The organism is Streptomyces sp. Ru73, from assembly GCF_002920575.1.
Lineage (GTDB): Bacteria > Actinomycetota > Actinomycetes > Streptomycetales > Streptomycetaceae > Streptomyces.
Map to the genome: position 1 here is coordinate 1 of NZ_PQSQ01000025.1, position 57,671 is coordinate 57,671.

The 57,671-nt window shown below is 72.1% G+C and carries 42 protein-coding genes, 1 tRNA gene and 1 pseudogene (1 of these 44 running past the window's edge); 30 read left to right on the top strand and 14 right to left on the bottom strand.

What is annotated here, in order from left to right; genetic code table 11:
* Positions 1–440: 440 nt before the first annotated feature.
* From gltB to C3486_RS14000, 3 genes are all read left to right on the top strand, one after another.
* Positions 441–4,988, top strand: coding sequence for a glutamate synthase large subunit (gene gltB / locus C3486_RS13990; protein ID WP_181138547.1), 4,548 nt, complete (start codon positions 441–443; stop codon positions 4,986–4,988).
* Complete coding sequence (locus C3486_RS13995; protein ID WP_103833003.1) at positions 4,981–6,441, top strand: glutamate synthase subunit beta; 1,461 nt, start codon at positions 4,981–4,983, stop codon at positions 6,439–6,441. The genes gltB and C3486_RS13995 overlap by 8 nt, the downstream gene beginning before the upstream one ends.
* Positions 6,442–6,641: 200 nt before the next feature.
* Positions 6,642–7,229, top strand: coding sequence for a Uma2 family endonuclease (locus C3486_RS14000; protein WP_103833004.1), 588 nt, complete (start codon positions 6,642–6,644; stop codon positions 7,227–7,229).
* Between the two features lie 6 nt (positions 7,230–7,235).
* On the opposite strand, the gene C3486_RS14005 is transcribed toward C3486_RS14000, so the two are convergent.
* Positions 7,236–7,709 carry a PPOX class F420-dependent oxidoreductase gene (locus C3486_RS14005; protein WP_103833005.1) on the bottom strand — a complete coding sequence of 158 codons (474 nt, stop codon included), beginning with the start codon at positions 7,707–7,709 and terminating at the stop codon, positions 7,236–7,238.
* A 78-nt stretch (positions 7,710–7,787) separates the two neighbouring features.
* The gene (locus tag C3486_RS14010) at positions 7,788–8,783 is read right to left on the bottom strand and encodes a LuxR C-terminal-related transcriptional regulator (RefSeq protein ID WP_181138546.1); all 996 of its coding nucleotides are present in this window, start codon (positions 8,781–8,783) and stop codon (positions 7,788–7,790) included.
* A 311-nt stretch (positions 8,784–9,094) separates the two neighbouring features.
* Here C3486_RS14010 and C3486_RS14015 point away from each other — a divergent pair, with 311 nt between their 5' ends.
* The 3 genes from C3486_RS14015 to C3486_RS14025 all read left to right on the top strand — a co-directional run bounded on the left by C3486_RS14015 (position 9,095) and on the right by C3486_RS14025 (position 13,361).
* Positions 9,095–10,981 carry a propionyl-CoA synthetase gene (locus C3486_RS14015; RefSeq protein ID WP_103833007.1) on the top strand — a complete coding sequence of 629 codons (1,887 nt, stop codon included), beginning with the start codon at positions 9,095–9,097 and terminating at the stop codon, positions 10,979–10,981.
* A 92-nt stretch (positions 10,982–11,073) separates the two neighbouring features.
* Entirely contained in the window at positions 11,074–12,594 is a 1,521-nt protein-coding gene (locus tag C3486_RS14020) for an acetyl-CoA hydrolase/transferase family protein (protein ID WP_103833008.1), read from the top strand.
* A gap of 26 nt (positions 12,595–12,620) precedes the next feature.
* Entirely contained in the window at positions 12,621–13,361 is a 741-nt protein-coding gene (locus C3486_RS14025) for an MBL fold metallo-hydrolase (RefSeq protein WP_103833009.1), read from the top strand.
* A gap of 12 nt (positions 13,362–13,373) precedes the next feature.
* Here C3486_RS14025 and C3486_RS14030 read toward each other — a convergent pair whose 3' ends face one another.
* Entirely contained in the window at positions 13,374–14,246 is an 873-nt protein-coding gene (locus C3486_RS14030) for a hypothetical protein (protein WP_103833057.1), read from the bottom strand.
* A 329-nt stretch (positions 14,247–14,575) separates the two neighbouring features.
* Here C3486_RS14030 and C3486_RS14035 point away from each other — a divergent pair, with 329 nt between their 5' ends.
* The 4 genes from C3486_RS14035 to C3486_RS14050 all read left to right on the top strand — a co-directional run bounded on the left by C3486_RS14035 (position 14,576) and on the right by C3486_RS14050 (position 20,978).
* Positions 14,576–15,415: a trypsin-like serine protease gene (locus tag C3486_RS14035; RefSeq protein WP_103833010.1), complete on the top strand. Its 840-nt coding sequence runs from the start codon at positions 14,576–14,578 to the stop codon at positions 15,413–15,415.
* A 173-nt stretch (positions 15,416–15,588) separates the two neighbouring features.
* Positions 15,589–18,669, top strand: coding sequence for an endo-alpha-N-acetylgalactosaminidase family protein (locus tag C3486_RS14040; protein WP_103833011.1), 3,081 nt, complete (start codon positions 15,589–15,591; stop codon positions 18,667–18,669).
* Positions 18,670–18,776: 107 nt separating this feature from the next.
* Positions 18,777–19,892, top strand: a complete 1,116-nt coding sequence (locus tag C3486_RS14045) for a C45 family peptidase (RefSeq protein ID WP_103833012.1) — start codon at positions 18,777–18,779, stop codon at positions 19,890–19,892.
* 159 nt (positions 19,893–20,051) lie between these two features.
* Positions 20,052–20,978 (top strand): MurR/RpiR family transcriptional regulator, encoded by a 927-nt coding sequence (locus C3486_RS14050; RefSeq protein WP_103833013.1) that lies wholly within the window; start codon positions 20,052–20,054, stop codon positions 20,976–20,978.
* Positions 20,979–21,030: 52 nt separating this feature from the next.
* Here the strand turns inward: C3486_RS14050 and C3486_RS14055 are convergent, their stop codons facing one another.
* Both C3486_RS14055 and C3486_RS14060 read right to left on the bottom strand, forming a co-directional pair.
* Complete coding sequence (locus tag C3486_RS14055) at positions 21,031–22,320, bottom strand: pyridoxal phosphate-dependent aminotransferase (protein WP_103833014.1); 1,290 nt, start codon at positions 22,318–22,320, stop codon at positions 21,031–21,033.
* 316 nt (positions 22,321–22,636) lie between these two features.
* Entirely contained in the window at positions 22,637–24,454 is a 1,818-nt protein-coding gene (locus tag C3486_RS14060; RefSeq protein WP_258052771.1) for a beta-galactosidase family protein, read from the bottom strand.
* 435 nt (positions 24,455–24,889) lie between these two features.
* Between C3486_RS14060 and C3486_RS14065 the strand changes: the two genes are divergently transcribed.
* Positions 24,890–25,780, top strand: coding sequence for an AraC family transcriptional regulator (locus tag C3486_RS14065; RefSeq protein WP_103833016.1), 891 nt, complete (start codon positions 24,890–24,892; stop codon positions 25,778–25,780).
* A 224-nt stretch (positions 25,781–26,004) separates the two neighbouring features.
* On the opposite strand, the gene C3486_RS14070 is transcribed toward C3486_RS14065, so the two are convergent.
* Both C3486_RS14070 and C3486_RS14075 read right to left on the bottom strand, forming a co-directional pair.
* Complete coding sequence (locus C3486_RS14070; RefSeq protein ID WP_103833017.1) at positions 26,005–27,477, bottom strand: MFS transporter; 1,473 nt, start codon at positions 27,475–27,477, stop codon at positions 26,005–26,007.
* A 358-nt stretch (positions 27,478–27,835) separates the two neighbouring features.
* Positions 27,836–28,561, bottom strand: a complete 726-nt coding sequence (locus tag C3486_RS14075) for a hypothetical protein (RefSeq protein WP_103833018.1) — start codon at positions 28,559–28,561, stop codon at positions 27,836–27,838.
* A 13-nt stretch (positions 28,562–28,574) separates the two neighbouring features.
* On the opposite strand from C3486_RS14075, the gene C3486_RS14080 reads away from it, so the two are divergent.
* From C3486_RS14080 to C3486_RS14135, 12 genes are all read left to right on the top strand, one after another.
* Positions 28,575–30,053 carry an aldehyde dehydrogenase gene (locus C3486_RS14080; protein WP_103833058.1) on the top strand — a complete coding sequence of 493 codons (1,479 nt, stop codon included), beginning with the start codon at positions 28,575–28,577 and terminating at the stop codon, positions 30,051–30,053.
* Positions 30,054–30,387: 334 nt separating this feature from the next.
* The gene (locus C3486_RS14085) at positions 30,388–31,347 is read left to right on the top strand and encodes a VOC family protein (protein WP_103833019.1); all 960 of its coding nucleotides are present in this window, start codon (positions 30,388–30,390) and stop codon (positions 31,345–31,347) included.
* A gap of 197 nt (positions 31,348–31,544) precedes the next feature.
* Positions 31,545–32,366: an aspartate dehydrogenase domain-containing protein gene (locus C3486_RS14090; protein ID WP_103833020.1), complete on the top strand. Its 822-nt coding sequence runs from the start codon at positions 31,545–31,547 to the stop codon at positions 32,364–32,366.
* Positions 32,367–32,470: 104 nt separating this feature from the next.
* Positions 32,471–33,244 carry an alpha/beta fold hydrolase gene (locus C3486_RS14095; protein ID WP_258052773.1) on the top strand — a complete coding sequence of 258 codons (774 nt, stop codon included), beginning with the start codon at positions 32,471–32,473 and terminating at the stop codon, positions 33,242–33,244.
* A gap of 48 nt (positions 33,245–33,292) precedes the next feature.
* Positions 33,293–33,814: a cupin domain-containing protein gene (locus tag C3486_RS14100; RefSeq protein ID WP_103833022.1), complete on the top strand. Its 522-nt coding sequence runs from the start codon at positions 33,293–33,295 to the stop codon at positions 33,812–33,814.
* Complete coding sequence (locus C3486_RS14105; protein ID WP_103833023.1) at positions 33,814–34,551, top strand: SDR family oxidoreductase; 738 nt, start codon at positions 33,814–33,816, stop codon at positions 34,549–34,551. Before C3486_RS14100 ends, C3486_RS14105 begins: the two co-directional genes overlap by 1 nt.
* Before the next feature lie 94 nt (positions 34,552–34,645).
* Positions 34,646–35,434 (top strand): SDR family oxidoreductase, encoded by a 789-nt coding sequence (locus C3486_RS14110; RefSeq protein WP_103833024.1) that lies wholly within the window; start codon positions 34,646–34,648, stop codon positions 35,432–35,434.
* A 9-nt stretch (positions 35,435–35,443) separates the two neighbouring features.
* Positions 35,444–37,132: a thiamine pyrophosphate-binding protein gene (locus C3486_RS14115; protein WP_103833025.1), complete on the top strand. Its 1,689-nt coding sequence runs from the start codon at positions 35,444–35,446 to the stop codon at positions 37,130–37,132.
* Positions 37,133–37,145: 13 nt separating this feature from the next.
* Complete coding sequence (locus C3486_RS14120) at positions 37,146–38,138, top strand: PDR/VanB family oxidoreductase (RefSeq protein ID WP_103833026.1); 993 nt, start codon at positions 37,146–37,148, stop codon at positions 38,136–38,138.
* 34 nt (positions 38,139–38,172) lie between these two features.
* A complete protein-coding gene (locus tag C3486_RS14125) occupies positions 38,173–38,394 on the top strand; it encodes a recombinase-like helix-turn-helix domain-containing protein (protein ID WP_103833027.1) in 222 nt (73 codons plus the stop codon).
* Position 38,395: 1 nt separating this feature from the next.
* Positions 38,396–39,481 (top strand): aromatic ring-hydroxylating dioxygenase subunit alpha, encoded by a 1,086-nt coding sequence (locus C3486_RS14130; RefSeq protein ID WP_103833028.1) that lies wholly within the window; start codon positions 38,396–38,398, stop codon positions 39,479–39,481.
* 4 nt (positions 39,482–39,485) lie between these two features.
* On the top strand, positions 39,486–40,814 hold the full coding sequence (locus C3486_RS14135) for an MFS transporter (protein ID WP_103833029.1): 1,329 nt from the start codon (positions 39,486–39,488) through the stop codon (positions 40,812–40,814).
* On the opposite strand, the gene C3486_RS14140 is transcribed toward C3486_RS14135, so the two are convergent.
* Positions 40,768–41,310 (bottom strand): MarR family winged helix-turn-helix transcriptional regulator, encoded by a 543-nt coding sequence (locus C3486_RS14140; protein ID WP_103833030.1) that lies wholly within the window; start codon positions 41,308–41,310, stop codon positions 40,768–40,770. The two genes, C3486_RS14135 and C3486_RS14140, sit on opposite strands and share 47 nt — an antisense overlap.
* Positions 41,311–41,631: 321 nt before the next feature.
* On the opposite strand from C3486_RS14140, the gene pepN reads away from it, so the two are divergent.
* From pepN to C3486_RS14155, 4 genes and pseudogenes are all read left to right on the top strand, one after another.
* On the top strand, positions 41,632–44,148 hold the full coding sequence (gene pepN, locus C3486_RS14145) for an aminopeptidase N (RefSeq protein WP_103833059.1): 2,517 nt from the start codon (positions 41,632–41,634) through the stop codon (positions 44,146–44,148).
* A 418-nt stretch (positions 44,149–44,566) separates the two neighbouring features.
* A pseudogene (locus C3486_RS37990) lies at positions 44,567–45,050 on the top strand (aspartate aminotransferase family protein); the annotation flags it as partial.
* Positions 45,039–46,250, top strand: coding sequence for a pyridoxal-dependent decarboxylase (locus C3486_RS37680; RefSeq protein ID WP_258052774.1), 1,212 nt, complete (start codon positions 45,039–45,041; stop codon positions 46,248–46,250). The pseudogene C3486_RS37990 and the gene C3486_RS37680, both read left to right, overlap by 12 nt.
* Positions 46,247–47,710: a lysine N(6)-hydroxylase/L-ornithine N(5)-oxygenase family protein gene (locus C3486_RS14155; protein WP_103833031.1), complete on the top strand. Its 1,464-nt coding sequence runs from the start codon at positions 46,247–46,249 to the stop codon at positions 47,708–47,710. The genes C3486_RS37680 and C3486_RS14155 overlap by 4 nt, the downstream gene beginning before the upstream one ends.
* On the opposite strand, the gene C3486_RS14160 is transcribed toward C3486_RS14155, so the two are convergent.
* Positions 47,666–49,501: a bifunctional UDP-sugar hydrolase/5'-nucleotidase gene (locus C3486_RS14160; protein ID WP_103833032.1), complete on the bottom strand. Its 1,836-nt coding sequence runs from the start codon at positions 49,499–49,501 to the stop codon at positions 47,666–47,668. The two genes, C3486_RS14155 and C3486_RS14160, sit on opposite strands and share 45 nt — an antisense overlap.
* A gap of 348 nt (positions 49,502–49,849) precedes the next feature.
* On the opposite strand from C3486_RS14160, the gene C3486_RS14165 reads away from it, so the two are divergent.
* A complete protein-coding gene (locus C3486_RS14165) occupies positions 49,850–50,569 on the top strand; it encodes an SIMPL domain-containing protein (protein WP_103833033.1) in 720 nt (239 codons plus the stop codon).
* A gap of 205 nt (positions 50,570–50,774) precedes the next feature.
* Positions 50,775–52,211: a pyruvate kinase gene (gene pyk, locus C3486_RS14170; protein WP_103833034.1), complete on the top strand. Its 1,437-nt coding sequence runs from the start codon at positions 50,775–50,777 to the stop codon at positions 52,209–52,211.
* 1 nt (position 52,212) lies between these two features.
* Here the strand turns inward: pyk and C3486_RS14175 are convergent, their stop codons facing one another.
* Complete coding sequence (locus tag C3486_RS14175; RefSeq protein WP_103833061.1) at positions 52,213–53,001, bottom strand: hypothetical protein; 789 nt, start codon at positions 52,999–53,001, stop codon at positions 52,213–52,215.
* 82 nt (positions 53,002–53,083) lie between these two features.
* Positions 53,084–53,167: transfer RNA gene (locus C3486_RS14180), tRNA-Leu, on the bottom strand.
* Between the two features lie 89 nt (positions 53,168–53,256).
* On the opposite strand from C3486_RS14180, the gene C3486_RS14185 reads away from it, so the two are divergent.
* Positions 53,257–53,919 carry an ANTAR domain-containing response regulator gene (locus tag C3486_RS14185; RefSeq protein ID WP_103833035.1) on the top strand — a complete coding sequence of 221 codons (663 nt, stop codon included), beginning with the start codon at positions 53,257–53,259 and terminating at the stop codon, positions 53,917–53,919.
* A gap of 140 nt (positions 53,920–54,059) precedes the next feature.
* Here C3486_RS14185 and C3486_RS14190 read toward each other — a convergent pair whose 3' ends face one another.
* The 3 genes in view from C3486_RS14190 to C3486_RS14200 are tightly spaced (at most 7 nt apart) and all read right to left on the bottom strand, a layout consistent with a single transcriptional unit that may run on beyond the window.
* Positions 54,060–54,776, bottom strand: coding sequence for an ABC transporter ATP-binding protein (locus tag C3486_RS14190; protein ID WP_103833036.1), 717 nt, complete (start codon positions 54,774–54,776; stop codon positions 54,060–54,062).
* Complete coding sequence (locus tag C3486_RS14195) at positions 54,773–55,879, bottom strand: ABC transporter ATP-binding protein (protein ID WP_103833037.1); 1,107 nt, start codon at positions 55,877–55,879, stop codon at positions 54,773–54,775. Before C3486_RS14195 ends, C3486_RS14190 begins: the two co-directional genes overlap by 4 nt.
* 7 nt (positions 55,880–55,886) lie before the next feature.
* Positions 55,887–57,671: the 3' portion of a branched-chain amino acid ABC transporter permease gene (locus C3486_RS14200; RefSeq protein ID WP_103833038.1), read on the bottom strand. It continues 39 nt past the right edge of the window; the window shows 1,785 of its 1,824 coding nt (coding positions 40–1,824); its start codon lies off the right edge, out of view; its stop codon occupies positions 55,887–55,889.

The window sequence follows — 57,671 nt, forward strand, 5'->3', positions numbered from 1 at the left end:
GGACTGCGCCAACTGGCCCTCGGCGGTGCCGCCGCGGGTGTGACGTACGTCCTGGGCGCACTGTTCGGGACCGCCGTAGGGTGACTTCCTATGCGGTCCAGCGCATAATTAACGTGTTACCTCGCGGTTTCAGAAGTTGACCAGCGGGCATAAGGCTCTGGCGCCGGAGGCAACGTCGCCCACCGGCGACCCGCGCTGTCGGACGACGTACGTCCCACTGCGTTTCTCGATCCACCGCCTCCGGCGGTGTCCGCATGCTGGAAGCCCCTATCCGATTCTCGAGATAGCGGTCATCCTGTAACCTGCACGCAAAATTTCGCGGAGGGCCAACGTCGTCCCTCGGCACTGCACATGCCACGACGACGTTGGGAGAGCCGATGCGTTCCGCGTCCACGCACTCCGCGACCACCGGCAGCGCCACCAGCGCCGCCTGGTCGCCCATGGACGGGCGCCCCGCCCAGCAGGGGATGTACGACCCGCGCAACGAGCACGACGCCTGCGGCGTCGGCTTCGTCGCGACCCTCACCGGTGAGGCGAGCCACGCGCTGGTCGAGCAGGCCCTGACCGTCCTGCGGAACCTCGAACACCGCGGCGCCACCGGCTCCGAGCCCGACTCCGGCGACGGCGCGGGCATCCTCCTGCAGATTCCCGACGCCTTCCTGCGCGAGAACGTCACGTTCGAGCTGCCCGAGGCCGGCGCCTACGCCGCGGGCATCGCCTTCCTCCCCTCGGACGCCGAGGAGGCCCAGGCCGCCGTCTCGAAGATCGAGACGATCGCGTCCGAGGAGGGCCTGACCGTCCTCGGCTGGCGCGTCGTGCCCGTCGCCCCGCAGTTGCTCGGCAACGGCGCCCGCGCCACCATGCCCGCCTTCTCCCAGCTCTTCGTGGCCGACGGCGAGAACACCGGGCTGGCCCTGGACCGCAAGGCGTTCGTGCTGCGCAAGCGCGCCGAGCGCGAGGCCGGCGTGTACTTCCCGTCGCTGTCCGCACGCACGATCGTGTACAAGGGCATGCTGACCACCGGGCAGCTGGAGCCGTTCTTCCCGGACCTCTCGGACCGCCGCTTCGCCACCGCCATCGCGCTGGTCCACTCGCGGTTCTCCACCAACACCTTCCCGAGCTGGCCGCTGGCCCACCCGTACCGCTTCGTCGCGCACAACGGCGAGATCAACACGGTCAAGGGCAACCGCAACTGGATGCGCGCCCGCGAGTCCCAGCTCGCCTCGAAGCTCTTCGGTGAGTCCACCGAGACGCTGGAGCGCCTGTTCCCCGTCTGCACGCCGGACGCCTCGGACTCCGCGTCCTTCGACGAGGTCCTGGAGCTGCTCCACCTCGGCGGCCGCTCGCTGCCCCACTCGGTGCTGATGATGGTCCCGGAGGCGTGGGAGAACTCCACCTCCATGGACCCGGCCCGGCGCGCCTTCTACCAGTACCACTCCACGATGATGGAGCCCTGGGACGGCCCGGCCTGCGTCACCTTCACCGACGGCACCCAGGTCGGCGCGGTCCTGGACCGCAACGGCCTGCGCCCCGGCCGCTACTGGGTCACCGACGACGGCCTGGTCGTGCTCTCCTCCGAGGTCGGCGTCCTGGACATCGACCCCGCCAAGGTCGTCCGCAAGGGCCGCCTGCAGCCCGGCCGGATGTTCCTCGTGGACACCGCCGAGCACCGCATCATCGAGGACGACGAGATCAAGGGCGCCCTCGCCGCCGAGCACCCGTACGCGGAGTGGCTGGAGGCCGGCGAGATCGAGCTCGAGGACCTCCCCGAGCGCGAGCACATCGTCCACACCCACGCCTCGGTCACCCGCCGCCAGCAGACCTTCGGCTACACCGAGGAGGAGCTGCGCGTCCTCCTCGCGCCGATGGCCAAGACCGGCGCCGAGCCGATCGGTTCGATGGGCACGGACTCGCCGATCGCCGCGCTCTCCGAGCGCCCCCGGCTGCTCTTCGACTACTTCACCCAGCTGTTCGCGCAGGTCACCAACCCGCCGCTGGACGCCATCCGCGAGGAGCTCGTCACCTCGTTGATCTCCTCGCTGGGCCCGCAGGGCAACCTCCTGGAGCCGACCGCTGCCTCCTGCCGCAGCGTCACCCTGCCCTTCCCGGTGATCGACAACGATGAGCTGGCCAAGCTCATCCACATCAACGCCGACGGCGACATGCCGGGCATGAAGGCCGTCACCCTCTCCGGCCTCTACCGCGTGCACGGCGGCGGCGAGGCCCTCGCGGCCCGGATCGAGGAGATCTGCGCCGAGGCCGAGGCCGCCATCGAGGACGGCGCCCGCCTGATCGTGCTGTCCGACCGGCACTCCGACGCCGAGCACGCGCCGATCCCGTCGCTGCTGCTCACCTCCGCCGTCCACCACCACCTCATCCGCACGAAGCAGCGCACCCAGGTGGGCCTGCTCGTCGAGGCCGGTGACGTCCGCGAGGTCCACCACGTCGCGCTGCTGATCGGCTACGGCGCCGCCGCGGTCAACCCGTACCTGGCCATGGAGTCCGTCGAGGACCTGGTCCGGGCCGGCACCTTCCTGCCCGGCGTCGAGCCCGAGACCGCCATCAAGAACCTGATCAAGGCGCTCGGCAAGGGCGTCCTGAAGGTCATGTCCAAGATGGGCATCTCCACCGTCGCCTCCTACCGCGGCGCGCAGGTCTTCGAGGCCGTCGGCCTGGACGAGGCGTTCGTCGACACCTACTTCCACGGCACCGCCACCAAGATCGGCGGCGCGGGCCTGGACGTCGTCGCCAAGGAGGTCGCCCAGCGGCACGCCAAGGCGTACCCGGCCTCCGGCATCGCCCCGGCGCACCGCGCGCTGGACATCGGCGGCGAGTACCAGTGGCGCCGCGAGGGCGAGCCGCACCTCTTCGACCCGGAGACCGTCTTCCGCCTGCAGCACTCCACGCGCTCGGGCAAGTACGAGATCTTCAAGAAGTACACCGAGCGGGTCAACGAGCAGTCCGAGCGCCTGATGACGCTGCGCGGCCTGTTCGGCTTCAAGTCCGACCGCCCCTCGATCCCGATCGAGGAGGTCGAGCCGGTCAGCGAGATCGTCAAGCGGTTCTCCACCGGCGCCATGTCGTACGGCTCCATCTCCCAGGAGGCGCACGAGACCCTCGCCATCGCCATGAACCAGCTGGGCGGCAAGTCCAACACCGGTGAGGGCGGCGAGGACCCGGAGCGCCTGTACGACCCGGCGCGCCGCTCGTCCATCAAGCAGGTCGCCTCCGGGCGTTTCGGTGTGACCAGCGAGTACCTGGTCAACTCCGACGACATCCAGATCAAGATGGCGCAGGGCGCCAAGCCCGGCGAGGGCGGCCAGCTGCCCGGCCACAAGGTCTACCCGTGGGTCGCCAAGACGCGGCACTCGACGCCGGGCGTGGGCCTGATCTCCCCGCCGCCGCACCACGACATCTACTCCATCGAGGACCTGGCGCAGCTGATCCACGACCTGAAGAACGCGAACCCGCAGGCGCGGATTCACGTGAAGCTGGTCTCCGAGGTCGGCGTCGGCACGGTCGCAGCGGGTGTCTCCAAGGCGCACGCGGACGTGGTCCTGATCTCCGGCCACGACGGCGGTACGGGCGCCTCGCCGCTCACCTCGCTGAAGCACGCCGGTGGTCCCTGGGAGCTCGGCCTCGCCGAGACCCAGCAGACGCTGCTGCTCAACGGCCTGCGCGACCGCATCGTCGTGCAGACCGACGGCCAGCTGAAGACCGGCCGCGACGTGGTCATCGCCGCCCTGCTGGGCGCCGAGGAGTACGGCTTCGCGACCGCCCCGCTGGTGGTCTCCGGCTGCGTCATGATGCGCGTCTGCCACCTGGACACCTGCCCGGTCGGCATCGCCACGCAGAACCCGACGCTGCGCGAGCGCTACAGCGGCAAGGCCGAGTACGTCGTCAACTTCTTCCAGTACATCGCGCAGGAGGTCCGCGAGCTCCTCGCCGAGCTGGGCTTCCGCACGCTGGAGGAGGCCGTCGGCCACGCCGAGCTGCTGGACACCACCCGCGCGGTGAACCACTGGAAGGCGCAGGGCCTGGACCTGGCCCCGCTGCTGCACGTGCCCGAGCTGCCCGAGGGCGCCGTCCGCCACCAGCTGGTCCCCCAGGACCACGGCCTGGAGAAGGCGCTGGACAACCAGCTCATCAAGCTGGCCGCCGACGCCCTCAACGCGGACACCGCGGAGCAGGCCCAGCCCGTCCGGGCGCAGGTCGCCATCCGCAACATCAACCGCACGGTCGGCACCATGCTGGGCCACGAGGTGACGAAGAAGTTCGGCGGCGCGGGCCTGCCCGACGACACCATCGACATCACCTTCACCGGCTCGGCGGGCCAGTCCTTCGGCGCCTTCCTGCCGCGCGGTGTCACCCTCCGCCTGGAAGGCGACGCCAACGACTACGTCGGCAAGGGCCTCTCCGGCGGCCGCATCGTCGTCCGCCCGGACCGCGGCGCCGACCACCTGGCGGAGTACTCCACCATCGCGGGCAACACCCTCGCCTATGGCGCCACCGGCGGCGAGCTGTACCTGCGCGGCAAGGTCGGCGAGCGGTTCTGCGTCCGCAACTCCGGCGCCACGGTGGTCTCCGAGGGCGTGGGCGACCACGGCTGCGAGTACATGACCGGCGGCAACGCGGTCGTCCTGGGCGAGACGGGCCGCAACTTCGCGGCCGGCATGTCCGGCGGCTTCGCCTACGTCATCGACCTCGACCCGGCCAACGTCAACAAGGACATGACCGCCGCGGTCAACCCGCTCAACGAGACCGACAAGCAGTGGCTGCACGACGTGGTGCGCCGCCACCAGGAGGAGACCGGCTCCACCGTCGCGGAGAAGCTCCTCGCCGACTGGGATGCCGCTGCCGCACGGTTCAGCAAGGTCATCCCGCCCACGTACCAGGCAGTGCTCGCCGCCAAGGAAGCCGCCGAGCAGGCCGGACTCTCCGAGTCCGAGACCCACGAGAAGATGATGGAGGCGGCGACCAATGGCTGACCCCAAGGGCTTCCTGAACCACGACCGCGAGGTCGCCAAGACCCGTCCCGTCGAGGAGCGCGTCAAGGACTGGAACGAGGTCTACCAGCCCGGCTCCCTGCTGCCGATCATCAGCAAGCAGGCGTCGCGCTGCATGGACTGCGGCATCCCGTTCTGCCACAACGGCTGCCCGCTGGGGAACCTCATCCCCGAGTGGAACGACTACGCCTACCGTGAGGACTGGGAGGCCGCCAGCGAGCGGCTGCACGCGACCAACAACTTCCCGGAGTTCACCGGTCGCCTCTGCCCCGCGCCGTGCGAGGCCGCCTGCGTGCTGGGCATCAACCAGCCGCCGGTGACCATCAAGAACGTCGAGGTCTCCATCATCGACAAGGCGTGGGACAACGGGGACGTCACCCCGCAGCCGCCCGAGCGCCTGTCCGGCAAGACCGTCGCCGTCATCGGCTCGGGCCCGGCCGGCCTTGCCGCGGCCCAGCAGCTGACCCGGGCCGGCCACACCGTCGCCGTCTACGAGCGCGCGGACCGTATCGGTGGTCTCCTCCGCTACGGCATCCCCGAGTTCAAGATGGAGAAGCGGCACATCAACCGCCGCATCGAGCAGATGCGCGCGGAGGGCACCAAGTTCCGCACCGAGGTGGAGATCGGCCGCGACATCGACGCCGCGAAGCTGCGCCGCCGCTACGACGCCGTCGTGATCGCCGCGGGCTCGACCACCTCCCGCGACCTGCCGGTGCCCGGCCGTGAGCTCAAGGGCATCCACTTCGCGATGGAGTACCTGCCGCTCGCGAACAAGGTGCAGGAGGGCGACCTGACGGTCTCCCCGATCTCCGCCGAGGGCAAGCACGTCGTCGTCATCGGCGGCGGTGACACCGGCGCCGACTGCGTCGGCACCGCGCACCGCCAGGGCGCGCTCTCCGTCACCCAGCTGGAGATCATGCCCAAGCCGGGCGAGGAGCGGAACGAGAACCAGCCCTGGCCGACCTTCCCGATGCTCTACAAGGTCACCTCCGCGCACGAGGAGGGCGGCGAGCGGCTGTACTCCGTCTCCACCACCCACTTCGAGGGCGACGAGGACGGCAACGTCCAGTGGCTGCACCTGATCGAGGTGGAGTTCAAGGACGGCAAGCTGGAGCAGAAGCCGGGCACCGAGCGGAAGATCCCGGCCCAGCTGGTCACCCTCGCCATGGGCTTCACCGGCACGGACAAGGAGAACGGCCTGGTCGAGCAGTTCGGCCTGGAGCTGGACGAGCGCGGCAACATCGCGCGCAACGCCGAGTTCGAGACCAACGTCCCCGGCGTGTTCGTCGCCGGTGACGCGGGCCGCGGCCAGTCCCTGATCGTGTGGGCCATCGCCGAGGGCCGCTCCGCGGCCAAGGGCGTGGACCGCTTCCTGACCGGCGCGTCCTCGCTGCCGGCCCCGATCAAGCCCACGGACCGCGCCCTGGCGGTGTGATCACCCGCCACCCCTGAATGTCCCGTACAACGGAGTACGGAACAAACGCGGCGCCTGCCCCTTCCCCGACCGGTGAGGGCAGGCGCCGCACGTGTGTGGGGGAGTTCCGGCCGCGTTTCACTCGATCGAAGCGATGAGTGCCTATCGTGGTCCTGGAGACTGCCGTGCTCCATACGCTGTGCCCGAAAAAGAGGCGCGCGATGACCCTGATGCATCACGAGATGGCTGAGGACATGTCGCCGATCGAGGACCCGCACGATCTGCTGCGCTTTCTGGAAGATCTCCCTGAGCTCGATCAGCTGAAGATCGAGCTCATCGACGGAAAGATCGTGATGCAGGCGTCGGCGGCACCGTTCCACAATCAGATCGTCATGAAGCTCGGCATGCAGTTCGAGTCGCACGGCTGGACCTCGTTGCCGGGCCAGGCCCTGATCTCCCCCATCTCCTCGTTCGAACCGAAGGCGGATCTCACTGTCACCACGCTCGAGGCGATGGCCGACAACGCCAACCCCTTTCCCGCGGAGCGAGTGGCCCTCGTAGTGGAGATCGTCTCCAGCGACAAGGACGTCGACTACATCAAGAAGCGTTTCTGGTACGGCATGAGCGAGATCCCGCTCTATCTCGTGATCGACCCGAACGTAGGCACCTGCTCGCTGCACTCGCAGCCGCACACCAACGGCTACCGGACCGTGACCACCTCGGAGTTCGGCGAGCCGGTGGAGCTGCCGGCCCCGTTCGGCTTCGGGGTCGACACCTCCACCTTCAAGCTGTACCCGCCCAAGCAGTAGGGCCGGTCAGCCCTCCTCCGCCACCAGGCGCGCCGGGAAGCCGCCCGTGGCGATGGGGCCCCAGCGGCGGGGGGTGATACGGATGATGGACTTGCCCTGCTTGATCATGGCGGCGCGGTACTCGTCCCAGTCGGGGTGCTCGCCGGAGATGTTGCGGAAGTACTCCACCAGCGGCTCGACCGAGTCCGGCGCGTCGATGACCTCGGCCTCGCCGTCGACCTGCACCCACGGACCGTTCCAGTCGTCGGACAGGACGATGACGCTGACGGACGGCGCGCGGCGGGCGTTGCGGACCTTGGCGCGCTCGGGGTACGTCGAGATGACGATCCGGCCCGAGTCGTCCACGCCGCAGGTCAGCGGCGAGCCCTGGGGGGTGCCGTCCGACCGGCGGGTGAGCAGGATGGCGCGGTGCCGGGGGCGGACGAACTCCAGGAGTTCGGGCAGTTCGACGGTCTTGTTGGTGGCGATGGAAGGGCTCATACGGGCGAGCCTAGGCGCTGGAGTGCGCTCGAAGCCCCACCGCCGCGACCCATGGGGCCGGCCCGTACCGCACCGGTACTACAGCAGGCCCGCCTCGCCCGCCCGGGCGATCGCCTCGACGCGGTTCCGGGCCCCGAGCTTGTGCAGGGCGGACTGCAGATAGGTCTTCACCGTGTTGCGGGCCAGGTCCAGTTCCGCGGCGATCTCCGGGTTGGTCCGGCCCAGCGCGGCCTGCCGCAGCACCTCGTGCTCGCGCCGGGTCAGGCCCGCCTCCTTCCGCCGCCGCAGCAGCTCGGCGCCGTCCGGCGCGGGCAGCCGCGGGCCGGACGCGTGGCCGGCCGCCGCGACCTCCCGGAGCGCAGCCGCCAGGTCCGCGGTCGCCGCGTCCTTCCGCAGCGAGCGGCGCAGGGCCACGCCCGCCTCGGCGAGCTGCCGTTCGACGCCGCCCAACCGGGCGGCGAGCCCCGGCTCCGCCGCGTACCCGGTGCGCAGGTCCCGCACCTGCGCCCCCAGCGTGGCGAGCAGCGCGCCGACCGAGTCGTGCAGCGACTCCGCGATCCGCCGCCGCTCGGCCGCCGCCTCCGCCGCGCGCTCCGCGTGCACCCGGTCGGCCACCGTCAGCGCCACGGCAACGGCGTCGGCCAGGCCGCTGAGCGCGGCGGTCTCGGCTGCGGTGAACCCGGCGCCGCCCCGCCGGGCCACGGAGACCACGCCGAGCAGCTCACCGGCGTGCACGACGGGCACGCCGAGCATGGCCCGAACGCCCTCGGCACCGACCGGCCCGTCGAAGTCATGGGTGATCACCCGCGAGCGCGCGTAGTCCCGTACCCGGCAGACCTCGCCGGTGGCCAGCACCTTGCCGCCCACGCCCGATCCGGCGGGGATCACCAGGCCGTGCAGCCCGTCGTGGCGGGTGCCCGCCCAGAACCGCATGACAGCGGTCCCGCCCCGCTCGACCTGCCCGGCCAGGCCGATGTCGGCGCCCGCCAGGACCCGCGCCCGCCGGGCGGCCTCCCGCAGCGCGGCGCGCCGGTCCAGCAGGCCCACCAGGTCGGCGTGCGTGCCCGTGCTCATGGCCCGAGTGTCCCACCGGCCCCGCCCGCCGCGCCGTGGCCGCCGACACACCAGGTGTATCCATGTCCGGGCGGCGCCTCCGCGCGGAGACCGGGCGGGAGGGTCTCCATATGGAGGTGTTGCGGGGCGCCCGGCCGCTCCATGATGACCTGCACGGGAGGGCGGCGCCGCGCGGGCCGCAAGGCGCGCCTCTTCCTCCGGCGCCCTGTACGGGACACAGTGGACGCCCGAAGGACCGACCAGGACGCAGTCAGGGCGGGCGAACGGATGCCTGTGCGGCCGGTCGGCTGACACGAGGAGTGAGCGCGAAGATGCGTGCATACCGTGCGGCGCACGAACAGAGCATCAGCGACCCCGAGACCTTCTGGGGAGCCGCGGCCAAGGCCGTGACCTGGACGAAGGAACCCACCCGCGTCCTGGACGCGGACCACCCGCCGTTCTACCGCTGGTTCCCCGACGGCGAGCTCAACACCTGCCACAACGCCCTGGACCGGCACGTCGCCGCCGGTCACGGCGACCGTACCGCGCTGATCCACGACAGCCCCGTCACGGGCACGCAGCAGCGCTTCACCTACGCCGAACTCCTGGACCGCACCGCCCGCTTCGCCGGCGTGCTCCGCTCCCTCGGCGTCGGCAGAGGCGACCGCGTCGTCCTCTACATGCCGATGGTCCCGCAGGCCGTCATCGCCATGCTGGCCTGCGCCCGTCTCGGTGCCGTGCACTCCGTCGTCTTCGGCGGCTTCGCGCCCCGCGAGCTCGCCGTCCGTATCGACGACGCCAAGCCCAAGGTGGTCGTCTCCGCCTCCTGCGGCATCGAGGGCAAGCGCGTCCTCGCGTACAAGCCGATGCTCGACGAGGCACTGCGCATCGCCGCGCACAGCCCCGACCACTGCGTCATCCACCAACGCCCCCAGGAACGGGCCGAGCTGACGGCCCGTGACCTGGACTGGGACGAGGCCATGACGGCCGCCGAGCCCGCCGACTGCGTGCCCGTCGCCGCCACCGACCCGCTCTACATCCTCTACACCTCCGGCACCACCGGCCGCCCCAAGGGCGTCGTGCGCGACAACGGCGGCCACGCCGTCGCGCTGACCTGGAGCATGGCGAACATCTACGACATCGGCCCCGGCGACGTGTGGTGGACGGCCTCCGACGTCGGCTGGGTCGTCGGCCACTCCTACATCGTCTACGCCCCGCTGCTGACCGGCGCCACCACCGTCCTGTACGAGGGCAAGCCCGTCGGCACCCCGGACGCGGGCGCCTTCTGGCGGGTGATCGCCGAGCACCGGGTGAAGGCCCTGTTCACCGCGCCCACCGCACTGCGCGCCGTCCGCAAGGAGGACCCGGAGGCGGCCCTGCTCGCCCGGTACGACACGGACTCGCTGCGCACGCTGTTCCTGGCGGGGGAGCGGCTGGACCCGGAGACGTACCGCTGGGCGAGCCGGGTGCTGGGCGTGCCGGTGATCGACAACTGGTGGCAGACCGAGACCGGCTGGCCGATCGCCGCCAACCTGCGCGGACTGGACCCGATGCCGGTCAAGCCGGGCTCGCCGACCGTGCCGGTGCCCGGTTACGACCTGCGGGTCCTGGACGAGAACGGCGAGCCCTGCGGCCCCGGCCGGGACGGCGCCGTCGCGCTGAAGCTGCCGCTGCCGCCCGGCTCGCTGCCCACCCTGTGGAATGACGACCAGCGGTACGTGGACTCTTACCTGTCGCGGTTCCCCGGCCACTACGCGACCGGCGACGGCGGCTACGTCGACGAGGACGGCTACGTCTTCATCATGGGCCGCACGGACGACGTGATCAACGTGGCCGGCCACCGGCTGTCCTCGGGCGCGATGGAGGCCGTCATCGCGAGCCACCCGGCGGTCTCGGAGTGCGCGGTCATCGGGGTGGCCGACACGCTCAAGGGCCAGGTGCCGCGGGCCCTGGTGGTCCTCAAGGCGGGCGCCACCGACGACCACGAGCGGGTCGCCGCCGAGGTGGTGCAGGCCGTACGCCGGGAGATCGGCGCGGTCGCGGCGCTGAAGGAGGCCGTGGTCGTGCCCGCGCTGCCCAAGACCCGCTCGGGCAAGATCCTGCGCCGCAGCATGCGCGCGCTCGCCGACGGCGTGGACGAGCCGGTCCCCGCGACCGTCGAGGACCCCGCCGTCCTGGAGGCCCTGCGGCCGGTGCTCCGCCCGCAGCCCCGGGACTGACCCGCCGGCACATCCCCGCACCATCCGCAGTCGCCCGCCGGTCGGCCCCGCACGGGCCGGCCGGCCCGGACGACGACCGTACGAGGACAGCAGTGAGCAGCAGCGACAGGATCAGGAACAGCGCACTGGCCCGCCGGGTGACGACCGCCGAGGAGGCGGCCGCGCTGATACCCGCCGGCGCCACCGTCGGCATGAGCGGCTTCACCGGCGCCGGCTACCCCAAGGCCGTACCCGGCGCACTGGCCCGGCGCATCGGGGCCGAACGCGCCGCGGGCCGCCCGATGCGCGTCAGCGTGTACACGGGCGCGTCCACCGCGCCGGAGCTGGACGGGGTGCTCGCCGAGGCCGACGGCGTGGACCTGCGGCTGCCGTACCAGAGCGACCCGGTCACCCGGCAGAAGATCAACAGCGGTGAGATGGACTACGTCGACCTGCACCTCTCGCACGTCGCCCAGGCCGTGTGGCAGGGCTGCCTCGGCCCCCTCGACGTGGCCGTCGTCGAGGTCAGCGGCGTCACCGAGGAAGGCCACCTGATCCCGTCCTCCTCCGTCGGCAACAACAAGACCTGGATCGACCGCGCCGAGAAGGTGATCCTGGAGGTCAACTCCTGGCAGTCCGCCGGCCTGGAGGGCATGCACGACGTCTACTACGGCACGGCACTGCCCCCGCACCGCAAGCCCGTGCCGGTCTGCGCCCCCGGCGACCGGATCGGCGTCCCGTACCTGACCTGCCCGCCCGAGAAGGTCGCCGCCGTCGTCGAGACGCACGCCGCCGACCGCAACAGCCCCTTCAAGGCACCGGACGAGACCTCGCACCGCATCGCCGGTCACGTCCTGGACTTCCTCGCGCACGAGGTGAAGCGCGGGCGGCTGCCCGCGAACCTGCTGCCGCTCCAGTCCGGTGTCGGCAACGTCGCCAACGCGGTCCTCGCCGGCCTCGCCGACTGGCCGGCCGCCGGGCTCACCGCGTACACCGAGGTCATCCAGGACGGCATGCTCCAGCTGCTGGACGCGGGGAAGCTGGAGGTGGTGTCCGCCACCGCGTTCTCGCTCAGCTCCGGCACCGTGGAGGAGTTCAACGCCCGCGCCGCCGACCACCGCGACCGGATCGTGCTGCGCCCGCAGGAGATCAGCAACCACCCCGAGGTGGTCCGGCGGCTCGGCTGCCTGGCGATGAACGGCATGATCGAGGCCGACATCTACGGCAACGTCAACTCCACCCACGTCATGGGCAGCCGCATCCAGAACGGCATCGGCGGCTCCGGCGACTTCGCCCGCAACGGCCGGCTGTCCTTCTTCCTCAGCCCCTCGTGCGCCAAGGGCGGCGCGATCTCCGCGATCGTGCCGATGGTCTCGCACGTGGACCACACCGAGCACGACGTCGACGTCCTCGTCACCGAACAGGGCCTCGCCGACCTGCGCGGCCTCTCCCCGAAACAGCGCGCCCGGCAGATCATCGACCGCTGTGCCCACCCCCGCTTCCGCCCCGCGCTGGAGGAGTACTTCCAGCAGGCCCTGGCCACCGCGTACGGACAGCACACCCCGCACCGTCTCGACCAGGCCCTGTCCTGGCATACGCGCTACGTGAACACCGGCTCCATGCAGCCCTCTTGAGGCCGCCGGCTGCGTACGCTCGCGCCATGACACCGATACGGCTCACCGCATCCGTATGGCAGGTTCCCTTTCCCGTCGGCCACGTCCACCTCGTCCGGCTGCCGCCCGACGACCGCACCGGACGCGCCGGCTACGCCCTGGTGGACACCGGCGTCCCCGGGTCCGCGCCGGCCGTCCTGGCGGCCCTCGCCGAACTCGGCGGGCGCCCGGAGGACGTCCGGCAGATCGTGCTGACCCACGCGCACGTCGACCACACCGGGGCCGCCGCCGACCTCACCGCCGCCACCGGCGCCGAGGTGCTGGCCGGCGCGCCGGACGCCCCGGTGATCCGCGGCGAGGCGGCCCAGCCGCCGCCCGCCCTCACCACCGGCGAGAAGGCCCTCTTCGAGCGGATCACCGCGGGCTTCGAGGCGGCCGGCACGCCGGCGCCGCGCCCCGTCGCGGTCGGCACCGAGCTGCACGACGGCGACGAGCTGACGGGGTGGGGCGAGCCGGTGCACGTCCTCGCCACCCACGGCCACACCGCCGGCGGCATCGCCCTCCACCTCCCCGCTTCCGGGGTGCTCTTCCCCGGCGACATCATCGGCGCGGGGGAGGGGCGCGTGGTGCTCGGCCCGTTCAACGTCGACCGGGAGCGGGCCATCGCCTCGTTCCGGCGGCTCGCCTCCCTCACACCGCTGGAGACGGTGTGCGTGCCGCACGGCGAGCCGGTGCTGCGGGACGCCGCCGCGCTGCGCGCGGCCACCCCGGAGACCGACTGGCTGTAGCGGCGGAACGCGTTAGGTGTCGCACTCCAGCTCCGTACGGCACAGGGCGCAGCGGGCGCGGAGCGGGCCGCGCACCGGCAGCCGGAGGCGCTGGTGGCAGGCCGGGCAGGGGAAGGAGACGCGCAGCGGCCCCGGCCCGTCGAAGACGTATCCGGCGTCCCCCGGCGGGCCGGGGGAGCGGCGCGGGACGCGTGCCGCGCGCCGGTCCCTGGCGTACCGCCACCGCTCGGCCCGGCCCGCGGCGGCCAGCGGCGGCTGCCGGGTGTCCCGCAGCGCCCGCTGCCGACCCGCGCGGTAGGCGTCGTACGCCTGCGGGCTGGTGAACCACGGGGCCGGGTCCTCGCCGAAGAACAGCGCCCGCTTGGCGAGGACGTAGCCGAACTCCTCCGGGGTGAGGTAGCCCAGCTTCTGCGAGGCGCTGCCGTGCTCGCGGTAGGCGTCCAGCAGCAGCCAGCCGGCGCCGAGGTAGGCGGTCGCAGTGTCGGTGAGGATCTCGTTGGCGTGCGTGCCGGGGAAGGACAGGCCCAGGCGGTGCAGATAGATGTGCATCGTCTCGTGGGCGAGGGCCGCGGCGATGTCCCGGCGGTGGGTGCGGAAGCGGTCGTTGAGCTCGATGAAGTACTCGGGCCCCGCGGTGAGTTCGACGTTGGCCGCGTGCCGCATCGACCGGAAGGAGACGATCATCCGGGCGTCCGGCAGCCGCAGGTGCGCGACCATCGCACGGGCCACCCGCTGCACGCCCAGGTGCAGGTCCTCCGCTTCGCCGAACGCGGCGTCGGCGGGTGCCACGGCCGTCTCGAAGGTGCGCACGGTGTCGTACGACAGGCGCTTGTAGAGCGCGGTCACGGCCGAGCGGACCGTGTCCAGGTGCGGATAGCCGTGCACGACCTCGTTGCCGGCGCTGACGCCGCCGGCCGCCCGGTCCGGGCCCCCGGGGCCGCCCGGACGTCCGGTGCCTCCCACTGCCACCCGACCACTGTACGGTCGGCGGCGACCGGGCGGTATGGGCCGTACTGCCCACGGGTACAACGGAATTGAGCCCCTGGGTGCCCTTGTCACCCTTGTCGCTCGTTCCACATAATCGCAGGGCGCTGCACGGACTCACCCCCACTGGGTCCGGACGCCTTTCGTGCGCTGCCGCTTTGCCCGTTCGTGTCACCCGGCGGTGGACACCGGCTCCGGTGTTGGCATGGGCCCGTCATTGACACCCTGTCATGAGCGCGCAACCCCCCACGAAAGGAAGCCCGTTGAGCTACCTGAAGCACCTCAAGAGAGCCGCCGCCGCAGGAGCCGTCGCCCTCGCGGCCGTCAGCCTCCAGCCCGGCACCGCCGGCGCCGCCACCCCCGCCCGCGACGGCGGCGACCACGCGACCGTCGTCGGCGGCACCCGCGCCGCACAGGGCGAATTCCCGTTCATGGTGCGGCTGTCCATGGGCTGCGGCGGCGCACTGTACGCCAAGGACATCGTGCTGACCGCCGCGCACTGCGTGGACGGCAGCGGCAAGAACACCTCCATCACGGCCACCGCGGGCGTCGTGGACCTCAAGGACTCCAAGGCCGTGAAGGTGAAGTCCACCGAGGTGCTGCAGGCACCCGGCTACAACGGCAAGGGCAAGGACTGGGCCCTCATCAAGCTCGCCAAGCCGGTGGAGAACCTCCCCACCCTGAAGATCGCCGAGAACGACACCTACAACAGCGGCGACTTCACGATCGCCGGGTGGGGCGCCGACAAGGAGGGCGGACAGCAGCAGCGCTACCTGCTCAAGGCCCAGGTGCCGTTCGTCGACGACGCCGCCTGCGAGAAGGCGTACGGCTCCGACCTCACCCCCGGCGACGAGATATGCGCCGGCAAGCTGGACACCGGCGGCGTGGACACCTGCCAGGGCGACTCCGGCGGCCCGATGTTCCGCAAGGACGACGCGGGCCAGTGGATCCAGGTCGGCATCGTCAGCTGGGGCGAGGGCTGCGCACGTCCCGGCAAGCCCGGCGTCTACACCGAGGTGAGCGCCTTCGCCGCGGACATCAAGAAGGGCGCGGGCCAGCTCGGCGGCTGACCCACCGCCGGCCGGGGCACCGCCGCCGCACGACGCGGCACCGCCCCGGCCGGTACCGCGCCCGCCCCTTCCGTTAGTCCAACACCTGTCCCTCCTTTGTCCATGGGCGCACCCGTCGCACGGGCAGCACGCTGTGCGGCGACAGGAGTGCCGTGCGAAGGAGGACAGTGCGCGTGAACGAACCGACAGCCGGCGGGCGCGGGCCCGGCCGCAGAACCGTCGTCGCCGGCACCGCGCTCGCCGCCCTCGGCGCCGCGCTGCCGCTCACCGCGGGCACCGCGCACGCGGCACCGGGAGCCGGCGAGGCGGTCCTGCGCTCCGACCGCCTCCGGGTCCGTGTCGACACCGCCTTCCCGCGCGTCATCGACTACACCGACACCGCGACCGGCGCCGTCCTGCACGGCCACCCCGAACCGGTCACCGAGGTCGTCATCGACGGCACCCCGCACACCCCGCGGGTCACCGCCCGTCCGGCCCGCGACCGCATCGGCTACACCCTCGCCTTCGACGGCGGCACGGAGATCGAGGCCGAGATCGCCGTCGACGGATGGCAGGTCCACTGGCGCCTCACGAAGATCACCGACACCGCCGCGCTGCGCGTCGGCACCCTGCAGATCCCCTCACTCGCCCTGCTCACCGTCCGCAGCGACCAGCCCGGCGCGACGCTCCTCGCGGCCCGCATCGAACTGGACAAGGCCAAGAGCGGTGACACCCTCGTCCGCGTCACCGACGACACACCCGCCGACCCCGCCCCCCTGGGCTGCGCGTACGCCGTCGTCGCCACCGACGCGCTCGCCGCGGCGCTGGAGACCAACACCGTGTACGACAAGCCGTCCGGGGCCACCACCTGGGAGAACGGCCGGCTCTGGCGGCAGACCGTACACCGCGACGGGCACGCCGAGGCGCGGCTCTCCTGCGGCCAGTGGACCCACCGCGCGGCCACCGCGCCCCTGGACGCCACCGAACCGCTGCCGTACGCCACCGTGATCCTCACCCGCGACCGCAACGGCGACGGCCGCGTCGACTGGCAGGACGCGGCCATCGCGATGCGCGACATCATGACCGTGCCGCTGGGCGCGGACGAACAGCACCTCCGCGTCGTCCCGCACATCCCGTTCAACTTCGCCAGCCAGGCCACCAACCCGTTCCTCGCCACCCTCGACCACGTCAAAAGGATCTCCCTCGCCACCGACGGGCTGCGGCAGTTCACCCTCCTCAAGGGCTACCAGTCCGAGGGCCACGACTCCGCACACCCCGACTACGGCGGCAACCACAACACCCGCGCCGGCGGCCTAGCCGACCTCAACGCCCTGGTACGCGCCGGAAAGAAGTGGAACAGCGACTTCGCCGTGCACGTCAACGCCACCGAGTCCTACCCCGTCGCGCACGCCTTCTCCGAAACCCTCGTCGACAAGGACGACGAGCAGTGGGACTGGCTCGACCAGTCCTACCGCATCGACGCCCGCCGCGACCTCGTCTCCGGCGACATCGCGGCCCGCTTCCGGCAGCTGCGCGAGGAGACCGACCCGGCCCTGAACGCCCTCTACATCGACGTCTTCCGCGAATCCGGCTGGAACTCCGACCGCCTCCAGCGCCATCTGCGCGACCAGGGCTGGCTGGTCACCACCGAGTGGGGCCACGGCCTGGAACGCTCGGCCCTGTGGTCGCACTGGGCCAACGAGACCGACTACGGCGGCGACACCTCGCGCGGCATCAACAGCAAGCTCATCCGCTTCCTCCGCAACCACCACAAGGACGTCTTCGCCGACAAGTGGCCGACGCTCCTCGGCGCGCCCCGCATGGGCAACTTCGAGGGCTGGGTCGGCAAGACCGACTGGCACGCCTTCTACGAGATCATCTGGCGTGACGCACTGCCCGCCAAGTACCTCCAGGCGTACCCCGTCAGGACCTGGACCGACCACGAGATCACCTTCGAGGGCCCCACCCGCACGGCCGTCTCCGACGCCGACGGCGGCAAGCGCCGCATCACCACCGACGGCCGCCTCGTCTACGACGACGGCACCTACCTGCTGCCGTGGGAACCGCGCCGCGCCACCGACCCGCCGAAGCTCTACCACTACAACCCCAGCGGCGGCACCACCACCTGGACGCTGCCGCGCGGCTGGCGCACCGGCACGGTGTACCTCTACCGCCTCACCGACCAGGGCCGCGCCGACGAGAAACGGCTGCCGGTCAAGGACGGCAAGGTCAGCATCACCGCGGCCGCCGGACAGCCCTACGTACTCCGCAAGCGGCGCGCCGAACCCCAGGAGCCGCCCCGCTGGGGCGAGGGCACCGGCATCGCCGACCCCGGCTTCCACTCCGGCACGCTCGACGCATGGCAGGTCAGCGGCCCGGCGACGGTACGCGCCAGCGCGCTCGGCGACTACGAACTGGTCATCGGCGCCGGCGCGGCCGCCACGGTGGCCCAGCGCCTGGACCGCCTCGCACCCGGCACGTACGTGGCGTCCGTGCAGGTCGAGGTCGGCGAGAAGGCCGGCGAACGGCGCCGCGCCGAACTCGCGGTGCGCACCGCCGACGGGATCACCGCGGCCAACTGGACCGAGACGTCCACGGCCGGCAACTTCGTCGCCGCCGACCGCAAGCACGGCACCCGCTTCCAGCGGATGTTCACCCGCTTCACCGTCCCCGAGGGCGGCGGCCCGGTCACGCTGTCCCTGAAGGCCGCGGCCGGTGCGGCCCGCGTCCGCTTCGACAACGTCCGCGTCGTCCCCGCCGCGCACACCACCAAGCCCGGCACGTTGGTCTACGAGGACTTCGAGCACGTACCGCAGGGCTGGGGCCCCTTCGTGAAGGGCGACGCGGGCGGCGCGACCGACCCGCGCACCCACATCGCCCAGCGGCACGCCCCCTACACCCAGCGCGGCTGGAACGGGAAGGCGATCGACGACGTGGTCGACGGCGGCCAGTCACTGAAGTCCCGGGGCGAGAACGAGGGCCTGGTCCACCGCACCGTCCCGCACACCGTCCGCTTCGCGCCGGGCCGCCGCTACCGCGTCACCTTCCGGTACGAGAACGAGAAGGCCGGCCAGTACGCCTGGATCACCGCCGTCGACGCCCCGGCGCCCCGGGAACTCGGCCGCACCCCGCTCCCGGCCGCCACCGCCCCCGCCGTCCACTCCTACGAGTTCACCGCGCCGGAGGAGGGGGAGGCGTGGGTCGGCCTGCGGAAGACGGGCAGCGACGGAAAGGCGGAATTCGTGCTCGACGGGTTCGAGGTGCGGGAGGTGTGAGGAGCGGGTGCCCAGGTGGCACCGGGGCACGCGCAGGTGATGCAAGGGAAATTGCGTAAGCTGGTGCAGTTGCAATTTCGACGACATCACTGGGGAAGGCAGGCGCAATGGGTGCGGAGGTCGTGGAGCGGGAGCTCGCCGGACTGCGATGGCTGGTCCTCTCCGGAGAACGGACCGCCGTCTTCCGCACCCTCGGCGACGCCGCACGCGCCGACATCCGCGCCGTCCAGGACGCCCTCCCGGAACGGGACGCACTCCGCTCCTGGACGGCACGCGGCCGCGGCCGGGAACGGCTCGGACGGCTGCTGCACGCCACGGAGGCCGCGCACCCGGTACAGCTCGGCGAGCTGCGGGCCCTGGCCGACGGGGCCGGCGCCGGCTTCCACGACCTGCTCCTCGCCAACCTCCGCGGCGACCTCGGCGCGGAGGACGGCACCGGCTGCACCGACCTCGGCTGGCGCCGCACCCGCTCCCTCGTCGCCCACAACGAGGACGGCGCGCCCGCGCTCCACGGCCGGCTGATGCTGCTCACCCTGCGCATCGACGGCGAAGCACCGGTCACCGTCCAGTGGTACCCGGGCTTCCTGCCCGCCAACACCTTCACCGCCACCGGCCACGGCCTCGTCTGGGGCATCAACCACATCCAGGCCGCCGACCCGGCCGACGCGCCCGGCCGCCACTTCGTCGCCCGCGCGATGCAGCAGGCCCGCACCCTCGACGAAGCCGTCCACCACCTCGGCACCCGGCCCAGCGCGGGCGGCTTCGCCTATACCCTCGGCGAGGCGGCCACCGGCCGGGTCGCCGTCGTGGAGAGCACCGCCGGCCGCACCGCCGCACTGGAGGCCGGGCCCGACGCACCCCTCCACTGGCACACCAACCACCTGCGGCAGCTGGCCGCTTCGCTGGACGCCACGTCCGGCACCGGACACGGCGCACAGGCGGCCCGCAGCCTCGGCCAGTACGAGGAGAGCGTGGCACGCGGCGCGGTCCTCGACCGGCTCACCGCCCCCGACGCGGAGCCGGGACCCGACTGGTTCCTCGACGTCCTCACCGGCGCGCCCCTCCCGGACGGCGTGCACCGCACCGCCGCCGGCACCGACCCGCTGATGACCCTCTGCACCGCCGTCGCCGACCTCACCGCCGACCGCATCACCGTACGCGGCGCCGACGGCCGGACCGCCGAACTGCGGCTGTCGGCCTATGCGCGGGGGGAGACCGAGTGAGCGCCGGCCGGTGCGTGGCGAGGCCGGCCGAACCCGGGCGGGGCCCGGTACGCCGAGCCCGGCACGGTCCGCCGGCCGCCCGCCAGGACCGGTACCCGGCCGCCGGACCGGTACCCGCCCGCCCCGGCCCGTGCCCGCCCGTACGAGAGAATCGACGCCATGGCCCCCGCACCGTCCAACCCCCCGCGCCCGCCGCAGACCTACGACGAACTCGTCGGTGAGCTGCAGCGCCGCGGGGAGTCCCTGACCCGCTCCCAGCGCCTGCTGGCCGACCGGCTGCTCGCCGACCCCGAAGGCGTCGCCTTCATGACCGTCTCCGAACTCGCCTCGGCCGCCGGCGTCAACGAAGCCACCGTCGTCCGCTTCGCCACCGGCCTCGGCCTCGACGGCTACCCGGGCCTCACCCGCCTCTGCCGCGCACACCTCCGCGAACAGGCCCAGCTGCTCCGCCGCTACGACAACCTCGAACAGCTCGGCGCCGACGACGGCGACCTCCTCGAACGCTCGGTCGCCCTCGACCGCGCCAACATCGCCCGCACCTTCGCGCGCGTCCCCCAGGACACCTGGGACGCCGCGGTACGCGCCCTCGCCGAGGCCCCCCGCGTGCACATCATGGGCCTCCGCAAGTGCCACGCCCCCGCCTACCTCCTCGGCTACCTGCTGCGCATGCTCCGCGAAGAGGTCGCCACCGTCACCCCCGGGACCGGCACGCTCACCGACGACCTGCGCCGCGTCCGCGCGGACGACTGCTTCGTCGCCCTCTCCATCCACCGCTACAGCGCCCAGACCGTACGGGCCGCCGCCTGGGCCCACGAACGCGGCGCCCACTGCATCGCCCTCACCGACAACCCCTCCTCACCGCTCGCCGCCACCGCCCGGCAGACCTTCTACGTCGACGCCGCCGGCCCCTCCGTCCTGCGGTCGGTGACGGCCTTCACGTCCCTGGTCCAGGCACTGGCGGCCGGCGTCGCGCAGCTCGGCGGCCACAAGACACGCGCCACCCTCCTCCAGGAGGAGCAGCTGATGGAGGAGTTCGGGGTGTACGCGAGAAATTCAGGCCCGTCCGGGGACACCTCCCAGCGATAGCCGGGGGAGACCGAGGGCGAGCGGCCGCAGGGCCGCGACCGGCCCTCGCGCATCACCCCGGCCGCACCGGCCCCGTACCCGTGACGACGGCGCCCAGCGCCTCGCGCAGATGCGCCAGCGCCCCCGCGATCCACGGCAGCGACAACGGGTCGCCCGACCGCAGCGCCGCCCACCGCTCGGCGGCCGTCTCCCCGTACAGCAGGCTCGTCGCCACCCGCGCCCGCAGCCCCTCCGGCACGTCCCCGAACGCCGCACCGGCCAGCACCCCGACCCCGTGCTCCCGCAGCAGCACCCCGGCCAGCTCCGCGCCCGTGGTGACACCCCGCGCGGCCAGCACCGGCCGCACCGGCTCGAAGTCCGGGTACAGGTAGAACCCCGCCTCGGGTGCCCGGCAGCGCGCACCGGCCGCCGTGAACTCCGCGTGCACGGCGCGCGCGACGGTGCCGTGCAGCCGGCGGGCCGCGTCGACGTGCGCCAGCACCTCCGGCGGATCGGCCAGCACATGCGCCGCGACCGCCTGCATCGGCGCCGCCAGACCGGACCACACCTCACTGGCCACCCCGGTCAGATCCCGCATCAGCCGCTCGCCCCACGCCCCCTCGGGCACCCGCGCGAACCCGATCCGCCAGCCGCCCAGCGCCATGGACTTGCTCAGCCCACTGGTGACGACCGTTCGGCCGGGAAGATGCCGTACGGCACTCGGCGCCCGCCGCCCGTCCGCGCCCTCCGCCGCGGGGTGCAGCACCTCCGCGTAGATCTCGTCGGAGACCACCACAAGCCCGTGCCGCTCCGCGATCGCACAGACCGCCCGTACGTCCGCGTCCCGCGCGACGGTGCCGGTCGGATTGTCCGGCACCGTCAGGATCAGCACACCGGGCCGCGCACCGTCGGCGCGCGCGGCCGCCAGCGCGTCCTCCAGCAGCGCCGGATCGGGCACCCCGCCCGCGGCGTCCGGCACCGGCACGCCGACGACCCGCTTGCCCACCAGCGCGGACTGCGCGGCGTAACTCACCCACGCCGGACGCGGCAGCACCACGTCGCCCGGCAGCGCGGCGAGCAGCGCGAACAGCAGTGCCTTGCTGCCCGGCGCGAAGAGCACCTGCTCGGGCCCGGTGGCCACGCCACGCCGGGTGAACCAGCCGGCGGCGGCCTCGCGGGCCTCCGCCGAACCGACCACGGGCCCGTAGCCGTTGCGGTGCGCCGCGGCGGACAGCACCGCCGCGATCCCGTCCGGCACGGGGAGCCCGGCCTCGCCGAACCCCAGGTGCAGCACCTTCTCGCCCGCCGCGCGGCGGGCCCGCATCGTCTCGTCGATGGCCAAGGTCGCCGAATGCATGGTCACGGCGCCCCACTCTCCTCACCGGGATCGGTCACGGCTGCGCGCGTGCGGGCACGCAGCGTATGCAAGCGTGATTGCAAGCACGACGATACCTGCAAGGAAAATTGCATAGGGGGGTGGGTGTGCACAGGGCTTGCGCACACGGGTTTGGGCACACGCCTTGCGCACGCCTTGTGCGCACGCCCTGTGCACGCGGGCGCCGCAGCCGGGCGTGCGGGCCCGGCCGACGGGGTGACCGCGAGGCCGGGTACGCAGGCCCGGCCGGCCGACCGGCCGCCTCGGTCACGGCACGAGCCGGGGCCCGGGGGCGCCGTCTCGGTTACGGCACGAGCCGGGGCATCCCCGCCCCATCGGCAGCCGCCCCCGCAGCAGCCCCCTCCCGTTCCGCCTCCCGCTCGCCCTCTCCCGCTCCCTCCAGCTCCAGGACCAGCACTTCGTTCGCCCCCTCGCGCAGGCACGGGCCCGGCACGTACAGCCCCCGCTGCGGCCCCGCCGACCAGTACCGCCCCAGCGGGAACCCGCCCACCCACACGAACCCCCTTCCCCAGCCCGGCAGTTCGAGCACCGCGTCCCCGGTCCCGCCCGCCGGCACCACGACCGTCCCCCGATGCAGCCCCCGCACCCCCGCCCGGCCCCGCGACGGCCCGAACGCCACCCGCGCCACCGCCGCCGCGTCCTCCAGCGCGTCCAGCCGCAGCCCACGCGCCCGTACGCCATGCACGTACTGCCGCTCGTGCAGCACCCCGCCCGTGACCCCCTTCGGCTCACCCAGCCGCGGCCCGTAATTGACCCGCCCCAGCGACTCCACCCACAGCTCCACCTCCGCCGGCCCCGCGACCGGCCCGAACCCCGCCTCCTCGGTGTCCAGCACCGGCCCCCGCACCCCGTCCATGAACGTCACCGCCCGGTCCCGCAGCCCGCGGACCCGCAACTCGTACGGCTCCCGCGGCCCCGGCACCGAAACCCGGTACCGCACCACGCCCCGGTCCACGTCCAGCTCCTCGAACGTCGGCGGCACCCCGGACCGCACCTCCGGCCCGCCCAGCGCCGCCACCACCGCGTCCATCGACGCCCAGCCCGTCAGCCGCACCGCCGCGGGACCGGCCAGCACCGGCCACGGCGCGGGCGGCTCCGGCACAGGACCCTCGGCGTACGCGGCCAGCACCTCACGGAACCGCCAGAACTTCGCCGTCGGCCGGCCGCGCTCGTCGACGGGCGCGTCGTAGTCGTACGACGTCACCGTCGGCAGCAACGCACCGTCCTGCAGCGCACCGGACCGGTTCGCGCCCGCCCAGCCGCCGAAACTCGTCCCGCCGTGCGCCATGTAGACGTTCACCGACGCCCCGCACTCCAGAATCTCCGCCAGCGCGGCCGCCGCGTCCTCCGCATCCCGCACGGCATGATCCGCACCCCAGTGGTCGAACCACCCGCACCAGAACTCCATGCACATCAACGGCCCGTCCGGCCGGTGCCGCCGCAGCGCCGCGAACGCCTCCCGCGCCCCCGACCCGAAATTGACCGTCGCCGTCAGCCCCGGCACGCTCCCGCCCGTCAGCATGTGGTCCTCCGGCCCGTCCGACGTGCACAGCGGCACCGTCACCCCCAGCGCACGCAACCGGTCCACCAGGTGCGCGAGGTACGCCGCGTCCGACCCGTACGAGCCGTACTCGTTCTCCACCTGCACCATGACCACCGGCCCGCCCCGGTCGCACTGGCGCGGCACCACCTGCGCCAGCACCGCCGCCAGCCAGCCGTCCACCGCCCGCAGATACCGCGCGTCGGACGTCCGCACCCGCCGCCCCAGCGGCCCGGTCACCCAGTGCGGCAGCCCACCGTTCTCCCACTCGGCACAGATGTACGGACCGGGACGGACGATCGCGAGCAGCCCAGCGCGCCCAGCCGCGTCCAGGAACCGGCCGAACGCCGCCAGCCTCCGGAACTCACCCGCACGCGGCTCGTGCAGATTCCACGGCACGTACGTCTCCACGCAGTTCAGACCCATCGCCCGCAGCATCGCCAGCCGGTGGTCCCAGTGCCCCTCGTGCACCCGGAAGTAGTGCAGCGCGCCCGACAGCAGCCGCACCGGCCGCCCGTCCAGCTCGAACTCCCGCCCCCCGACGGCAAACCGCCGCCCCACCGGAGCGCCGCCCCCGCCCCCCACCACGCCCGCCGCTCCGCCGTCCGTCACGCCCCTCGCCCCTTCCCTCACCCGGCCCACGTCCCGTCCAGCACACCCCCTGGCGGCACGGCGGTCCATGGACAAAGATCAGCACTGTTTGGACGGAACGCCCGTCGGCAGGGGAGCGGGCGGACGCCGGCATACGGCAAGGCACCGGCGTACGGAAGGGCACCGGTATACGGAAGGGCACCGGCGTAGGGCAAGGCGTCGGCGCACGGAAGGGCGTCGGCAGGCGGCAAGGCACCGGTATACGGAAGGGCACCGGCGTACGGAAGGACGTCGGCGCGCGGTAACGCACCCGCAAGCACGGCCCAGCAGCCCGGAAGGCGACGACAAGGCACCGACGACCACGGCAAAGCAACCCGGAAGGCGACGGCGAACGGAGGAGCCCGCGTGTACCACACCTGGATGCGCTACTTCACGCCGAGCCCGGTCCACCACCGGCTCGGCCTCGTCTGCCTCGGCGTGGGACTCCAGCACGGCACCCTGCCCGCCGTCGGCCCCCGCACCCTCGACCACCACGTCGCCGTCGTCATCCACGCGGGCAGCGGCTGGTACGCGGACCCCGACGGCACCCGGCACCCCGTCACCGCCCCCGCCCTCCTCTGGCTCACCCCCGGCGTCCCGCACCACTACGGCGCCGACCCCGACAGCGGCTGGGACGAGAGCTTCGTCGACTTCACCGGCCCCGCCGCCACCACCTACACCGAACTCGGCTACATCGAACCCGCCCCCGACCGCCCCCTCGTCCCCCTCGCCGACACCGCCGCCGCCCGCGCCGCCATCGGCCGCATCGCCCGCGCCGCCCGCCGCGGCAACCCCCTCCTCGAAGTCGAGACCTCCGCCGCCGTCCACGAACTCCTCGTCGCCCTGCGCCGCGCACGCGCCGACACCGACGCCGACGGCGACCCCGTCCTGCAGGCCCTCGCCCGCGACGCCTTCCTGCCGCTGTCCGTCGCCGAACACGCGGCGCGCCACGGCATGACCCCCGCCGAACTCCGCACCGCCGTACGCCGCGGCGCCGGCTGCAGCCCCAAGGACTACCTCCTCGGCATCCGTCTCGGCCGCGCCAAGGAACTCCTCGCCGCCACCGAACTCCCCGTCGCCGCCGTCGCCCGCCGCGTCGGCTACGACGACCCCGCCTACTTCAGCCGCCTCTTCACCCGCAGAGTCGGCACCGCCCCGGTCCGCTTCCGCCGGCAACAGGGCCGCACGGTCCCCGGCGGCTGGTCCACCCGCATCCCCGACCCCGACAACCCACCCCTGGTCAACGGCACCGGCTGAGCGACATCCGCACGCTGCGCACCGCCCGCCGCCTCATGGCCGTCGTCTGGCTCTTTCTCCTCCAGGGGGACGCGCGGGCCGAACAGCCCCGTAACCCGCCGGGCACCCTCTCCCGCCAGGCAGTGCGGGTGCGGGAACGGCTGGCATGACGGACGGTACGGCTCCCTCCGTGCGGTGGGAGCCGTACCGGTGTGCCGCCGACGCCGGCGCCGGGCCCGCGTCCCTCAGGGGGACACCTCTTCGAGCGGCCGGTCGGTGGTCTCCTCGGCGAAGAACGCCGCGGCCAGCGCGCCCACGAGGGCGACCCCGCCCAGCGTGACGAAGACGGCCGAGACCTGCCCGCCGCCCGCGTAGATCGCACCGACCAGCAGCGGGCCGAGGATCACCCCGAGCCGGTTCAGCGCGCCGCCGACGCTGCAGCCCAGCGCCCGCATCCGGGTCGGATACAGCTCCGGCGTGTACAGGTACAGGCAGATGTTCGAGCCGAAGAAGCAGACCGCCGCGAGCGAGGTCCACACCAGTACCTGCACGGGCGTACGCGCACCCAGCGCGGCCAGCACGATCAGCAGCGCCGCCGCCCCGCCGAGGAAGAACGCGAACACCTTCCGCCGCCCGATCCGGTCGACCGTCAGCGCCACCAGCAGACACCCGAGGAAACCGGCGACCGAGGTGACGGTGGAGTACAGCAGCGCGTCGGACAGCGACAGCCCGTACTGCTTGCCGTAGATCGTCGGCAGCCAGGACGTAATGCCGTAATTGACGAAATAGCCGGTGAACCAGAGCGTCCCGATCACCAGCGTCCGGCGGCGGTACCGACCCGTGAACAGCCCCCTGACGCCGGTGGCGGCGGCTTCGGCCGGCGTGGCGGGCCGGGCAGGCGCCGTGGGCGTGAGCGTGGTCGTCGGCGTGGCGGAAGCCGACGCGGTCACGGCCGCTTCCGGCGTCGCCCCCGCCGCGGCACCGACCGGCGGCAGCGGAGCCCCGGTCGCCGCCACGACCTTGGCCTCGATCAGCTCCATCGTCGCCGCGGCCTCCTGCAGCCGGCCGCGGTCGGCGAGCCACCGCGGCGACTCCGGAACGGCGCGCTGCACGAGGATGCACAGCAACCCCGGTACGGCCGCCACCACGTACATCCAGCGCCAGCCCAGCGCCGGCACGACCCACGCCGCGACCAGCGCGCCGATGGTGAGCCCCGCGGGAAAGACCAGCTCGTACAGCAGTACGAACCGACCCCGCTTGAAGCTGCGGGTGATCTCGCTGATGAACGTCGCGGCGACCGGCACCTCACCGCCGATCGCCAGCCCCTGCACGAAGCGCAGCGCCATGAAGGGCGGCGCCGAAGGGCTCGCGGCCAGGGCGAGCGAGGCCAGCCCGGACACGCCGATGCAGATCGCGATGATCTTCACGCGCCCGATGCGGTCCGCCATCCGCCCCGAGAAGAGCGCGCCGATGAGCATGCCCAGGGAGCCGATGGTGAGTACGGCGGTGACGTCGCCGTCCGTGAGGTGCCACTGCTGCCGCAGCTCGGGCATGGCGTACGCGATCAGCAGCTGGTCGAAGGCTTCGAAGAAGGTCACCACGCCGATGACGAGGCGGACGGTGACGTGCCAGCGGGACAGGGGGAGACGTTCGAACCGAGCGGCGATACCGGCGCGGAGGGCGTCGGTGTCACGGCCCGGGGATGCGTCGAGGCTCATCCGGGATTCCTCCAGACCCGCGCAGCACGCGGGCGAGGTACGGGGGAGGGGAGAGGGAAAAGAGGGCGCTGGATGCCGGCGCGGAGTGCCGGCCGGGAGTTGGGGGAGCTCGTACGTAAGCGCCAAGTGTCTTAGGGCTTAAGTTCTACCGACTCAAGGGGTGTGGAAGTCAAGGCCCCGACGCCGCGAAATTTTTCCGCGGCAACCCTTGCGGCCAAATACTTAAGCACTTAGATTTCTGGCGCTGAGAGAAACCGCAGCGCCGGCAGAACCGGAACCCCGCCCCGGCGCCCCGCCCGCACCCCGACGGCCCCGCGCCTCTCCACCGGCCCCACGCCGCCCGCTACGCCACACCACTTCACTCCGCGAACGCGCCGACACCACCCACCACCGGCCACCCCGGCCGACCCACCGGCCGAACCCGCGAACCCACCGATGTCCGGGAAGCACCCATGCCTTCGATCCCGCACGACCCGCCCACGCAGACACCCTCCCGAACCCCCTCGATGACCACGCCACCGCAGAACCCGGCCACGCCGCCGCAGAGCCCGGTCACGCCGCAGAGCCCGGTCACGCCGCCGCAGAGCCCGGCGGAGGTATCACCGGTGCCGGTCGACGCCGTGCCGACGCAGGCGGGCGCTTCGTCGAGGCCGGTTGGCGTTTCGACCGCTCCGGCTGGCGTTTCGTCGAGCCCGGCTGGCGCCTCGCCGACGCCGGTGGATGTGTCGGCGGTGCCGGTGGACGTTTCGGCGGCGGCGGGGGGTGCCTCGCCGGCTGCGGGGGGTGCCTCGGCGACGGGGGATGCCTCGGCGGCGCCGGTTGACCGCTCGCCGGCGTCGGTCCTGTCGTCGTCATCGGCTGCAGCGTCGTCGTCGGCCGCAGAGGCGTCGTCGGTCGCAGCGTCGTCGGTCCTGGCGTCGTCATCGTCCCCTGAGCCGACATCGAACCCTGAGCCGTCATTGAACCGTGAGCCGTCCTCGGCCCCGGTGCCGTCGTCGGGCTCGGTGTCGTCGTCGGGCCCGGCGTCTCCGGAGGGGCCGGTTCGGACGGTTCCCGCCGGGGCCCCGGAAACGGCCCCGGCCACGCCCCGCCCCACGATCCCCGAGGACGAGATCCTGGTCGCGGGGGAGTGGCGCCCGGGCCGAGGCGACACGATCACCACCATCGACCCGGCCACCGGCACCCCCCTCACCACCCTCCGAGCCGCCTCGCTCGCCGACACCGAAGAAGCCGCCGAACGCGCCGCGCAGGCCGCCGCCGACCCGGCCTGGCGCGACCTGCCACCCCACCGGCGCGCCCGCCTGCTGCACCGCATCGCCGAACTCATCGAAGACGCCGCGGACGACCTCTCCGCGCTCCAGACCGCCGACACCGGCAAGTCCCGCACCGAGACACTGGCCCTGGTACACAGCGCAGCCGGCACCTTCCGCTACACCGCCGCCGCCCTGGAGACCGCCGAGGACACCCTCACCCCCTCCCGCGGCCCGTACGTCACCATGAGCACCCACGAACCGATCGGCGTCATCGGCGCCATCACCCCGTGGAACTCGCCCATCGCCAGCGACGCCCAGAAACTGGCCCCGGCTCTTGCCGCGGGCAACGCCGTACTCCTCAAGCCCGCCGAGTGGACCCCGCTGGTCTCCCTCGCCCTCGGCCGCATCATCCACCGCGCCCTGAGCGAGTACGACCTGCCCACCGGTCTGCTCTCCGTACTCCCCGGCCCCGGCAGGGTGATCGGCGACGCCATCGTCCGCCACCCGGCCGTCGGCAAGGTCACCTTCACCGGCGGCACCCGCACCGGCCGCACCCTCGCCCACGCCGCCGCCGAGAAGCTGATGCCGGTCAGCCTCGAACTCGGCGGCAAGTCACCCACCGTCGTCCTGGAGGACGCCGACCTCGAACAGGCCCTCGCCGGCGTGATGTTCGGGATCTTCTCCTCCAGCGGGCAGAGCTGCATCGCCGGCTCCCGCCTCTTCATCGCCCGCCCGCTCTACGATCGCTTCCTCACCGAACTCGTCGCCCGTACCCGGAAACTCCGCATTGGACCCGGCACCGACGTCCGCACCCAGGTCGCGCCCCTGGTCCACCACAAGCACCGGGACGCCGTCGCCGCGTACGTCGACCTCGCCCGCGAGGAAGGCGCCCGCGTCCTGTGCGGCGGCGCCGCCCCCGAAGGCGAGCAGTACCGCGACGGCGCGTACTACCTGCCCACCGTCCTGGACGGACTGCCCAACTCCGCCCGCACCTGCCAGGAAGAGATCTTCGGCCCGGTCCTGGTCGCCCTCCCCTTCGACGACGAGGACGACCTGGTCGCCCAGGCCAACGACACGGTCTACGGACTGGCCTGCGGCCTGTGGACCAAGGACGCCGCCCGGGCCTGGCGCCTCGCCCGCCGCATCGACGCCGGAACCGTCTGGATCAACACGTACAAGCAGTTCAGCATCTCCACCCCCTTCGGAGGCATGAAGGACAGCGGCCTCGGCCGCGAAAAGGGCCGCGACGGCATCCGCGCCTACCAACGCCAGAAATCCCTCTACTGGAACACCTCCCCGGAACCCCTGCCTTGGGCGACCTGAGGGCCTGCGGTTGAAAGGGCCGGGGGTGCTGGGTCTGGCGGCGGGGAGGTCTTCCGCCTGACGGGCTGGGGTGCTGGTGCCCTCACTTTCCCGGGGCCCCGCCCCCGCCCCCCACCCACCTCCTCCTCCACCCACCCCGCCACCACCAACCCAGCCCACCCCACCCCCGACCCCTTCCGCGCTCCCTCCCCGCGCCCACCCAACGACGCAGCCACGCCGAGAGCACGCCCCGCCGTCCAATCACCCCCGTGCCCGCCCGCCGCTTCCACCTCGTCCGCGCCCGCCCACCTCACCCACGTCCGCCCGCCGCCCCTCCGTACGACTGGAGACAGCGATGCCCCGCACCCAGCACCACTCTCCGCCTCAGCCGCCCATCGCGCGCCTGCGCTCCCTGCGGTGCGTCGAACTGTTCACCCCCGCCTTCACCGAGGCCGCCGACTTCTACCAGGAGGTCTGGGGCCTGGAGACCGTCGAGGGCGACCACGGGGCACGCTGGCTGCGTGGCACCGGCGACGAGCACCACGTCCTCCAGCTGACCCGCGCCGACCGCATCGGCCTCGGCCGGATCGCGTTCGCCGTCGCGACCCCCGCCGAGGTCGACGAGGCCGCCCGCCGCCTCCTCGCCCGCGGCATCACCACCGTCGCCGGCCCCGGCCCGCTGGACCAGGTGGGCGGTGGCTACGGCCTCCGCTTCACCGACCCCGAGCACCGGCTCATCGAGATCAGCGCGCACGTCGAGGCCGTCGCCCCCCGGGGCCGGGACGGTGCCGTCCCGGTCGGGGTCACCCATGCCGTACTGAACACCGCCGACATCGATGCCGCCGTCGCCTTCTACTGCGACGTCCTGGGGCTGCGGGTCTCGGACTGGTCGGAGCACCAGATGGCGTTCCTGCGCTGCAACGCGGACCACCACTGCATCGCCTTCAACCAGGCCGAGTGGGCCTCCCTCAACCACGTGGCGTACGAGATGAGCTCGGTCGACCACTTCATGCGCGGTCTGGGCCGACTGCGCCACCACGGCATCACGCCGCAGTGGGGCCCGGGCCGGCACGGTCCCGGCAACAACACCTTCTCCTACTTCACCGACCCTTCCGGTCTCGTCTGCGAATACACCTCCGAGGTCGCCCAGATCGTCGAGGACGCCTGGATCGCCCGTGTCTGGCGCCGCGTCCCGGAGCTGTCGGATCTGTGGGGTACCGCGGGACCGCCCTCTCCGGAGATCCGCTCCCACATGGCCGGACAACCCGATCCCGGCCCGCTCGCCCAGCCGGCCCCGCAGGAGATCCCCGCATGACCGACCCGACCACCGCGTCGCCGACCACACCGCACGCCGCCACCGCGACCCCCGTTTCGGCCACGGCCGCAACCGTGCCGACCACCGCGACGCCGCCTCGAGCGACCACCTCCATCGAAACCGTCACCACTTCCGAATCCACCTCTGGACCCACTTGCGGGTCCGTTTCCGCCTCCCTCACCTCTCCCTCCACTAACGTGACTCCTTCCTCACCGTCCCCTTCCTCGCCCGCTCCTCGCCGGGTCGGCCTCGTCGGCTGGGGTGCCATCGGCCGCGTCGTGGGTACCGCCCTCGCGGAGGGGGGCGTCCCCGGTGCCGAGCTGGTGTGCATCGTCGACAATCGCGTGCTCGGCGACGCGCCCGCTCCGCAGCTCTCCTTCGAGGAAGCCCTCGACAGCTGTGACCTGATCGTCGAGGCGGCCGGCCAGAGCGTCGTCCGCGAGTGGGGCGAACGCGTCCTGGGCTCCGGTACCGACCTCCTCATCGCGTCCACCGGCGCGCTCACCGACGAGGGCCTTGCCGCTGCCCTCCTCGCCGCCGGCCCGGGACGCGTGTACTTCACCGGTGGCGCCGTCGGTGGCCTCGATCTGCTCCAGGCGGTGCGTGCCATGGGTCCGCTCACGGATGTCACCCTCACCACCACCAAGCTGCCCGGCACGCTGGAACAGCCGTGGATGAGCGAGGACTTGCTGCACCGGATGCGTACGGCGTCGGGCCCGGTCGAGGTCATGCGCGGTACCGCCCGTGACGTGCCGGTGAAGTTCCCCAAGTCCACCAACGTCGCCGCGTCCGTCGCGCTGGCCGTCGGAGATCTGGACGCCGTACGTGTCCATGTCGTCGCCGACCCGGCGGCGCAGCACACCCGCCATGTCATCGAGGCGTCCGGCAGCCACGGTGTCTACCGCTTCGAGGTGCAGCACCTCCCGGATCCCGGCAACCCCGCCACCAGCCAGGTGGTGCCGTATGCCGTACTGCGCAGCCTGGGTGCGCTGGCCGGGCGGAGGGGGCAGATCCTGTGACCACCTCGGCGCGCTCCGATCTCACTCCTTCCCCTTCGCCGGCTGAGGCTTCGGCCGTCGCCTCGCCGCCGGTTCCCGCGCCCTATGACCTTGCGGGCCTTCATGTGGAGGAGGCGGGTGACAGTGGTCCGCTGCTGCTGTGTCTGCATGGGATCGGTTCCTCCTCCACGGCGTTCGCACCGCAGCTCGCGACGTTGAGCCGGTATGTGCGGGTGGTGGCCTGGGACGCACCGGGGTACGGCGAGTCGGCCGATCCGGCGGGGCCGTTCACGCTCGACGACTTCGCCGACACCGCTGCCGCGCTCATCCGGCAGCGCGGTGGCCGTGCCCATGTGCTCGGGGTGTCCTGGGGCGGGGTGATCGCCTTGCGGCTCGCCGCTCGTCATCCGGAACTCGTCTCCTCTCTGGTGATCGCCGATTCCAGTGCCGGCTCGGGTACCGATCCGGCGAAGGCCGAGGCGATGCGGGCCCGCGCCGATGAGCTGGCCGAGGTCGGGGCCCGGGAGTTCGCCGAGCGGCGTGGGCCGCGTCTGGTGTCCGATGCGGCTCCGGACGCGCTCGTCGCGCGGGTGACCGACACCATGGCCCGTTCCGTGCGGTTGCCCGGATACCGCCGGGCGGCCGAGTCCATGGCCGCCACCGACCTGCGCATTGCCGACCTCGCCGCCGTCACCGCGCCCACGCTCGTGCTGTGCGGGGACCGGGACGAGGTCACCGGGATCGAAGCGAGCCAGATGCTCACAGCAGATCTCCATTCATCCGTGTTCGTGATCGTCAAGGACGCCGGTCACCTCGCGAACCAGGAACAGCCCGAGGCCTTCGACGCGTGGGTTCTTGCCCACCTCCGCATCTCAGCAGGAATCGCCGAAGGCTTGTGAGGACTGTCCACAGCCCTGCCCGTTAGTACGACTAAAGGACTGATCGCCATGCCCATCACCACCACCGAGTACGACAACGGCGGCGACCTCGCCCGCTACACCGACTCCCTGATCGCCACCAAGGACTCCCGCGAGCCCGACTGGGACACCCTGGCGTTCCAGGCCAAGGCCGGTGAGCAGTACCGGCGAGCCCAGATCCGGTACATCGGCTCGGGTGCCACCGGCAACCACGAGGGCGACAACCGCATCCTGCCGTCCGGCGGCTTCACCTTCTCCAACATGCTGCTGCCGCCCGGCGCCGAGGGCCCCGAGCACACCCACCACGACGTCGAGGAAGCCTTCTTCGTGCTGGAGGGCAAGGTCAGGGTCGGTATTCACCGCGGCAAGGACGAGGTCGAGTACCGCACCCTCGGCTACCGGGACATGATCGTCGTGCCGGCGGGAGTGGCCCGCAGCCTGAAGAACGAGGGCGACACCGACGCGCTCTTCTGCGTCATCATCGGCACGCAGAAGCCGCAGATCCCCACCTACCCCGAGCACTCGCCGATGCACGGCGTCACCCGCGACTGATGCGCACCGTCGTCATCACCGGCGCCGGCCGTGGCCTGGGGGAGGCCATGGCCCGCCGGGCCGCCGCTGACGGACACCGTGTCGTCCTCGCCGAACTCGATGCCGAGCGCGGTGAGCGGGTGGCCGGCGACCTGCGTGCCGAGGGCCGGGAGGCGCACTTCGTGCCGTGCGACGTTGCCGACCCCGAGTCGGTCGACGCGATGGCGAAGCGGGTGGCCGACCTCGGGCCACTGCACGGCCTGGTCAACAACGCCGGTCTCGCCAACGGGGTGGGCGGCAAGGAGTTCCAGGACATCGACGTCGAGGCGTGGGACCGCATCATGACGGTCAACGCCCGGGGGCCCTGGCTCGTCGCCCGCGCCCTGCTGCCCCAGCTCCTCGCCGCGGGCAGCGGCCGCATCGTCAACCTGGCGTCGGACGCCGCGCTGTACGGCTCGCCGCGGCTGGCCCACTACATCGCCTCCAAGGGGGCCGTCATCGCCCTCACCCGGGCCATGGCACGGGAGCTGGGCGACCGCGGTGTCACCGTCAACGTCGTTGCGCCCGGCATCACCGAGTGCGAGGCGACGGAGAACGTCCCCGCCGAACGGCACGAGCTGTACCGGCTCAACCGGGCCATCTCCCGGGTGCAGCAGCCGGAGGATCTCACGGGCGTCGTGTCGTTCCTGCTCGGTGAGGAGTCCCGCTACCTCACGGGCCAAGTGATCGCCGTCAACGGCGGCTTCACCATGCACTGATCACTCCGGCCGGGCCGGCGGGCACCGGCTCGCCCGGCGGCCCCAGCGGCTCGCGCCGGACTTCCGTACCGATCACCACACCGAAGGATTCCCCATGGACCTGGGCCTCGCCGACCGCACCGTACTGGTCACCGGCGGCAGCTCGGGCGTCGGCCTGGCCACGGTCCGCGCCCTCCTCGACGAAGGCGCGCGCGTCGCCACCTGCGGCCGCGACGCCGACCGCCTGGACAAGGCAGCGGCCCGCCTCGGAGCGGACACCGACCGGCTGCTGACCGGCGTGTGCGACGTACGGGACGGGAGTGCCGTACGTGACTTCGTCGGCCGTGCCGCCGACCACTTCGGCGCCCTGGACGGCCTGGTCAACAACGCCGGCCAGTCCCGTATGAAGCGGCTCGCGGAGACCACCGAGGAGGACTGGCGCGACGAACTGGAGCTGAAGTTCGCCGGCGTACTCAACCCGCTGCACGCCGCCCTTCCTCACCTGCGCGCCTCCGACGCCGCCGGCATCGTCAACATCAACGCCGTACTCGCCAAGCAGCCCGAGACCCGTCTCATCACCACCAGCGCTGCCCGTGCCGGCATCCTCAACCTCTCCACGAGCCTGGCCAGGGAACTCGCACCCGACGGCATCCGCGTCAACTCCGTGTGCCTCGGCCTGATCGACACCGGCCAGTGGACGCGCCGGCACGCCGCCGCCGACAGCGGACTGACCTACGAGGAGTGGCAGGCCGAACTGGCCGCCGACCGCGGCATCGCCCTCGGCCGCCTCGGCCGCGCCGAGGAGGTCGCCTACGCGGTCCTCACGCTCCTCTCCCCGCGCGCCTCCTACATCACCGGAACCAGCATCGACGTCTGCGGCGGAGTCGGCCGCGGCATCCTCTGAGGAGCCTCCATGACGCACCATCCCACCGGAGGCGACCTCCTCGTCGCCGTCCTGCGCGAACTCGGCATCGACACCGTCTTCGGCATCGTCAGCGTCCACAACCTGCCGCTCGTCGAAGCCGTCGACCGTGAGCTGCGCTTCGTGCCCGTACGCCACGAAGCCACCGCCGTGAACGCCGCCGACGCCTACGGGCGCGCCCGCGGCTCCATAGGCTGCGCCCTCACCTCCACGGGGACCGGCGCGGGCAACGCGGCCGGCTCGCTCATCGAGGCGCTGAGCTCCGGCACCGCCGTCCTGCACGTCACCGGCCAGATCGAGAGCCAGTACCTGGGCAGCGGGCGCGGGTTCATCCACGAGACCAAGGACCAGCTCGCCATGTTGCGCGCGGTGTCCACGTACGCCGCGACCGTGCCCTCCTCGGACGCCGCGGGGCGCATCCTGCGTGAAGCGGCGCGCGCCGCACTGCGCGCGCCGGGTGGTCCGGCGAGCGTGGAGTGGCCGATCGACCTGCAGTACGCGGCCCAGCAGGACGAGCCCGCCGCCGTCGTGGCCCCGGTGGCGCCGCACCCGGAAGCGGCCGACATCGACGCCGCTGCGGGCCTGCTGGCCGCCGCCCGGCGACCCGTGATCTGGGCCGGCGGAGGCGCGTGCGGCGCGGGGGAGCGGCTCGCCGAGCTGCTGGCCCGCACCGGCGCCGGGCTGTTCACCTCCAACTCCGGCCGCGGCGCAGTGCCCGAGGACCACCCGCAGGTCATCGGCAACTTCGCCACCACACCGGCGGGCCGCGCGCTGCTCACCGAAGCGGACGTCCTGCTCACCCTCGGCACGCACTTCCGTTCCAACGAGACCGGCGACTACTCGCTGGCCCTGCCCGACACGCACATCCAGGTGGACATCGACGCCGCCGCACTGGGCCGCGTCTACCCCGCGACGCACACCCTGAAGGGCGACGCCGACGCCGTGCTCGATGCGCTGCTCGCCCGGCTGCCCGCGGGCGCCCCGGCATCCGACGGCGCCCCCGTGACCGGAGGTGCGGCCCCCTCCGGAGGCGCTGCCGACCCCGCCTGGGCCGCCCGCGTCGCCTCCGTACGCGAGGAGGTGCGCTCCGCCCTGCACGACGGCATCGGGCCGCAGGCCGCCGTCTGCGACGCCCTGCGCGCCGCCCTGCCCCGCCGCGCCGTCATCGCCCGCGACGTCACCATCCCCTCCAGCAGCTGGGGCAACCGCCTCCTGGAGATCTACGACCCGCGCGACAACGTCTTCCCGCGCGGCGGCGGCATCGGCCAGGGCCTCGGCATGGGCATCGGCGCCGCCCTCGCACGGCCCGACGAGCCCACCGTCGTCATGGCCGGCGACGGCGGCCTCGCCGTGCACCTCGGGGAGCTACTCACCCTCGCCCAGGAGCGCCCCGCGCTCACCCTCCTCGTCTTCAACGACGGCGGCTACGGCGTCCTCCGCAACATGCAGGACCGCTACAGCGAGCGCCGCTCCGGAGTCGACCTCACCACCCCCGACTTCTCCCTCCTGGCCCGCGCCTGCGGCCTGCCGTACGCCCGGATAGCCGCCGAGGCCGACGCGGCACCCGTCCTCGACGAAGCCGTCGCCTCCGGCGGCCCCACCCTCGTGGAGGTCGACCTGGCCGCCCTCGGCCCGATGAAGAACCCCTTCACCCCGCCCGTCAAGATCCCCACCGCGTGAGGAGGCCGACGCGATGACCACCCACGACATCCAGCCGGACACCGCCGACCGGGCCACGGCCGCCGAGCCCCGCCTCGACCTGTTCGTGCACCGCATGACCTGGGAAGCCGACGGCGTGCTCTCCGTCGACCTCGTCCACCCCGACGGCAAGCCGCTGCCCGCCTGGCAGCCCGGCGCCCACCTCGACCTGCACGTCGGCGGCCACACCCGGCAGTACTCCCTGTGCGGCGACCCCCACGACACCGCCCGCTACCGCCTCGGTGTCCTCAACGAACCGGCCTCCCGCGGAGGTTCCCGCTTCGTCCATAACCAGTTGCGCCCCGGCCAGACCGTCACCGTCGTCGGCCCCCGCAACCACTTCGCGCTGACCGACGCGCCCGCGTACGTGTTCATCGCCGGCGGCATCGGCATCACCCCGCTGCTGGCCATGGCCCGCGAAGCCACCCGAAGGGGTGTGCCCTGGCGCCTCGTCCACGGGGGCCGCACCCGCGCCTCGATGGCCTTCGGCGCCGAACTCGCCGACCTCGCCGCACAGGGACCCGGCGAACTGGTCCTCCACCCGCAGGACGAGCACGGCCACATCGACCTCGACGCCGCCCTGAACGGCCTCGACGCGCAGACCCTCGTGTACTGCTGCGGGCCCGAGCCCCTGCTCGCCGCCGTCGAGGAGCGTTGCCCCGCGGCGCAACTGAAGGTGGAGCGCTTCGCTGCACCCACCGTGGAGCGCAGCGGAGACGACAGCGCCTTCGAGGTCGAGTGCCGCCGCTCCGGAGTGACGCTCAGCGTCGGCACCGACACCTCGATCCTCGAAGCCGCCGAGGCCGCAGGGCTGCAGGCCGAGAGCTCCTGCCGGGACGGCATCTGCGGCAGCTGCGAGACCCGCGTCCTCGAGGGCGTGCCCGACCACCGCGACTTCCTCCTCAGCGAGGCCGAGCACGCGGCGAACGCGACCATGATGATCTGCGTCTCGCGCTGTGCCTCCGACCGCCTCGTCCTCGACCTGTAAGCCACCCGACCGTCTTGTGAACCCGGAGGCACCGATGACCCCCTGGCCGTACCTGGACGTCCACCAGTCCCGTACGCACGAGCCCACCCCGTACGAGTACAAGCTCGCCGCGACCCTCGAAGAGGTCTTCACCAAGGAGGGCCACGAGCTGGCCGACGTCGTCCGCGGCCTCAACTCCCGCCAGGTGCACGCCCCTGACGGCACCCCGTGGACCGAGGACACCTTCCGCGCCGAGATGCACCGCCTGGGAGCCTGACATGACCCTCACCCGCCCGGCCACGACCGGACACACCGCCACCGCCGACCACATCTACGCCACCGGGCTGCGCAACCAGTGGCACCCCGTGGTGCCCTCCCACTTCGTCACCCCCGGAGGCATGCGCAAGGTCACCGCGCTCGGCGAGGACTGGCTCCTCTTCCGCCGCGCCGACGGCACCCTCCACATGCTCGCCGACCGCTGCCCCCACCGGGGCGCCCGGCTCTCCCTCGGCAAGCACCTCGGGGACCGCGTGGCCTGCTGGTACCACGGCGTGGAGGTCGAGGGCGACGGCACCGTCTCCTCCGTACCGGGCCTGCCCGGCTGCAACCTGGAGGGCAAGAAGCTCGTCACCAGCCTCCCCGTACGCGAGGTCAGCGGCGCGATCCTCGCCTACTTCGGCGACGAGCAGCACCCGGAGCCGTGCGAGCTGACCCTCCCCGAACCGCTCACCGACCCCGGCACGGAAGCCATCCTCTGCTACGCCGAGTGGAACGTGCCCTGGCGGTTCGGCATGGAGAACCTCCTCGACCCGATGCACGGGCAGTTCCTGCACCACGAGTCGCACACCATGTTCGACGGGGACACGACCGCGAAGTTCCGCATCCGGGAGACCGACCGCGGCTACTTCTTCGAGAAGACCGACCAGCGCGGCGTCAACTTCGACTGGGTCGAGTTGTGCCGCACCGGAGTGGACTGGGTCGACCTGTCCATCCCGTACCCGCCGTCCGCCGGCCCCGGCGGACCCTTCGGGATCGTCGGCATGATCTGCCCCGTGGACGCGCACCGCAGCGGTGTCTTCTTCTGGCGCTACCGCAACGTCACCGGATGGCAGCGCGACACCTGGCGCTTCCTGTACCGCACCCTCATCGAGAAGCGCCACTGGGAGGTCCTCGAACAGGACCGCGTCATGCTGGAGGCCATGCCGCACGACGCGGACCAGGCCGAGAACCTCTACCAGCACGACCTCGGCGTCGTACGGCTGCGCCGCCTGTACCGGGCCGCTGCCGAGCAGCAGGCCGCCGCGCTCGCCGCCCCCCAGCAGGCCGCGGAGACGGCCGCGGTGACCGCTCCCGCCGGCGGCTGACACCGTGGCGCCGACCTCCGCACCGCCCGCCGCCACGGTCTCCCCGCGGCGGTGGGCGGGCGTCCTCAGCCTGCTCGCCGTCGTCCTGATCTCCTACATCGACCGGGTCAACGTCTCGGTACTGATCACCGACCGGGCCTTCACCGACCACTTCGGCATGACCGGCGACCGCGTCCTCCAAGGCGCCCTGATGACCGTCTTCCTCATCGGGTACGGACTCGCCGCCTTCTTCCTCACGCCGCTGTACGAATCCGCCCTCGGGGCGCGGCGCGGCCTCCTGGTGAGCGTCGGCCTGTGGGCCGCACTCACCCTGCTCTCCCCGTACGCGCTCGGCGCCCTCATGTTCGTCGCCGTCCGCTTCCTCCTGGGCGCGTCCGAAGGGCCGCTGTTCTCCCTCAAGACGATGTACGTGAAGGAGCACTTCGCGCCCCACGAGGTCGGCCGGCCCAACGCGGTCAGCTCCATGGGCGTCTCCCTGGGCACCGCAACGGGCCTGCCCCTGATCACCTACCTCGTGCACCGCTACGACTGGCACACCTCCTTCGTGCTGCTTGCGCTCCTCAACGCGGCGGTCGGACTGCCGCTCATCGCCCTCTTCGTGCGGGGACGCCCGCGCGCACAGAAGGCGAGCGCGGGACGGGAGAGCGGCCCCGCAGGAGCGCGCCGCGGCGTCGTGGCCACTCTCCGGGAGGCGCTGCGCACGCCGCGCCTGGGCTGCATCCTCCTCATCGAGATCGCCACCCTCGCCTACCTGTGGGGGAGCAGCTCGTGGCTGCCGGCGTACCTCCTCCAGGAACGCCACTTCTCCCTCGCACAGATGGGCGCCGTCTCCGCGCTGCCCTTCCTGATGAGCCTGGCCTCCGGCTTCCTCGGCGGCCACCTCATCGACAAGCTGCCCGCCCGCAGGCTGCCCCTGCTGTTCGTCGTCGGCGCGCTCGGCACGGGGAGCTGCGTCGCACTGGTCATCACCGCGGACGCCGCGTGGCTCGCCGCCACCGGACTCGTCCTGGCCGGCGGCTTCTGGGGCCTGCAGGGCCCCGCCATCCCCACCCTCGTGCAGCGGCACGCACCGGCCGGCACGGTCGGCAGCGCGTACGGCGTGGTCAACGGAGTCGGCAACCTGGTGTCCGCCTTCATGCCCACCGCCATGGGAGCCGCCATCGCCCTCGGCGGCGGGCACAGCTTCGGGGCCGGCTACGCGCTGCTGATCGGCGCCCAGACCGTCACACTGTGCTGCGGCGCCTGGCTCCTGTTCCGGCCCGGCCCGCGCGGCACCGACGGTGCGGTCACGCCCCGGACGGCGCGTCCGGCTCCGCCGCGCCCGACTCCGTGATGGACTGCTCCAGCTTCGACAGCAGCCGCGCCAGCTGACGGCACTCGGCGGGGGAGAGGCCGGCCAGCATCCGCCGCTCGTTCTCCAGGTGCTCGGCGAACAGCTTGTCGATCTTGGCCAGTCCCTCCTCCGTCAGCCGCGACCGCACCACCCGCCGGTCCTCCGGATCCCGCTCCCGGACGATCAGCCCGTCCTTCTCCAGCCGGTCTATCCGCAGCGTCACGCCGGCCGACGAGATCAGCCCCGAATCGGCCAGCTGACCGGCCGTGCGCCGGTACGGCTTCCCCGCCCTGCGCAGCGCCGTCAGCACGTCGAAACCGGCCACCGACAGGCCGTACGACTCCACCGAAGCGGTCAGCTTTGCGCTGTACCGCAGGAACGTGCGGTGCAGCCGCGCCAGCACTTCCAGCGGGGAGGTGTCCAGCTCCGGGCGTTCCCGCCGCCAGTCCTCGATGATGCCGGCCACCGCGTCCCGCGCCGCCGTCTTCTTCGCCATCTCGGCACCCTCCCGGGCTCGCCGTCGGGCCGGGATCCCGGCCGTGCTCCTGGCGAAATCTTAGTACTGAGAAGCCGCGCCACTTAACGGTCGGGCGGCCCGGCGGGACCGCCCCGCACGGCCGCACAGCCGGCCCCGGCCGCGCGCACCCGCATCGCCGACCGGCCCCCGGCGACCGGCCCGGCCCCACGCTCCCGCACCCCCGCGCGACGCCCGGCCCGACCCCGCGCCCCGGCCCGCCTTCCGCACCTGTCCGAGGAGTTGTCCACAGGCTGCCGGGCGTGGCTGCGCAAAGCCGCCGACCTGCGGCAGCATGACGCCATGCCCGCATTGACGCGCGATGAAGCGCAAACCCGAGCCAGCATCCTCGACGTCCACCACTACGACATCGACCTCGACCTCACCACCGGCGAGGAGCACTTCACCACCCGCACGGTCATCCGTTTCAGCGCGCGCACCGCCGGCGACACCTTCCTCGACCTCAAGCCCGAGCAGCTGCACAGCATCACCCTCGACGGCCGCGCGCTCGACCCGGCCGACCTGGCGGACAACCACTTCCCGCTCACCGGCCTCACCCCCGGCGAGCACGAAATCCGCGTCGAAGCCACCATGCGCTACTCCCGCACCGGCGAGGGCATGCACCGCTTCACCGACCCCGCCGACGGCGAGACCTACCTCTACACCCAGCTGTTCATGGAAGACGTCCAGCGTGTCTTCCCCGCCTTCGACCAGCCCGACCTCAAGGCCGTCTTCGCCCTCACCGTCACCGCCCCCGACGGCTGGACCGTCCTCGGCAACTCCCGCGCCACCCGCACCCCCGAAGGCCACTGGACCCTCGCCCCCACCCCGCCCATCAGCACCTACCTCGTCGCCGTCGCCGCCGGCCCCTGGCACTCCGTCCGCACCGAGCACGCAGGGCTGCCCTTCGGCATCCACTGCCGCCGCTCCCTCGCCCCGTATCTCAACGCCGACGCCGACGAGATCTTCGACATCACCCGCCGCTGCTACGACCGCTACCACCAGCTCTTCGACGAGCCCTACCCCTTCGACTCCTACGACCAGGCATTCGTCCCCGAGTTCAACGCCGGCGCCATGGAAAACCCCGGCCTGGTCACCTTCCGCGACGAATTCGTCTACCGCTCCGCCGTCACCGACACCGAGCGCCAGACCCGCGGCATGGTCATCGCCCACGAAATGGCCCACATGTGGTTCGGCGACCTCGTCACCCTCGCCTGGTGGGACGACATCTGGCTCAACGAGTCCTTCGCCGAGTACATGGGCTACCAGGTCCTCAGCGAAGCCACCCACTTCACCGACACCTGGACCGACTTCGGCATCGCCCGCAAGAGCTGGGGATACGACGCAGACCAGCGCCCCTCCACCCATCCCGTAGCCCCCGCGCCCGACGCCGTCCCCGACACCGCCTCCGCCTTCCTCAACTTCGACGGCATCTCCTACGCCAAGGGCGCCTCCGCGCTCCGCCAGCTCGTCGCCTGGATGGGGGAGAAGGACTTCCTCGCCGGCATCAACGACCACTTCGCCCGGCACCGCTTCGGCAACGCCACCCTCGCCGACTTCACCGACTCCCTCGCCCGCGCCACCGACCGCGACGTCCACGCTTGGGCCGACCGCTGGCTGCGCACCACAGGAGTCGACACCCTCACCCCCGTCATCGACGAAACCGCCGACGGCTCCTGGTCCCTCACCGTCACCCACCAGGGAGACCGCCCCCACCACCTCACCATCGGCCTCTACGACCAGGACCCCACCTCCCCAGCCCGCCTCGTCCCCCGCGAGCCCCTCACCCACGACCTCCCCGAAGGCGGCACGCACACCCTCCCCGGCCGGCGCCCCGACCTCGTCCTGCTCAACGACCGCGACCTCACCTACGCCAAGGTCCGCCTCGACCCCGAGTCCTGGACCACCGCACAGGCCGCCCTCTCCGGCCTGCCCGACCCCCTCACCCGCGCCGTGGTGTGGAACGCGGCGCGCGACATGGTCCGCGACGGCGAACTCCCGCCCGCCGCCTACCTCGAAGCCGTCCGCACCCACCTCCCGCACGAGACCGACACCGCCATCGTCCAGGGTGTCCTGGCCTTCGCCCGCACCCAGATCGCCGACCGCTACCTCCCCGCGGCCGACCGCCCCGCCGCCCTCACCACCCTCGCCGACCTCTGCCGCGACATCCTCCGCCGCACCGAGGGCAGCGAGCACGGCGACCGGCAGGGCCTGCGCCTGGCCGCCGTCCGCACCTTCATCGACAGCGCCACCACCCCCGAAGGCATCCAGGACTGGCTCGACGGCGACAGCGTCCCCGGCGGCCCCGCCCTCGACCCCGAACTGCGCTGGCGCATCCTCGGCCGCCTCGCCACCCTCGGCGCCACCACCCCGGCGACCATCGATGCCGAACTGACCCGCGACCCCAGCGCCAGCGGCAAGGAAGGCGCCGCACGCTGCCACGCCGCGCTCCCCGACCCGGCCGCCAAGAAGGCCGCCTGGGAAGCGATGTTCACCACCGACCCCGCCGACGACCTCTCGGCGTACCTGTTCACCGCCACCGCCACCGGCTTCTGGGCACCCGAACAGGCCGACCTCGTCCGCCCCTACGCCGAGCGCTACTTCGCCGACGCCGTCACCCTCGCCGCACGCCGCGGCCCCGCCCTCGCCGAAGCCGCGGGCCGCTACGCCTTCCCCGCACCACTCGTCGAACAGGACACCCTCCGGCTCGGCGAAGCCTGCCTGCGCGACACCGACCCCACCCCGGCCCTGCGGCGCAAACTCGCCGACCAGCTCGACGACCTGCGCCGCGCACTGGCCGTACGGAACGGACAGGGGTGAGGCACAGGGACCGGCCGGGTACGCCGCGCCGCGCTCCGAGAGTGGCGCGGCGACGGGACCGCCACCGCGGGCACGCGGCCTCGCCTTAGCAGAGCAAGGCCGGGGCGGGGGCGAGGAGTTGCGGAACCCATACCAGATGTACGAGCCGCAACCCGTACAGGTGTCCCTCGTGAGAGTGGACTCCGGGTGCTTCCCGGCGAACGCCTCGACACCAGAAGTAACTTAGGTCGCCCTAAACCGTTCGAACCCCCTCAAGAAGGGCACGTCCATGCCAGTGCCCGCCCCAGGCGCCCCGGCCCCAGGCGACAGCACCTCCACCACCCGCCCCCGTCCCGCACCGTCCCCGCCGGCCACCCTCGTCCCCGGCCCGGCCACCGCCGACGCCACGACACCCGCCCCGGTCGTCCCCGCACCCCCGCTGGCCGGCGGGCCGCACGGCGCACGCGCACTGCGTCCCCTCGTGGACACCGTGCTCGACGCCCTGGCCACGGGGGCGGCCGAGCGGGGCGGGCCCCTGCCGGCAGGCGGCCCCGACGGCGTCACCGACACCGTGCACCGCGCCTGCGCCCCCCTCCTCCCCGACCACGGCACCGGCCCGCACACCGCCCTGCGGACCCTCGTCCACACCCTCGCCGCGGGCGCCGCCGACCCCGCCGACCCGCACTGCGCGGCACACCTGCACTGCCCGCCGCTCGCCCTGGCCACCGCCGCCGACCTCGCCGCCTCCGCCCTCAACCCCTCCATGGACTCCTGGGACCAGGCCCCCGCGGCATCGGAGCTCGAAGCCCTCACCACCCGCACCCTCGCCGCACTCGTCCACCCCCACGGCCCCCGACGCCGAAGCCCTGGTGACCACGGGCGGCACGGAATCCAACCAGCTCGCCGTACTCCTGGCACGCGAGCACACGGTCCGCGAGCAGCAAGCCCGCGAGCACGCCCTCCGCGAGCGGGACAGCAGCACACCGGCGGAGCACACGCCCCGGGAGCGCGAGACCGTACGCGAGCACGCCGCCCGCATCCACGGCACCGGACACGACACCGCCTGGGACCAAGCGCACCGGCACCTCACCGGCCAGACCGGTACGCCCACCGGCGAACGGGACGGATACCGCACCCGCGACCGGGCCGCCCACGGCCCCGACCACCCCGGCCGCGCGCACCTCCATACCCACCCGCACCACCCCACCCACCCCCACACACCGCACCCGCCACAGACCGGCCACACCGGACCACCGCTGCAGATCGTCTGCGGAGCCAACGCCCACCACAGCATCCACCGCGCCGCCTGGCTGCTCGGACTCCCCGCACCCGTCACCGTCCCCACCCCCGACGGCACCCTCCGCCCCACCGACCTCGCGGCCGCCCTGGACCACCTCACCGGACAGCCGCTCCTCGTCGTCGCCACCGCCGGCACCACCGACGCCGGAGCCATCGACCCGCTGCCCGCCCTCGCCGACCTCGCCGCCGCACACGGCGCCCGGTTCCACGTCGACGCCGCCTACGGCGGAACGCTTCTCTTCAGCGACACCCACCAGCACCTGCTCGCCGGACTCGACCGCGCCCACACCGTCACCCTCGACCTGCACAAACTCGGCTGGCAGCCGGTCGCCGCCGGATTCCTCGCCGTCCCCGACGCCCGCGACCTCACCCCCCTCGACCACCGCGCCGACTACCTCAACGCCGACGACGACACCGAAGCCGGCCTCCCCGACCTGCTCGGCCGCTCGCTGCGCACCACCCGCCGCCCCGACATCCTCAAGATCGCCGTCACCCTCAAGGCACTCGGCCGCCGCGGCATCGCCGACCTCGTCGACCGCACCGTCACCGCGGCCCGCACCCTCGCCGACCTCGTCGAAGCCCGCCCCACCCTCGAACTGCACTCACCCCCCACCCTCACCACCGTCCTCTTCCGCCCCACCGGCGCCGACGACACCACCGTCGCCACCATCCGCCGCCGCCTCCTCCACGACGGCCGCGCCGTACTGGGCCGCGCCACCACCTCCACCGGCCTCTGGCTCAAAGCCACCCTCCTCAACCCCCACGCCCGCCCCGACGACCTGCGCTCCCTCCTCGACCTAGTGGAAGGCCACACCCCCCGATGACCACCGCCACCGCCCCGGACCCGCGCACCCCCCTCGACCTCGTCGGCGTCGGCATCGGCCCCTTCAACCTCTCGCTCGCCGCCCTCGCCCACCCCCTCACCGGCCTCACCTGCGCGTTCTACGACCAGCGCCCCGCCTTCCACTGGCACCCCGGCCTCCTCATCGAAGGCGCCACCCTCCAAGTCCCCTTCCTCGCCGACCTCGTCACCCTCGCCGACCCCACCAGCCCCTGGAGCTTCCTCAACTACCTCCGGCACCGCGAGCGGCTCTTCCCCTTCTACTTCGCCGAACGCTTCCACGCCCCCCGCGCCGAATACGACGCCTACTGCCGCTGGGTCAGCGAAAACCTCCCCGGCCTGCACTACCGCCACCAGATCGACGCCCTCCGCTGGAACGCCGAACACGCCGTCTTCGAGATCGACCACACCCAGCTCGACACCGAAGGCGAAGCCGAAGCGCTCGGCAGGACGTACGCACGCAACGTCGTCCTCGGCATCGGCACCGCACCCCACATCCCCGAACCGCTCCAGCCGCTCGCCGACGCCCCCGCCCTCCCCGTCATCCACTCCGCCGACTACCTCGACCACCGCGAACGCCTGCTCGCCGCCGACCACATCACCGTCATCGGCTCCGGCCAGTCCGGCGCTGAAGTCTTCCTCGACCTCCTCCGCCACCGCCCCGCAGGCCACGAACGGTTGCACTGGCTGGCGCGCACCCCCGCCTTCGCGCCCATGGAGTACAGCAAGCTCGGCCTGGAGCAGTTCACCCCCGACCACACCCGCTACTTCCACGGCCTCCCCGAAGCCACCCGCGACGCCCTCGTCCCCCAGCAATGGCAGCTCTACAAGGGCATCGACCACGACACCATCGCCGCCATCCACCAAGAGCTGTACGAACGCACCGTCGACGGCGGCTGGCCCGACGCCGTCCTCACTCCCGGCGTCACCGTCCGCACCGCCGGCCGCATCGGCGCCCACACCATCGAACTCCACCTGGAACACGCCCACCAGCAGACCCGCAGCCGGCTCACCACCGACGCCGTCGTCCTCGCCACCGGCTACCGCGAACGCAGCCTCGACGCCCTCACCGGCGCCCTCGCCCCCTACCTCCGCCGCGACACCGCCGGCCGCCCCCGCATCGACGCCCACCACCGCCTCGACCTGGACGCCCGCGTCACCGGCTCCGTCTACGTACAGAACGCCGAACGCCACACCCACGGCGTCGGCACCCCCGACCTCGGCCTCGCCGCCTGGCGCAGCGCCGTCATCCTCAACCACCTCACCGGCACCACGCCCTACCCCCTCCCCGAACGCACCGCCTTCACCACCTTCGGGCTGGCACCACAGCAGTACCACCGGCAACAGACGCCGGGCGGGCGACGGCTCCAGCACCAGCCGCCCGCCACCACACGCCCCTCAGAAGACCGGAGTTCCGTCCCGCGTCAGCTTCCAGTCCACTGACGCAAAACGCGACGCATCGATCGAACCCGACTGCTTCACCCACTCAATGATCAGATTCCGGATCTCGTCCGACGTCGCCCACACCTGCTCCGCCTTCGCCACATGCGGGAAATTCCCGCCACCGCTCGCCCGGTAATTGTTCACCGCCAGCACGAAACGCGCCGCCGGATCCACCGGCTCCCCGTTCAGCTCCAGCTTCCCGATCCGCTGCCCCGCAGGCTTCGCGACGTCGATCTCGTACGACACCCCGCTCACCGCGTCATAGTTGTAATCCGGAATACCGTCCGCATTCGTCAGCTTCGCCGGATCGACCTCACCACCCGCCGGCGTCCGCACGTAATACCGCGCCGAGAACTCCAGGTAATCCTTCAGCTGCGCGCCGGTCAGCACCCGCGCCTCCAGCGTATTGTCGAACGGATACAGCGCCGCCATCGACCGGATCGTGACCTCACCCGCCGGCACCTCCGCCGTACGCGAGAAACACGACGCCTGCGACACCAGCGGCAGATCCGCGTACGCACCCCCGGCCAGCGCCTTCCGCGCCACCTCCGCCTGCACGAAAGCAATGAAATCCAGCACCGGAGTGTCCTTGTACGGAGCCTCCGCCGCCGACAGCCGCGCGGACGAACTGCCGATCACCTGATTCACATAGCGGACCACCTTCGCATGTGCGTCCCGCAGCAACCCCGAAATCCGCTCGTCCTCCGCCGCCGAATTCGAATTCAGCACCCGCGCCGACACCGCATCCACCGACCAGCGGCCCCGCTCCCACGCCAGCTCGAAGTCGAACAGCGTCAGCCGCTGCCCCCACTTCAACGGCTCCGACAACACCACCTCACGACCCGTCCGCTCATTCTTCACCCGATATTCCGCGATCTCCGTGTGCGCATGGCCCACCAGAATCGCGTCAATACCCGGCACCTGCTGCGCCACCAGCGCGGCCGCGTTCTCCACGTACGGCAACTGATCACCGTACGACGACGTGCCGCTCGCCCCCGAATGCGCCGCCACGACCACCACATCAGCCCCCAGGGCGCGCAGCCTCGGCACCCACTTCGCGGCCTGTTCCTCCAGACCGGGGAACGCCATCTTCCCCTGGACATTCGCCTTGTCCCAGATCGCGATGCCCGGATTCGTCAGCCCCAGAATGCCGACCCGCACGTCCCGGCCGTGCGGCGTACGCAGCCGCTTGATGACGTACGGCGGAAACGCCGGACGCAGCGTAGTGGCATCCACCGCATTCGCCCCCAGCAACGGGAAGTCGCAGTTCTCCTCGAACTTGCGCAGCACCGGAATGCCGTAATTGAACTCATGATTGCCGAGCGCCGCCGCGTCGTACCCGATGGCGTTCATCGCCCGGGCCATCGGATGCACCGGCCCGCCCGCACCGGTGATCGGGTCGACCTTGGCGTAGTAGTACGCCAGTTGCGTCCCCTGAATCGTGTCACCCGCGTCGATCAGCAGCGTATTGCCGCGGCCCTGCTCCGCGCGCACCTCATTCACCAGCGTCGAAATCTTCGCCAGCCCCACGTCGTTGTGGGCCGCGTCGTCGAATTCCGCATCCGTCGCGTAATCCCAGTTGAAGACATTGCCGTGCAGATCGGTCGTGCCCATCACGGTGAACGCGTACCGCTTGCCGCCGCGGCCGTGACCGGCGCCATGGCCGGCGGCGAGCTGAGCACCCGCCGTACCGCTCGCCGCCGCGGCCGGCGCGCCGGCCGCACCCGTCAGCGCCACCCCGGCGCCCGTGGCGACGGAAGTCTCGAGAAACGTTCTGCGATCGAGCGGCATGACCTCTCCTTGACCGTCCGCAACCTGCGAACCGTTGGCGTACAACTGGCCGTACGTGTCCGGTCGTACGCGCCTGGCCGTACGTATCCGATGCGTCCGCCGTACAGCGGAACAACGCGCGTAGATTCTGGCGCAGGCGCCCCTCCCGCAACACCCCTCACAGGTTGCGATCAGATGACCGCCACGCCGCCGGACGCTCCCGCACTCGCCTGACAAACCCCGGCCACCGTGCAAGGCTCTCCGCAAGCCGCGCCGACCCTGCCCGCGCCCCGAGGCACTGCCGCGACGCCGCGGCCCCGGCCGCCCCGAACACCGCCCCACCACGCCACCGAAGGAGCCCCCCACCCCATGACCGACACGCCCACCCCCGCCGGCACCCCGGGAACCGCCCTCCCGTACGGCACCCCCGAAACCCCCCGCGTCGCCGTACGCGGCGAAGCACGCCTCGAAGTCGACCCCGAGATCGTCCGCATCGGCATCACCGTCCAGGCCCGCGGCACCGACCGCACCACGGCCCTCCACGACCTCACCCGCCGCAACACCGAGGTCATCGAACTGGTCAAAAGCTACGGCGAAGCGGTCGAAAAGCTCGCCACCGGCGCCTTCACCGTCACACCTCAACTCACCCACAAGGGCCGCGGCGAACGCGTACGCGCCTACCACGGCAACGTCCATCTCAGCGCCACCCTCACCGACTTCACCGCACTCGGCGAACTCGTCACCCGCCTCGCCGACCTCGAACTCACCCACGTCACCGGTCCCTGGTGGGACCTGCGCCCCGACTCACCCGCCCACCGCGAAGCCCGTCGGCAAGCCGTACGCGAAGCCGTCCAGCGCGCCCGCGAGTACGCCGAAGCGCTCGGCGCCCGCCTCGACGCCCTCCTGGAACTCGCCGACACCGGCGCCGAAACCCCCGCCCCCGCCGGCAACCCCATGCTCCGCTCCCGCGCCGCCTACGGAGGCGCGGCGCACGAGGAAACCGCCCCCGCACTCGACCTCGAACCCCAGCAGCAGACCGTCTACGCACACGTCAACGCACGCTTCACGATGACGCGCCCGGCGCTCTGAAGCGCACGGAGACGTGCACGGGGAAAACGCGCCGGGAAACGCACGAGGAAAACGCACGGGGAACTGCACGTGCAAGGCTCGAAGGCTGCTCATAGGAGCGGCCGCCCGCACATTCCAATACTTGTCAAGAGGCTTTCACCGCACCGCCGTTGGGCGGTCACTTCCTTACAGGTCTCTACCCACCGGTAAGTCATAGGGTCGAACCATGCGCCGAGCGAAGATCGTCTGCACCCTGGGACCCGCCACAGATTCGTACGAGCAGATCAAGGCACTCGTCGAAGCCGGAATGGACGTGGCCCGCTTCAACCTCAGCCACGGCACCTACGCCGACCACGAGGCGCGTTACGAGCGGGTCCGCAAGGCATCCGACGAGACCGGCCGCAGCGTCGGCGTCCTCGCCGACCTTCAAGGCCCGAAGATCCGCCTCGGTCGATTCCGCGAAGGCCCCGTCCTCCTCGAACGCGACGACGAATTCACCATCACCGTCGAACCCGACGCCGAAGGCGACCGCCACGTCTGCGGCACCACCTACGAAGGACTCGCGGCCGACGTCACCACGGGCGAGCGCATCCTCGTCGACGACGGCAAGGTCACCCTCGAAGTCATCGGCGTCGACGGCCCTAGGGTCCGCACCCGCGTCATCGAGGGCGGCATGGTCTCCGACCACAAGGGCCTCAACCTCCCCGGCGTCGCCGTCTCCGTCCCCGCACTCGCCGACAAGGACCAGGACGACCTCCGCTGGGCACTGCGCACCGGCGCCGACGTGATCGCGCTGTCCTTCGTCCGCAGCGGCCGCGACATCGAGGACGTGCACCGCATCATGCGCGAGGAGGGCCGCTTCCTCCCCGTCATCGCCAAGATCGAGAAGCCGCAGGCGGTCGACAACATCGAGGACATCGTCGCCGCGTTCGACGGCATCATGGTCGCCCGCGGTGACCTCGGCGTCGAAATGCCGCTCGAAACGGTCCCGATCGTTCAGAAGCGGGCGGTCAAGCTGGCCCGGCGCAACGCCAAACCGGTCATCGTCGCGACCCAGATGCTCGACTCGATGATCGACAACTCCCGGCCCACCCGTGCCGAGGCCTCCGACGTCGCCAACGCCGTCATCGACGGCACGGACGCCGTGATGCTCTCCGGCGAGACGTCCGTCGGCAAGTACCCGACCGAGACCGTCCGCACGATGAGCCGCATCGTCGAAGCCGCCGAGGAGGACATCCTCGCCAAGGGCCTGCGGCCGCTCACCGAGACCAGCAAGCCCCGCACCCAGGGCGGCGCCGTCGCCCGCGCCGCCGCCGAAATGGGCGACTTCCTGGGCGCCGCGTACCTCGTCGCCTTCACGCAGTCCGGCGACACGGTCCGCCGGCTCTCCCGCTACCGCTCGCCGATCCCCCTCCTCGCCTTCACGCCGGAGCCGGCCACGCGCTCCCAGCTGAACCTCACCTGGGGCGTCGAGACCTTCCTCGGCCCCACCGTCGACTCCACGGACGAAATGATCGCCCAAGTCGACGAGCAGCTCCTCCGCATCGGCCGCTGCCGCCCGGGCGACCTCGTCATCATCACGGCCGGCTCGCCCCCCGGCGTCCCCGGCACGACCAACCTGGTCCGCGTCCACCACATCGGCGAGGCCGTCGCCCCGGAGTAGGTCAGTACTTGGGCCCGACGTGGGCGTCCATCAGCGCGACGGACGCCCGCCGGGCTACGGAGACGTTGTACGCCGCGCTGCCCCGACGAGTGATCCGCCACTCGACACCGACCTGGTCGAACGCGTCGGAGCACAGCTTCAGGATGTCCGGGGACTTGTTGGTGAAGAAGTACCGCGGATACTCGTAACGCTTCCGCTCCCCGCCGACCGTCCGCGTCGTCCAGTTGGTGATCCGGCACCCGTCGGAATGGATCAGCCCGCGTATGAATTCCCACGGGTGCGCATCGACGATCTCCTGCTGCCAGGGCTCCAGGGCAATGCGCCGCTCGTGCTTCTTGCCGCGGCCGTGCTGGGGAAACATGCACCAGAGGTGCTTCGAGCAGATCTTTACGTTGTGGCAGCCGGTCCTGCGGACCCGGCAGGGCGAGTTGTCGGGAAAGACCGCGCGCATTGCGGCCTCGCAGTCGTCCATGAGGCCGGGCCAGGCGTCGCCGCAGGTGATCATGAGACTCGGGACTCGGTGCCGGGAGTGCTGGATGATGTGGCCGTCACCCAGGTATAGGCCGAGCAGGTATGCGTACGCCTGGCCGTCAAGATCGCGGTCGTCGCAGCGTGGACATTTCGGTTGGTGCGCGCCCGGGCACTCGCCTCGCTTGGCTCGGTCCCTGTGCAGCCAGTAGCCGACGGTGCCGATCGGGACGTTGAGGTCGCGGGCCACATCCGCGTTCTTGCGGCCGGATCGCAGGAGGGCCAGAGCCTGGTGACGTACATCTACGCCGTGCATCTTCATGCGACCACTCTGCGTGATGGACGCAGGTCGCACGGCTATTCCTGGAGGATTCACGCGAAGGTGATCGTCCGCTTGTCGCGAGTACCCGGTGTGGGATTCGAACCCACATGCCCAAAGGGCACGGCCTTTTGAGGGCCGCGTGTCTAACCAGTTCCACCAACCGGGCGGGCAGCATCAGACACCCTACCGTGTACGTGCCGCAGCCCGCCGCTAGGTAGGCTGCATACGCACCACCTGCCTGGAACGAGGAGTCACGTGAGCGCCGCCGAGCCCGAGCAGCCCGTTGCCGACGAGCAGTCGCACGTCCCGCCGCAGACCACCCGCGTCGTCATCGCCGAGGACGAGGCGCTCATCCGCCTGGATCTCAAGGAGATGCTGGAGGAGGAGGGCTACACGGTCGTCGGCGAGGCCGGCGATGGCGCCAAGGCCGTCGAGCTGGCCCGTGAGCACCGCCCCGATCTGGTGATCCTCGATGTGAAGATGCCCGTCCTGGACGGCATCTCCGCGGCCGAGCAGATCGCCGAGGAGAGCATCGCCCCCGTGCTGATGCTGACCGCGTTCTCCCAGCGCGAGCTGGTCGAGCGGGCGCGGGACGCGGGCGCCATGGCGTACCTGGTCAAGCCGTTCTCCAAGAGCGACGTCGTGCCGGCGATCGAGATGGCCGTGAGCCGGTTCACAGAGCTGCGGACGCTGGAGAAGGAGGTCGCCGACCTCACGCAGCGCCTGGAGACGCGCAAGCTCGTGGACCGGGCCAAGAGCATCCTGCAGACGCAGTACGGGCTGACCGAGCCCGCGGCGTTCCGGTGGATCCAGAAGACGTCGATGGACCGGCGGCTGTCGATGCAGCAGGTTGCCGAGGCGGTCATCGAGGACGCCGAGGAGAAGAAGCAGAAGGAGAAGGACAAGACCTCCGAGTAGCTGTCCGCCTCGGGGGCCGCGTGCGGCGGCTCCGGGGGTGGCGGGAGGTCCGTGCACGTATGTGCGTCGAGGGCCGTACCACGATGGTGGTGCGGCCCTCGACGCATACGTAAGCGGTGCGCCCGCTCGCCCCGTAGGGGTCAGTCCTCGCCGAGGTATGCCTTGCGGACCGACTCGTCGTGGAGGAGGTCGCGGCCGGTGCCGGAGAGGACGATCCGGCCGATCTCCATGACGTGGCCGTGGTCGGCGAGGGACAGCGCGGCCTGGGCGTTCTGTTCGACGAGGAGGATCGTCGTGCCCTGGGAGCGGAGCTCGGTGATGGTCTCCATGATCTTCTGCATCATGATCGGGGAGAGGCCCATGGAGGGTTCGTCGAGCATGAGGAGCTTGGGGCGGGACATCAGGGCGCGGCCCATGGCGAGCATCTGCTGTTCGCCGCCGGAGAGGGTGCCGGAGGCTTGCTTGCGGCGTTCGCCGAGGATGGGGAAGAGCTCGTAGATCCGTTGGATGTCGCGGTCGATGCCGGCGCCGTCCTTGCGGAGGAAGGCGCCGAGCTGGAGGTTCTCGGCGATGGTGAGGCGGGGGAAGAGGCGGCGGCCTTCGGGGGAGTGGGCGAGGCCGCGTTCGACGATCTTGTGGGGGCCGACGCCGTTGAGGACCTGGCCGTCGAAGGTGATCTTTCCGGCGAGTGGTTTGAGGAGGCCGGAGAGGGTGCGCAGGGTGGTGGTCTTTCCGGCGCCGTTGGTGCCGATGAGGGTGACGACCTGGCCGGCCTCGACGCTGAAAGAGATGCCTTTGACGGCTTCGATCTTGCCGTAGGCGACGCGGAGGTCTTCGACTTCGAGCAGGGCGGTCATCGCGCGTCTCCGTTCGGGGCGTCCTCGTCGGGCGCGTGGTCCTGGCCGGGGCCGTGGTCTTGGTCCTGCTCCGATGGGGGCGCGGCGGCTTCGGGGGCCTGCGCCCGCGTGGCTTCGGAGGGCTGCGCCCGCGTGGCTTCGGGGGGCTGCGTCCGCGTGGCTTCCGGGGGCTGCGACTGCGTGCCCTCAGGGGCCTGCGGCTGCGCCGCTTCCGTGGCGGGTGTCCGGGCCGTCGCTTGTGCCGCGTGCGCTTCGGCCGCGTGTGCCTCCGCTGCGTCGACCTCGGCGGCTTCCTCTTCGCCGGGTGCGCCTTCGAAGGGCGTACCGAGGTACGCGGCGACGACGCGTTCGTCGGCCTGGACGACGTCGGCGGTGCCCTCGATGAGCTTTTCGCCCTGCACGAGGACGGCGACGCGGTCGCAGAGGTTGAAGATGAAGCGCATGTCGTGCTCGATGACGAGGACGGCGGTGCCCTGGTCGCGGATGGCGAGGACGAGGTCCTGGGTGGCGCGGGTCTCCTGGGGGTTCATGCCGGCGGTGGGTTCGTCCAGGAGGAGGAGACCGGGTTCGCTGGCGAGGGCGCGGGCGATTTCGAGCTTGCGCTGTTCGCCGTAGGGGAGGTTGCGGGCGAGGTGGTCGCGTTTGGCGGCGAGGCCGGTGAATTCGAGGAGTTCCATGGCGCGGGCTTCGCTGCCGCGTTCGGCCTTCTTGAAGCCGGGGCCGCGGAGGAGTGCTGACCAGAGCCCTTCTTTGGTGCGGGTGTGGCGGCCGACGAGGACGTTTTCGAGGACGGTCATGTTGGCGAAGAGGCGGATGTTCTGGAAGGTGCGGGCGACGCCGGCCTGGGTGACGAGGTGGGGTTTGTGGGAGAGGCGGGTGCCTTTGTAGCTGACGGTGCCTTCGGTGGGGGTGTAGAGGCCGGTGAGGCAGTTGAAGAAGGTGGTTTTGCCGGCGCCGTTGGGGCCGATGAGGCCGACGATTTCGCCGGGGGCGACGGTGAGGTCGACGGCGCGTACGGCGGTGAGGCCGCCGAACCGCATGGTCACGCCGGCGGCTTCGAGGACGGCGTCGTTGCTCTTCGTGACGGTGGTGGGTGTGGTCATGGTGTCCTCACGCCCCTGCCTTGGTGGCGCCGGTGGTGTCCTCGCTGAGGCGCTGGTCGGGTACGTCGGGTACGTCGAGCTGGCCGGTCTCGCGGAATTCGAGCTGCTTGCGGCGGTCGGGGATGAGTCCTTCGGGGCGGAACCGCATGAGGAGGACGAGGGCCAGGCCGAAGAGGAAGAGCTGGTAGTCCTGCAGGAAGTCCAGCTTCGCCGGGATGAGGAAGAGGAGTGCGGCGCCGACGAGGGGGCCGCTGAGGGTGCCCATGCCGCCGAGGATGACGGCGGCGAGGAGGAAGGCGGAGTTGGGCGGCTGGGGGCCGGCGAACTGGAACTGCTCGGGTGTGACGGTCGTTACTACGTGTGCATGGACGGTTCCGGCGAGTCCGGCGAGGGCGGCGCCGAGGGCGAAGGCGAGGAGGCGGAGGCGGAAGGAGTTGATGCCCATGGCGATGGCGGCGGTTTCGTCCTCGCGGATGGCGATCCAGGCGCGGCCGATGCGGGAGGCGGCGGCGCGGCGGAAGACGAGGACGACGAAGGCCGTCACGAGGATCATGAGGAGGTAGTAGTTGCCGTAGGTGGCGATGGGCACGCCGAGGATGGTGTGGGGTTCGCCGAAGTTGAAGCCGAAGATCTCCAGGTTGGGGACGTTGGGGATGCCCATGGCGCCGTTGGTGACGTCGGGGCCGGTGGTGCCGTTGAGGTTGAGCATGGCGATGCGGAAGATCTCACCGAAGCCGAGGGTGACGATGGCGAGGTAGTCGCCGCGCAGTCGCAGGGTGGGGGCGCCGATGAGGACGCCGAAGACGAGGGCTGTGGCGGCTCCGGTGAGGAGGGCTGCCCAGAAGGGGAGTTGGATGCCGAGGGCGGAGTCGGGGGAGCCGGAGACGAGGGCGGCGGCGTAGGCGCCGACGCCGAGGAAGGCGACGTAGCCGAGGTCGAGCAGGCCGGCGAGGCCGACGACGACGTTCAGGCCGAGGGCGACGGTCGCGAAGATCAGGATGTTGGCGCCGATGATCGTGTACTCGTCGGTGTCCTGGGTGAAGGGGAAGGCGGCCGCGGCGACGAAGGCGGCGGCGAGTGCGATGCCGCGGTGCCGGCGGGTGAGTGCGGTGAGGCGGTCGATCAGGCCGGCGCGGTGGATCGCGGGGACGAGGAAGGCGACGAAGAGGAGGTAGCCGACGAAGGGGGGCCCGTCTTCGGCGTCGATGCCGTAGGTGAAGGTGAAGAGGGCGATGCCGAAGGCGGCGACGATGAGGAGGATGTCGGCCCAGGAGGGGAGTTGCCTGGCGGGCCGGGGTGTGGGTATGGCCGCGCAGCTGTTGGTGAAGCGCTGCCAGGGCCCGTGCGGGGGTGTGCCGGGGGTGCGGTCGGCGGGCAGGCCGAGGGCGCCGAGCAGGGTGATCAGTGCGGTGATGCCGGCGAGGAAGCCGCCGGGTTCGAGGTTGACCAGGCCGCCGAGCTGTACGGCGATGGCGCCGAGGGTGAACCACGTGGCGGCGAAGGTGCCGAGGGCGGCCAGGAGTGCGGGGGCGTTGCGGCCGCCGGGGGTGAGGACGGTCAGGCCGCGGACGCCGAGGCCGGCCAGGGCGAAGGCGAGGGTGAGGACGGCGCCGGTGAGGGTGATGAGCTGGAGTCCGGCGGGGGAGCCGTAGTAGGTGAGGTCGCCGGGGAATTTGCTGCTCCACGTCCAGGACAGGGCGGTGGAGGCGGCGGTGGCGAGGGCTCCGGCTGCGGTGATGAGGCGGGCGGCGCGTGGCGGGAGGGGGAGCGTGCCCGCGGTGGTGGTGGGTTC

Excerpts from the sequence above, each read along its gene's own strand:
- gltB (WP_181138547.1), top strand. The coding sequence starts at position 441 with ATGGACGGGCGCCCCGCCCAGCAGGGGATGTACGACCCGCGCAACGAG.
- C3486_RS13995 (WP_103833003.1), top strand. The coding sequence starts at position 4,981 with ATGGCTGACCCCAAGGGCTTCCTGAACCACGACCGCGAGGTCGCCAAG.
- C3486_RS14000 (WP_103833004.1), top strand. The coding sequence starts at position 6,642 with ATGACCCTGATGCATCACGAGATGGCTGAGGACATGTCGCCGATCGAG.
- C3486_RS14005 (WP_103833005.1), bottom strand. The coding sequence starts at position 7,709 with ATGAGCCCTTCCATCGCCACCAACAAGACCGTCGAACTGCCCGAACTC.
- C3486_RS14010 (WP_181138546.1), bottom strand. The coding sequence starts at position 8,783 with ATGAGCACGGGCACGCACGCCGACCTGGTGGGCCTGCTGGACCGGCGC.
- C3486_RS14015 (WP_103833007.1), top strand. The coding sequence starts at position 9,095 with ATGCGTGCATACCGTGCGGCGCACGAACAGAGCATCAGCGACCCCGAG.
- C3486_RS14025 (WP_103833009.1), top strand. The coding sequence starts at position 12,621 with ATGACACCGATACGGCTCACCGCATCCGTATGGCAGGTTCCCTTTCCC.
- C3486_RS14035 (WP_103833010.1), top strand. The coding sequence starts at position 14,576 with ATGAGCGCGCAACCCCCCACGAAAGGAAGCCCGTTGAGCTACCTGAAG.
- C3486_RS14045 (WP_103833012.1), top strand. The coding sequence starts at position 18,777 with ATGGGTGCGGAGGTCGTGGAGCGGGAGCTCGCCGGACTGCGATGGCTG.
- C3486_RS14050 (WP_103833013.1), top strand. The coding sequence starts at position 20,052 with ATGGCCCCCGCACCGTCCAACCCCCCGCGCCCGCCGCAGACCTACGAC.
- C3486_RS14070 (WP_103833017.1), bottom strand. The coding sequence starts at position 27,477 with ATGAGCCTCGACGCATCCCCGGGCCGTGACACCGACGCCCTCCGCGCC.
- C3486_RS14085 (WP_103833019.1), top strand. The coding sequence starts at position 30,388 with ATGCCCCGCACCCAGCACCACTCTCCGCCTCAGCCGCCCATCGCGCGC.
- C3486_RS14100 (WP_103833022.1), top strand. The coding sequence starts at position 33,293 with ATGCCCATCACCACCACCGAGTACGACAACGGCGGCGACCTCGCCCGC.
- C3486_RS14105 (WP_103833023.1), top strand. The coding sequence starts at position 33,814 with ATGCGCACCGTCGTCATCACCGGCGCCGGCCGTGGCCTGGGGGAGGCC.
- C3486_RS14110 (WP_103833024.1), top strand. The coding sequence starts at position 34,646 with ATGGACCTGGGCCTCGCCGACCGCACCGTACTGGTCACCGGCGGCAGC.
- C3486_RS14115 (WP_103833025.1), top strand. The coding sequence starts at position 35,444 with ATGACGCACCATCCCACCGGAGGCGACCTCCTCGTCGCCGTCCTGCGC.
- C3486_RS14120 (WP_103833026.1), top strand. The coding sequence starts at position 37,146 with ATGACCACCCACGACATCCAGCCGGACACCGCCGACCGGGCCACGGCC.
- C3486_RS14125 (WP_103833027.1), top strand. The coding sequence starts at position 38,173 with ATGACCCCCTGGCCGTACCTGGACGTCCACCAGTCCCGTACGCACGAG.
- C3486_RS14130 (WP_103833028.1), top strand. The coding sequence starts at position 38,396 with ATGACCCTCACCCGCCCGGCCACGACCGGACACACCGCCACCGCCGAC.
- C3486_RS14140 (WP_103833030.1), bottom strand. The coding sequence starts at position 41,310 with ATGGCGAAGAAGACGGCGGCGCGGGACGCGGTGGCCGGCATCATCGAG.
- pepN (WP_103833059.1), top strand. The coding sequence starts at position 41,632 with ATGCCCGCATTGACGCGCGATGAAGCGCAAACCCGAGCCAGCATCCTC.
- C3486_RS14155 (WP_103833031.1), top strand. The coding sequence starts at position 46,247 with ATGACCACCGCCACCGCCCCGGACCCGCGCACCCCCCTCGACCTCGTC.
- C3486_RS14160 (WP_103833032.1), bottom strand. The coding sequence starts at position 49,501 with ATGCCGCTCGATCGCAGAACGTTTCTCGAGACTTCCGTCGCCACGGGC.
- C3486_RS14165 (WP_103833033.1), top strand. The coding sequence starts at position 49,850 with ATGACCGACACGCCCACCCCCGCCGGCACCCCGGGAACCGCCCTCCCG.
- pyk (WP_103833034.1), top strand. The coding sequence starts at position 50,775 with ATGCGCCGAGCGAAGATCGTCTGCACCCTGGGACCCGCCACAGATTCG.
- C3486_RS14175 (WP_103833061.1), bottom strand. The coding sequence starts at position 53,001 with ATGAAGATGCACGGCGTAGATGTACGTCACCAGGCTCTGGCCCTCCTG.
- C3486_RS14190 (WP_103833036.1), bottom strand. The coding sequence starts at position 54,776 with ATGACCGCCCTGCTCGAAGTCGAAGACCTCCGCGTCGCCTACGGCAAG.
- C3486_RS14195 (WP_103833037.1), bottom strand. The coding sequence starts at position 55,879 with ATGACCACACCCACCACCGTCACGAAGAGCAACGACGCCGTCCTCGAA.